At 43.2% G+C, this 56,078-nt stretch carries 61 protein-coding genes, 1 pseudogene, 1 riboswitch and 1 other annotated feature (1 of these 64 running past the window's edge); of the genes and pseudogenes, 39 read left to right on the top strand and 23 right to left on the bottom strand.

Translation table 11 applies throughout. The features are described from left to right. The 3 genes in view from hutI to hutH are tightly spaced (at most 39 nt apart) and all read right to left on the bottom strand, a layout consistent with a single transcriptional unit that may run on beyond the window. Nucleotides 1-703, bottom strand: partial view of an imidazolonepropionase gene (gene hutI, locus A6K76_RS11665; protein ID WP_211271758.1) — the 5' portion only. The gene continues 524 nt to the left of window position 1, outside the view; 703 of the gene's 1,227 nt are visible here — the first part of the coding sequence; its start codon is at nt 701-703; the stop codon falls past the left edge of the window. Nucleotides 704-742: 39 nt separating this feature from the next. Further along, entirely contained in the window at nt 743-2,407 is a 1,665-nt protein-coding gene (hutU, locus tag A6K76_RS11660; protein WP_425393884.1) for a urocanate hydratase, read from the bottom strand. Between the two features lie 7 nt (nt 2,408-2,414). Beyond that, nucleotides 2,415-3,938: a histidine ammonia-lyase gene (gene hutH, locus A6K76_RS11655; protein ID WP_066465282.1), complete on the bottom strand. Its 1,524-nt coding sequence runs from the start codon at nt 3,936-3,938 to the stop codon at nt 2,415-2,417. Nucleotides 3,939-4,179: 241 nt separating this feature from the next. Between hutH and A6K76_RS11650 the strand changes: the two genes are divergently transcribed. After that, nucleotides 4,180-5,580 (top strand): helix-turn-helix transcriptional regulator, encoded by a 1,401-nt coding sequence (locus A6K76_RS11650; RefSeq protein ID WP_066465280.1) that lies wholly within the window; start codon nt 4,180-4,182, stop codon nt 5,578-5,580. On the opposite strand, the gene A6K76_RS11645 is transcribed toward A6K76_RS11650, so the two are convergent. Further along, nucleotides 5,577-5,879: a hypothetical protein gene (locus A6K76_RS11645; protein WP_066465278.1), complete on the bottom strand. Its 303-nt coding sequence runs from the start codon at nt 5,877-5,879 to the stop codon at nt 5,577-5,579. The two genes, A6K76_RS11650 and A6K76_RS11645, sit on opposite strands and share 4 nt — an antisense overlap. 66 nt (nt 5,880-5,945) lie before the next feature. Here A6K76_RS11645 and A6K76_RS11640 point away from each other — a divergent pair, with 66 nt between their 5' ends. Together A6K76_RS11640 and A6K76_RS11635 are read left to right on the top strand one after the other, a co-directional pair. Then, a complete protein-coding gene (locus A6K76_RS11640; RefSeq protein WP_083995414.1) occupies nt 5,946-6,305 on the top strand; it encodes a YbgA family protein in 360 nt (119 codons plus the stop codon). After that, on the top strand, nt 6,302-6,901 hold the full coding sequence (locus A6K76_RS11635; protein WP_066465275.1) for a pyroglutamyl-peptidase I: 600 nt from the start codon (nt 6,302-6,304) through the stop codon (nt 6,899-6,901). The genes A6K76_RS11640 and A6K76_RS11635 overlap by 4 nt, the downstream gene beginning before the upstream one ends. A gap of 27 nt (nt 6,902-6,928) precedes the next feature. Here A6K76_RS11635 and A6K76_RS11630 read toward each other — a convergent pair whose 3' ends face one another. Then, nucleotides 6,929-7,111, bottom strand: coding sequence for a DUF4017 family protein (locus tag A6K76_RS11630; RefSeq protein ID WP_066465274.1), 183 nt, complete (start codon nt 7,109-7,111; stop codon nt 6,929-6,931). A 147-nt stretch (nt 7,112-7,258) separates the two neighbouring features. Between A6K76_RS11630 and A6K76_RS11625 the strand changes: the two genes are divergently transcribed. Next, complete coding sequence (locus A6K76_RS11625) at nt 7,259-7,570, top strand: PadR family transcriptional regulator (protein ID WP_066465273.1); 312 nt, start codon at nt 7,259-7,261, stop codon at nt 7,568-7,570. Nucleotides 7,571-7,762: 192 nt separating this feature from the next. Continuing rightward, on the top strand, nt 7,763-8,290 hold the full coding sequence (locus A6K76_RS11620) for a hypothetical protein (RefSeq protein WP_066465272.1): 528 nt from the start codon (nt 7,763-7,765) through the stop codon (nt 8,288-8,290). A gap of 94 nt (nt 8,291-8,384) precedes the next feature. Here A6K76_RS11620 and A6K76_RS11615 read toward each other — a convergent pair whose 3' ends face one another. After that, nucleotides 8,385-9,356 (bottom strand): Rpn family recombination-promoting nuclease/putative transposase, encoded by a 972-nt coding sequence (locus A6K76_RS11615; protein WP_083995413.1) that lies wholly within the window; start codon nt 9,354-9,356, stop codon nt 8,385-8,387. 178 nt (nt 9,357-9,534) lie between these two features. On the opposite strand from A6K76_RS11615, the gene A6K76_RS11610 reads away from it, so the two are divergent. From A6K76_RS11610 to A6K76_RS11570, 9 genes are all read left to right on the top strand, one after another. Continuing rightward, the gene (locus A6K76_RS11610; protein WP_066465270.1) at nt 9,535-9,966 is read left to right on the top strand and encodes a hypothetical protein; all 432 of its coding nucleotides are present in this window, start codon (nt 9,535-9,537) and stop codon (nt 9,964-9,966) included. A gap of 11 nt (nt 9,967-9,977) precedes the next feature. Continuing rightward, the gene (locus tag A6K76_RS11605) at nt 9,978-10,481 is read left to right on the top strand and encodes a hypothetical protein (protein ID WP_066465268.1); all 504 of its coding nucleotides are present in this window, start codon (nt 9,978-9,980) and stop codon (nt 10,479-10,481) included. 47 nt (nt 10,482-10,528) lie between these two features. After that, nucleotides 10,529-11,485, top strand: coding sequence for a hypothetical protein (locus A6K76_RS11600; protein WP_066465266.1), 957 nt, complete (start codon nt 10,529-10,531; stop codon nt 11,483-11,485). Between the two features lie 161 nt (nt 11,486-11,646). Continuing rightward, nucleotides 11,647-11,919 carry an ArsR/SmtB family transcription factor gene (locus A6K76_RS11595; RefSeq protein WP_066465351.1) on the top strand — a complete coding sequence of 91 codons (273 nt, stop codon included), beginning with the start codon at nt 11,647-11,649 and terminating at the stop codon, nt 11,917-11,919. Beyond that, nucleotides 11,907-13,196 carry an arsenic transporter gene (locus tag A6K76_RS11590; protein ID WP_066465260.1) on the top strand — a complete coding sequence of 430 codons (1,290 nt, stop codon included), beginning with the start codon at nt 11,907-11,909 and terminating at the stop codon, nt 13,194-13,196. Before A6K76_RS11595 ends, A6K76_RS11590 begins: the two co-directional genes overlap by 13 nt. 15 nt (nt 13,197-13,211) lie before the next feature. After that, on the top strand, nt 13,212-13,622 hold the full coding sequence (gene arsC / locus A6K76_RS11585; protein WP_066465259.1) for an arsenate reductase (thioredoxin): 411 nt from the start codon (nt 13,212-13,214) through the stop codon (nt 13,620-13,622). Between the two features lies 1 nt (nt 13,623). Next, on the top strand, nt 13,624-13,827 hold the full coding sequence (locus A6K76_RS11580; RefSeq protein WP_066465257.1) for a hypothetical protein: 204 nt from the start codon (nt 13,624-13,626) through the stop codon (nt 13,825-13,827). Between the two features lie 195 nt (nt 13,828-14,022). Next, nucleotides 14,023-14,340: a PadR family transcriptional regulator gene (locus A6K76_RS11575; RefSeq protein WP_066465255.1), complete on the top strand. Its 318-nt coding sequence runs from the start codon at nt 14,023-14,025 to the stop codon at nt 14,338-14,340. Beyond that, on the top strand, nt 14,327-14,881 hold the full coding sequence (locus A6K76_RS11570; protein ID WP_066465253.1) for a DUF2812 domain-containing protein: 555 nt from the start codon (nt 14,327-14,329) through the stop codon (nt 14,879-14,881). Before A6K76_RS11575 ends, A6K76_RS11570 begins: the two co-directional genes overlap by 14 nt. A 184-nt stretch (nt 14,882-15,065) precedes the next feature. Here A6K76_RS11570 and A6K76_RS11565 read toward each other — a convergent pair whose 3' ends face one another. Then, nucleotides 15,066-15,437: a GNAT family N-acetyltransferase gene (locus tag A6K76_RS11565; protein WP_066465248.1), complete on the bottom strand. Its 372-nt coding sequence runs from the start codon at nt 15,435-15,437 to the stop codon at nt 15,066-15,068. Nucleotides 15,438-15,593: 156 nt separating this feature from the next. Here A6K76_RS11565 and A6K76_RS11560 point away from each other — a divergent pair, with 156 nt between their 5' ends. Next, nucleotides 15,594-15,959, top strand: coding sequence for a hypothetical protein (locus tag A6K76_RS11560; RefSeq protein ID WP_066465246.1), 366 nt, complete (start codon nt 15,594-15,596; stop codon nt 15,957-15,959). 42 nt (nt 15,960-16,001) lie between these two features. Here A6K76_RS11560 and A6K76_RS11555 read toward each other — a convergent pair whose 3' ends face one another. Together A6K76_RS11555 and A6K76_RS11550 are read right to left on the bottom strand one after the other, a co-directional pair. Continuing rightward, complete coding sequence (locus A6K76_RS11555) at nt 16,002-16,619, bottom strand: hypothetical protein (RefSeq protein ID WP_066465244.1); 618 nt, start codon at nt 16,617-16,619, stop codon at nt 16,002-16,004. Between the two features lie 95 nt (nt 16,620-16,714). Further along, a complete protein-coding gene (locus A6K76_RS11550) occupies nt 16,715-17,158 on the bottom strand; it encodes a hypothetical protein (RefSeq protein ID WP_066465242.1) in 444 nt (147 codons plus the stop codon). Nucleotides 17,159-17,590: 432 nt separating this feature from the next. On the opposite strand from A6K76_RS11550, the gene A6K76_RS11545 reads away from it, so the two are divergent. Beyond that, a complete protein-coding gene (locus tag A6K76_RS11545) occupies nt 17,591-17,794 on the top strand; it encodes a helix-turn-helix transcriptional regulator (RefSeq protein WP_066465240.1) in 204 nt (67 codons plus the stop codon). After that, nucleotides 17,795-18,478: a DUF3169 family protein gene (locus A6K76_RS11540; RefSeq protein ID WP_083995412.1), complete on the top strand. Its 684-nt coding sequence runs from the start codon at nt 17,795-17,797 to the stop codon at nt 18,476-18,478. Between the two features lie 44 nt (nt 18,479-18,522). On the opposite strand, the gene A6K76_RS11535 is transcribed toward A6K76_RS11540, so the two are convergent. Then, nucleotides 18,523-19,413, bottom strand: a complete 891-nt coding sequence (locus tag A6K76_RS11535) for a sulfurtransferase (RefSeq protein WP_066465237.1) — start codon at nt 19,411-19,413, stop codon at nt 18,523-18,525. Nucleotides 19,414-19,970: 557 nt separating this feature from the next. Between A6K76_RS11535 and A6K76_RS11530 the strand changes: the two genes are divergently transcribed. The 7 genes from A6K76_RS11530 (at nt 19,971) to nadX (ending at nt 25,531) form a co-directional block, all read left to right on the top strand. Continuing rightward, entirely contained in the window at nt 19,971-20,351 is a 381-nt protein-coding gene (locus A6K76_RS11530) for a riboflavin kinase (protein ID WP_066465235.1), read from the top strand. 103 nt (nt 20,352-20,454) lie between these two features. Beyond that, nucleotides 20,455-20,688 (top strand) — a binding site (T-box leader). A gap of 59 nt (nt 20,689-20,747) precedes the next feature. After that, nucleotides 20,748-21,257: a hypothetical protein gene (locus A6K76_RS11520; protein ID WP_066465233.1), complete on the top strand. Its 510-nt coding sequence runs from the start codon at nt 20,748-20,750 to the stop codon at nt 21,255-21,257. 16 nt (nt 21,258-21,273) lie between these two features. Then, nucleotides 21,274-21,531, top strand: coding sequence for a hypothetical protein (locus A6K76_RS11515; RefSeq protein WP_066465232.1), 258 nt, complete (start codon nt 21,274-21,276; stop codon nt 21,529-21,531). A gap of 355 nt (nt 21,532-21,886) precedes the next feature. Then, nucleotides 21,887-22,852 (top strand): adenosylcobinamide-phosphate synthase CbiB, encoded by a 966-nt coding sequence (cbiB, locus tag A6K76_RS11510; RefSeq protein WP_066465230.1) that lies wholly within the window; start codon nt 21,887-21,889, stop codon nt 22,850-22,852. Beyond that, on the top strand, nt 22,809-23,891 hold the full coding sequence (locus tag A6K76_RS11505; RefSeq protein WP_066465227.1) for a pyridoxal phosphate-dependent aminotransferase: 1,083 nt from the start codon (nt 22,809-22,811) through the stop codon (nt 23,889-23,891). The genes cbiB and A6K76_RS11505 overlap by 44 nt, the downstream gene beginning before the upstream one ends. After that, nucleotides 23,857-24,390 carry a histidine phosphatase family protein gene (locus A6K76_RS11500; RefSeq protein WP_066465225.1) on the top strand — a complete coding sequence of 178 codons (534 nt, stop codon included), beginning with the start codon at nt 23,857-23,859 and terminating at the stop codon, nt 24,388-24,390. The genes A6K76_RS11505 and A6K76_RS11500 overlap by 35 nt, the downstream gene beginning before the upstream one ends. A gap of 57 nt (nt 24,391-24,447) precedes the next feature. Next, nucleotides 24,448-24,535: riboswitch (adenosylcobalamin-variant (AdoCbl-variant) riboswitch) on the top strand. 225 nt (nt 24,536-24,760) lie between these two features. Then, a complete protein-coding gene (nadX, locus tag A6K76_RS11495; protein WP_066465223.1) occupies nt 24,761-25,531 on the top strand; it encodes an aspartate dehydrogenase in 771 nt (256 codons plus the stop codon). Nucleotides 25,532-25,753: 222 nt separating this feature from the next. Here nadX and A6K76_RS17290 read toward each other — a convergent pair. Further along, a pseudogene (locus A6K76_RS17290) lies at nt 25,754-26,222 on the bottom strand (M15 family metallopeptidase); the annotation flags it as partial. A 614-nt stretch (nt 26,223-26,836) separates the two neighbouring features. Here A6K76_RS17290 and A6K76_RS11485 point away from each other — a divergent pair. Together A6K76_RS11485 and A6K76_RS11480 are read left to right on the top strand one after the other, a co-directional pair. Beyond that, nucleotides 26,837-27,568 (top strand): 3-hydroxybutyrate dehydrogenase, encoded by a 732-nt coding sequence (locus tag A6K76_RS11485; protein WP_066465217.1) that lies wholly within the window; start codon nt 26,837-26,839, stop codon nt 27,566-27,568. Nucleotides 27,569-27,587: 19 nt separating this feature from the next. Next, a complete protein-coding gene (locus A6K76_RS11480) occupies nt 27,588-28,760 on the top strand; it encodes a thiolase family protein (RefSeq protein WP_066465212.1) in 1,173 nt (390 codons plus the stop codon). 184 nt (nt 28,761-28,944) lie between these two features. Here A6K76_RS11480 and A6K76_RS11475 read toward each other — a convergent pair whose 3' ends face one another. Together A6K76_RS11475 and A6K76_RS11470 are read right to left on the bottom strand one after the other, a co-directional pair. Then, a complete protein-coding gene (locus tag A6K76_RS11475; protein ID WP_066465209.1) occupies nt 28,945-30,630 on the bottom strand; it encodes a methyl-accepting chemotaxis protein in 1,686 nt (561 codons plus the stop codon). A gap of 636 nt (nt 30,631-31,266) precedes the next feature. After that, nucleotides 31,267-32,952 (bottom strand): methyl-accepting chemotaxis protein, encoded by a 1,686-nt coding sequence (locus A6K76_RS11470; protein WP_066465207.1) that lies wholly within the window; start codon nt 32,950-32,952, stop codon nt 31,267-31,269. A gap of 1,166 nt (nt 32,953-34,118) precedes the next feature. On the opposite strand from A6K76_RS11470, the gene A6K76_RS11465 reads away from it, so the two are divergent. From A6K76_RS11465 to A6K76_RS11425, 8 genes are all read left to right on the top strand, one after another. Next, nucleotides 34,119-34,379, top strand: a complete 261-nt coding sequence (locus A6K76_RS11465; protein WP_066465348.1) for a metal-sensitive transcriptional regulator — start codon at nt 34,119-34,121, stop codon at nt 34,377-34,379. Between the two features lie 75 nt (nt 34,380-34,454). Continuing rightward, the gene (locus A6K76_RS11460) at nt 34,455-34,931 is read left to right on the top strand and encodes a DsrE/DsrF/DrsH-like family protein (protein WP_066465206.1); all 477 of its coding nucleotides are present in this window, start codon (nt 34,455-34,457) and stop codon (nt 34,929-34,931) included. A gap of 10 nt (nt 34,932-34,941) precedes the next feature. Next, nucleotides 34,942-35,283: a rhodanese-like domain-containing protein gene (locus A6K76_RS11455; protein WP_066465204.1), complete on the top strand. Its 342-nt coding sequence runs from the start codon at nt 34,942-34,944 to the stop codon at nt 35,281-35,283. A gap of 11 nt (nt 35,284-35,294) precedes the next feature. Beyond that, on the top strand, nt 35,295-35,567 hold the full coding sequence (locus A6K76_RS11450; protein ID WP_066465203.1) for a rhodanese-like domain-containing protein: 273 nt from the start codon (nt 35,295-35,297) through the stop codon (nt 35,565-35,567). A gap of 75 nt (nt 35,568-35,642) precedes the next feature. Then, complete coding sequence (locus A6K76_RS11445) at nt 35,643-36,197, top strand: sulfurtransferase TusA family protein (protein ID WP_066465202.1); 555 nt, start codon at nt 35,643-35,645, stop codon at nt 36,195-36,197. 40 nt (nt 36,198-36,237) lie between these two features. Continuing rightward, on the top strand, nt 36,238-37,365 hold the full coding sequence (locus A6K76_RS11440; protein ID WP_066465201.1) for an MBL fold metallo-hydrolase: 1,128 nt from the start codon (nt 36,238-36,240) through the stop codon (nt 37,363-37,365). Nucleotides 37,366-37,904: 539 nt separating this feature from the next. Then, a complete protein-coding gene (locus A6K76_RS11430; protein ID WP_066465199.1) occupies nt 37,905-38,132 on the top strand; it encodes a sulfurtransferase TusA family protein in 228 nt (75 codons plus the stop codon). Between the two features lie 98 nt (nt 38,133-38,230). Beyond that, on the top strand, nt 38,231-39,013 hold the full coding sequence (locus tag A6K76_RS11425; RefSeq protein ID WP_066465196.1) for a sulfite exporter TauE/SafE family protein: 783 nt from the start codon (nt 38,231-38,233) through the stop codon (nt 39,011-39,013). A 53-nt stretch (nt 39,014-39,066) separates the two neighbouring features. Here the strand turns inward: A6K76_RS11425 and A6K76_RS11420 are convergent, their stop codons facing one another. Together A6K76_RS11420 and A6K76_RS11415 are read right to left on the bottom strand one after the other, a co-directional pair. Then, complete coding sequence (locus tag A6K76_RS11420; RefSeq protein ID WP_066465194.1) at nt 39,067-39,906, bottom strand: HNH endonuclease; 840 nt, start codon at nt 39,904-39,906, stop codon at nt 39,067-39,069. A gap of 29 nt (nt 39,907-39,935) precedes the next feature. Next, nucleotides 39,936-43,160: a DEAD/DEAH box helicase gene (locus tag A6K76_RS11415; RefSeq protein ID WP_083995409.1), complete on the bottom strand. Its 3,225-nt coding sequence runs from the start codon at nt 43,158-43,160 to the stop codon at nt 39,936-39,938. 65 nt (nt 43,161-43,225) lie between these two features. Here A6K76_RS11415 and A6K76_RS11410 point away from each other — a divergent pair, with 65 nt between their 5' ends. Further along, the gene (locus tag A6K76_RS11410; RefSeq protein WP_066465188.1) at nt 43,226-44,314 is read left to right on the top strand and encodes a sigma-70 family RNA polymerase sigma factor; all 1,089 of its coding nucleotides are present in this window, start codon (nt 43,226-43,228) and stop codon (nt 44,312-44,314) included. A 63-nt stretch (nt 44,315-44,377) separates the two neighbouring features. Here A6K76_RS11410 and A6K76_RS11405 read toward each other — a convergent pair whose 3' ends face one another. From A6K76_RS11405 to A6K76_RS11395, 3 genes are all read right to left on the bottom strand, one after another. Continuing rightward, on the bottom strand, nt 44,378-45,793 hold the full coding sequence (locus A6K76_RS11405) for a DHA2 family efflux MFS transporter permease subunit (protein ID WP_083995408.1): 1,416 nt from the start codon (nt 45,791-45,793) through the stop codon (nt 44,378-44,380). Between the two features lie 460 nt (nt 45,794-46,253). After that, a complete protein-coding gene (locus tag A6K76_RS11400) occupies nt 46,254-46,631 on the bottom strand; it encodes a hypothetical protein (RefSeq protein ID WP_066465183.1) in 378 nt (125 codons plus the stop codon). 59 nt (nt 46,632-46,690) lie between these two features. Then, on the bottom strand, nt 46,691-47,833 hold the full coding sequence (locus tag A6K76_RS11395; RefSeq protein ID WP_066465181.1) for an S-layer homology domain-containing protein: 1,143 nt from the start codon (nt 47,831-47,833) through the stop codon (nt 46,691-46,693). 524 nt (nt 47,834-48,357) lie between these two features. Between A6K76_RS11395 and amaP the strand changes: the two genes are divergently transcribed. The 3 genes from amaP (at nt 48,358) to A6K76_RS11380 (ending at nt 49,729) form a co-directional block, all read left to right on the top strand. Beyond that, the gene (gene amaP / locus A6K76_RS11390) at nt 48,358-48,894 is read left to right on the top strand and encodes an alkaline shock response membrane anchor protein AmaP (protein WP_066465179.1); all 537 of its coding nucleotides are present in this window, start codon (nt 48,358-48,360) and stop codon (nt 48,892-48,894) included. Between the two features lie 64 nt (nt 48,895-48,958). Next, nucleotides 48,959-49,168: a DUF2273 domain-containing protein gene (locus tag A6K76_RS11385; RefSeq protein ID WP_066465173.1), complete on the top strand. Its 210-nt coding sequence runs from the start codon at nt 48,959-48,961 to the stop codon at nt 49,166-49,168. Between the two features lie 108 nt (nt 49,169-49,276). After that, nucleotides 49,277-49,729 carry an Asp23/Gls24 family envelope stress response protein gene (locus A6K76_RS11380; RefSeq protein ID WP_066465172.1) on the top strand — a complete coding sequence of 151 codons (453 nt, stop codon included), beginning with the start codon at nt 49,277-49,279 and terminating at the stop codon, nt 49,727-49,729. A gap of 49 nt (nt 49,730-49,778) precedes the next feature. On the opposite strand, the gene A6K76_RS11375 is transcribed toward A6K76_RS11380, so the two are convergent. From A6K76_RS11375 to A6K76_RS11360, 4 genes are all read right to left on the bottom strand, one after another. Then, nucleotides 49,779-51,023 (bottom strand): methyl-accepting chemotaxis protein, encoded by a 1,245-nt coding sequence (locus A6K76_RS11375; RefSeq protein ID WP_169818014.1) that lies wholly within the window; start codon nt 51,021-51,023, stop codon nt 49,779-49,781. 624 nt (nt 51,024-51,647) lie between these two features. Beyond that, entirely contained in the window at nt 51,648-52,061 is a 414-nt protein-coding gene (locus tag A6K76_RS11370; protein WP_245671984.1) for a bleomycin resistance protein, read from the bottom strand. Continuing rightward, the gene (locus tag A6K76_RS11365) at nt 52,058-52,642 is read right to left on the bottom strand and encodes a TetR/AcrR family transcriptional regulator (protein ID WP_066465169.1); all 585 of its coding nucleotides are present in this window, start codon (nt 52,640-52,642) and stop codon (nt 52,058-52,060) included. Before A6K76_RS11365 ends, A6K76_RS11370 begins: the two co-directional genes overlap by 4 nt. 27 nt (nt 52,643-52,669) lie before the next feature. Continuing rightward, a complete protein-coding gene (locus A6K76_RS11360; RefSeq protein ID WP_066465167.1) occupies nt 52,670-52,954 on the bottom strand; it encodes a CC/Se motif family (seleno)protein in 285 nt (94 codons plus the stop codon). 130 nt (nt 52,955-53,084) lie between these two features. On the opposite strand from A6K76_RS11360, the gene A6K76_RS11355 reads away from it, so the two are divergent. After that, entirely contained in the window at nt 53,085-53,807 is a 723-nt protein-coding gene (locus tag A6K76_RS11355; protein ID WP_066465165.1) for a MerR family transcriptional regulator, read from the top strand. On the opposite strand, the gene A6K76_RS11350 is transcribed toward A6K76_RS11355, so the two are convergent. After that, a complete protein-coding gene (locus tag A6K76_RS11350) occupies nt 53,790-55,802 on the bottom strand; it encodes a HelD family protein (protein WP_066465163.1) in 2,013 nt (670 codons plus the stop codon). The genes A6K76_RS11355 and A6K76_RS11350 overlap by 18 nt on opposite strands. Nucleotides 55,803-56,078: the final 276 nt, after the last annotated feature.

The following is a 56,078-nucleotide window of genomic DNA, read 5'->3' as shown; positions in this document are numbered from 1 at the left end:
TGAGCCCGTATTTTTTTCCTTCAAGTAAAATGCGGCGCGACTGCTCGGGTGTGAATACGCCATGCTCGCAAAAGACGTCGTTAAACTCGGCAAGCTGCTGCTCGGCAACTTTTGGCAGCATGTCGAGTATGATGTCGACGAACGCATCTTCGTTTCCTTTATATTGTTTTGGGACGGCATGTGCGCCCATAAATGTAGAAACGACATCGATAGCGTGCGTGTCGTGCAGCTTTTTAGCGACGCGCAGCTGCTTTTGTTCCGTTTCCCAGTTCAAGCCGTAGCCCGATTTTGCCTCGACCGTCGTGACACCGTGCAGCAAAAATGTATTTAAATGGTGCATCGCCTTGTCGTACAACTCGTCGAAAGAAGCTTGTTGTGTCATCGCGGTCGTCGCGTGAATGCCACCTCCTGCATTCATAATATCCATATACGTTTTTCCTTCAAGGCGCATTTGAAACTCGTGCTCGCGTGTGCCACCGTGAACGAGATGTGTATGGCAATCAATAAGACCTGGCATGAGTACTTTGCCGCGTGCATCGATAATATGTGCGCTTGCGATTAGCTCGGCATGTGTGCGCATAAGCTCGTCTTTTGTGCCGATTGCGAGTATTGTTTCGCCGTCAATGAGCAGCGATGCGTCGCGCACAATTGATAGCTCGCGCATCGCTTCACGAGTGCGCGCGCCGCTTCCTTGCATCGTCATAATTTCGTTTGCTTGTTCAAAAAAAATGGCCACGTTTCTTCACTCCTTTAGCATCGGCATATGCACGCCTTTTTGTTTTGCGGTACGAATGGCGATGTCGTATCCAGCATCAGCGTGACGAACGACGCCCATACCAGGGTCCGAAATGAGGACGCGTTCAATTTTTTGCGCTGCCATGTCTGTTCCATCTGCGACGAGCACTTGACCGGCATGCTGCGAATAGCCCATGCCAACGCCGCCTCCGTGATGAATGCTCACCCAGCTTGCCCCGCCTGCTGTATTGACGAGCGCGTTTAAAAGCGGCCAATCGGATACTGCGTCGGATCCATCTTTCATACTTTCCGTTTCGCGATTCGGTGATGCGACCGAGCCCGAATCTAAATGATCACGTCCGAACACGATTGGCGCAGACAGCTCACCACTTGCGACCATTTCGTTCACACGTAAGGCGAAGCGGTGGCGATCCCCGTAGCCGAGCCAACAAATGCGCGCCGGTAACCCTTGCCATTTCACCATTTTTTGTGCCATATCAATCCAGTTAACGAGCGCTTCATCGTCACCGAACATTTCTTTTGCGAGCGCGTCCATTTTGTAAATATCTTCAGGGTCACCAGACAGCGCCGCCCATCGAAACGGACCTTTCCCTTCACAAAATAGCGGGCGAATGTATGCTGGTACGAAGCCTGGGAAGTCAAACGCATTGTCGACACCCATTTCTTTTGCGTACGCACGAATGTTGTTGCCATAATCAAACGTTTCGGCTCCTTGCGCTTGGAACTCCAGCATCGTGCGTACATGCTCCGCCATCGTTTCTTTCGCGCGGCGTTCATACGTTTTCGGATCGCTTTTTCGCAGTGCAAGCGCCTCGTCTAGCGTCATATTGTTTGGCACGTAGCCGTTTAGTGGGTCGTGCGCTGACGTTTGATCCGTTACAAAATCGGGAATGATGCCGCGGTTTAATAGCTCGCGGTTAACGTCTGCGCAGTTGCCGACAAGCCCGATAGACGCCGGTGTTTTGTCAGCGGTTAGTTTGTCAACGAGTGCAATTGCTTCATCAACTGTTTCAACAAGGTAATCGCAGTACGCCTCATTGATTTTTCGTTCGATGCGCGCGCGGTCAACTTCGACGACTAAAATGACCGCACCAGCCATTTTACCTGCGAGCGGCTGCGCACCACTCATACCACCCATGCCGCCCGTTAAAATGAATTTACCGCGCAAGTCTGCTGAGCCGAATTTTTTCTTACCTGCCTCGACAAAGCTTAAATACGTCCCTTGTAAAATGCCTTGTGCGCCGATGTAAATCCACGAGCCAGCCGTCATTTGCCCGTACATCATTAAGTTGCGCTCCTCCAACTCGTAAAAATGCTCCCAGTTTGACCAAGCCGGCACTAAGTTCGAGTTCGCAATTAAGACGCGCGGTGCATGCTCGTGCGTTTTAAATACGGCAACCGGCTTTCCGGATTGCACGAGCATCGTTTCGTCGTTTTCTAGCTTTTTTAGCGTCGCAATGAGTGCTTCAAAGCTTTCCCAATCGCGTGCAGCTTTGCCGATGCCGCCGTAAACGACTAATTCATCAGGGTTTTCGGCAACTTCCGGGTCTAAATTGTTCATAAGCATGCGCATGGCCGCTTCTTGTGTCCACCCTTTGCAGCTTAACGTATTGCCGCGCGGTGCACGAATGTTAGTGTTGAACATATGAATCGCTCCTTTAGTATATTGCGTTACTGTGATACACGTCATTTGTCGTCAATAAATAATGCGCCAGCGCTTCAATTTCGTCACCAATCGGCTGGTCTGTTAAAAGCGGTGGGCAAATGGCGCGCACATGCTCCAAAAATTGTTTTGTGCGCGGGGCAAGCTGTTCCTCAGCATGATCTAAATAAATCGCTTGTGATGCACAAATCATTTCAATCGCAATAACTTTTGCGACGTTATGTGCAATTTGCCGTGCTTGTCGTGCAGACGTCGTACCCATACTAACGTGGTCTTCTTGATTGCCGGACGTCGGAATCGAATCGACGCATGACGGGTGGGCGAGCACTTTGTTTTCTGACACGATCGAAGCGGCGGTGTACTGCGCAATCATTAAACCGCACTCAAGCCCAGGTTTCGTCGCTAAAAACGGCGGCAACCCTTCATTCAAATGAGGATTGACGAGCCGCTCCGTACGACGCTCTGAAATGCTGCCCCATTCACAAAGCCCAAACTTTAAAAAGTCCATCGCAAACGCAATCGGCTGTCCGTGGAAATGTCCACCAGATAGCACGTCGCCATTTTCAAGCACGACCGGATTGTCCGTCGTTGCATTCATTTCGACGTGCACGATACGTTCGGCGTGGTAAAACGATTGCCAGCTAGCCGCATGCACTTGTGGAATGCAACGAATCGAGTACGCGTCTTGCATGCGTAGCTCCCCTTGTGTCGACACACGCTTACTACCATCAATATTGCGTCGAATGCGCGCGCCGACTTCCTCCATTTCCGGGTGTGGGCGAACGGCGAGCAAATTGGCATCGAATGCACAACGAATGCTGCGCAGCGCTTCCATCGTTAAGCTTGCCGCCATATCAGCCGCCAGCCCAAGTCGCTCCGTTTCATTTAACGTTACCGCTCCGAGTGCCCCCATTGCTTGTGTGCCGTTGACGAGTGCGAGCCCTTCCTTCGCCTTTAACGTCACCGGTGTTAACCTTGCTTTTTTGAGCGCCTCGCTACCTGAGAGCACCTCACCTTTATACGTTGCCTTTCCTTCGCCGACGAGCACGAGTGCTAAATGCGAAAGTGGTGCTAAATCGCCACTCGCACCGACTGAACCTTGTGACGGCACGACCGGTGTAACGTGCTCGTTAATGAGTGCAAGCAGCAGCTGAAGCGTTTCAAGTCGAATGCCCGAAAAGCCGCGCGCTAACGCATTAGCACGTAAAATCATCATGCCGCGCACGACGTCTTCTGGAAATGGCTCACCGACACCTGTGACGTTCGAGCGCAGTAAATTCAGCTGAAGCAGCTCGTTGTCGTCCTCATGAATGCGAATGGTTGATAGTTGCCCAAAGCCTGTGTTCACACCGTAAATAGCTGCGCCGTCTTGTAGCTTTTGCTCGATGCGTTGTCGGCTTACATTGACGCGCGCAATGACTTCGTCGTCTAGCGCAACCGTAGCGTGTCCGCGAATGATTTGCTCCACTTGCTGTCGTGTTAACGTATGTCCGTCTAAATAAATAGTGTTCACCGTCATCGCCTCCTTAATGTGTAGATTGGTTGTTTTTGTGCCTCGTCAAGATAACTTGGTGTTGCTTTCCACGCAGAGGCAGGCTTTCTGCTTTTAGTGAAAACTAAGCATGTACATGTCATACACATAGCATACCGAACTCACTCTTACACGACGACGGATTATTGTGCGTAAAAAAGGGTAAAATATTCGAAAAAGAGACTTTTTTGAAATTTAAGAGGAAAAATTTTTGAAAGGGGAATTTTATATGAAAATCGTGCTTTTGGACCGCGATGTGCGCGACCATATCGGCATTCGTTGGTTTTTACAGCTGTACGTCGCAAACGATGTCGATGTGGCGTTTTGCACGACGCAGCAGCAACTTAGCAGCAAGCTTCAAACGTTTCAGCCAGACGTTGCGCTTATTAACGTCGATCTATTGCCGACGAGTGAGCGCGATACGATGTATTACGTTATAAAGCAAAGCGGCTGTCATATCGTTGCGATGACCGACGAGCCGCTATATGCTCAGGCGTTGAAAGCAATTGCGCTGCGAGCTCAAGCGCTACTGCAAAAGCCGATTGATTTAGAGCGGCTGAAAAATTTGCTGCTGACGTTGCCGAAAAAGGACGTGGCGCCCGCAAGTGATTCGTTTTATACGGCGCTTTTTTTAGGGGACGATACGTATGACGGCACATTTTTCGTCATCGAGCTACAGGACGATGTGGGCATTGCGGCACTGTATCGTTGGCTTAGTGAGGCGGTAATGTTTCAGCACCTTGATGTGTACGCGCTATCGACGTCCATTATTTGTATAAGCGAGCAATCGGTTCAAAAAGAGCAGCTGCAAGCGATTCAAGCGTATTGGCAAAAGGAACAGCAACCGATGAACATTAGTGTGTATGACGGCGAGCCGTGTACGATGCGTGCGCAATACAAGGCGGCAAAGCGCATGCTCGAGCAGCGATTTTACCGAGGATACGGGCATATTTTGTATACGTCGCAAACGCTCGCTGTCACATCGTTTGACCCGCTGTTATCACCTCAGCAGCAACAGCATATTACCGACAGCTTGCAGCAATTTCAGCTTGAGCCGCTTCGCCAATTTTTAGCACAGTTGCAGCACGAGTTATTTGAGCAAGAAGATGTGCGTGTGCATTTGACGAGCGTGCTAGCACAAGTGCGCCGCTTCATGCTGCAATATGAGTTACAGCATGAGCGCACGTTGGAGCAGCAATACCGACAGCTCTTTCGCTCAATCATCGACTGCCCTGTGCTATACCGCATCATTGCCGACATTTTACGCTTTACGCAGCACGTCGTCGAGCATGCAAAAACACCGAAGCAATCGTTTGCAAGCGAGGCGAAGCGTTACGTCGCGCAGCATTTTACCGATGAATCGTTGACGCTCGCACAAGTGGCGAATGCGCTCCATTTAAGCCCGACGTATACGAGCACGCTATTTACGAAGCAGTTCGGCATGACGTTTGTGCAATACGTGCAGCAGCTCCGTCTTCAACATGCGGTGCAACTTTTGCGAACGACCGACGCTTCGATTGCCGACATCGCCGAACAATGCGGCTTTTCGGACGCCAATTATTTCAGCAAGCTATTTAAACGCAAAAAAGGCATGACACCTACGTATTACCGTAAGCGTCTGCCTCATTAAAAGACGAGCAGTGCGATATAAATGGCGACGACGACCCACTGCACACCAATTGGATAAAGCGCCCATTTTAAATCGACGTACATGTTCATAGCGCGCGCGATGAAATGGTATGTTAAAAATACCATGAGCATAAAGAGCGCAAATGTCGACGGGAACATGACGATCGCAAATAGTTTAAACGTCGTCGTCATGACAGATGCGTCAAACATCGCCTGCAGCATGACGTTCATAAGCGAGCCGTAGCCAATCGTTAGTACGACACTGACGACGCAATATACAACAAAGCCAAATCGATTCATTTTTCTCACCTCAACATTGGTAAGTATAACAACTTTCTTGCATAATATGAAGAAGAGGTGATGCAAATGAAGCGACAAGCCGAAATTCGTTGGCGCGAGGAAAAATACCGCGTCATGTTCCATAGTCAAAAGCATTACAACGCCATTCGAGTAGCGATGCGCGAACAGCAGCCGTACGAAACAATCGCGGTGATGATTGATGATGCGATCGCTCAAACACCGACGAGCGGCAGCATGCGTAACGCCATTCAGCATATGTGGGGCTATTTTAAAAAGCACGTGACATCGGAGCAAAAGGCGCACTACGACGAACTGATGACGAATGAGCAGTATGATGACGTTTGCTGCTATTTACGACAGCTTGCGAACGACTATAATATCACGTATTTACAAAACAGCACGATTTTACAGGAGGAACGACATTGAAAACAATTTTACTAACCGGCTTTGAGCCATTTTTAAATTTAGCGGTGAACCCGACTGAGCAAATTGCGAACGCATTGCACGGGCGCACATACGGACAGTATCGCATTGAGGGGCACGTATTACCGGTTGATTTTAATGAATCTGATGCGGTGTTAAAGCAATTGCTCGACAAGCACAAGCCACATATCGTTTTATCGCTCGGTGTCGCGGCAGGTCGCCATCATTTCACACCTGAGCGCATTGCGATTAACGTAAAGGACGGAGAAGCAGACAATAACGGCTACGCACCAGAGGACGAGGCGATTGCGCTAGACGGAGAGGACGGCATGTTTACGAATTTACCAGTACGCGAGCTTGTGAATGTGCTGCGTGATAACGGCTATCCAGCGAGCATTTCGAACAGTGCTGGCACGTATTTATGCAACAACATTATGTACGTCGGAGCGCAGTACGCAAAGGAAACAGGCGCAGTGGCGGGCTTTTTACACATGCCGGCGAACTTTGAGCTTGCGCTAGCACATCGCCGCCTTCCTAGCTGGCATCAACGCGATTTGCAAGCGTGCGTCGAGCTATGCATTGAACAGTTAACGCAATAAGTAAAGCAGCTACGACATATTTATGTCCTAGCTGTTTTTGCGTTTAATAAATAGCAAACATAACAGCGCCGCAATCGCAAGTGCAGGCAATGCGTACAGCTGTCCGACGAATAGCTTCCACCCGAACGAATCGTACCCGTCCGAAGCCGGCAGCATAACCGCGATGATGCAAATGATGACATATACACTTATAGGAATGATGAATTTCATGAAGCATACCTCCAATACAACAATTCGACAGCGAGACGTATATTCCTTGTTTGTGGGGGATTTTATGGAATTATAAAACGATAAAGATGTATATGCTATATGTAACGATAAATTGCATGACATAATAGTGAGGTGAGAGCATGGGCTATGACCGAGGCGATGTATTATGTGCTGCTAGCGCTATACAAACCGAACTACGGCTATCAGCTAATGCAAGCAATTGGCGACGTGTCGAACGGGCGCATTCAAATGGGACTAGGGACGCTGTATGGCATTTTAACGCGGCTACAGAAGGATGGACTCATTACGATGAAGCACGACGACGGCAGACGAAAAACGTATGAGCTGACGGAGTACGGAGAGCTTGCACTGCGCAACGAATACGACCGTTTGCAGGAGATGATTCATGACGGACGCGGTTTAACAGAAAAATCGGCGTTTTATACGCAGTTTAACTAAAGGGGCTTGACTGATGAACTTACAACGCGAACAAATGAACGTCGCACTTAAAAACATCGTCGTGCCGCACTCGCGCTGTTCGTAAAGGAGCGATTGCAAATTGAGTCAGCTAATTGGATTTGCAACACTTTGTAACTTTTTTCTGTTTTTCAACGTATTATAACTACAAATGAAAAGAAATGAGGGAAAACGATGAAAACATGGTTGATGCTAGTATGTAGTTGTTTGCTGCTGTTTGGCTGCAATAAAGAGGAATACGTGGACGAATCGCAAGGAGTATATCCAGAAACGTTTGAAGCAGAAACGGAGGACTTTCGCTATGAGCTGTACGTTAGTCAAAATACGTTTTCATATGGACAACCAATCGACATTATTGCTTCGTTAACGTATATCGGCGATGAAGAGGAAATCGTCATTTCACACGCTGCATCGCCGTTTTATTTCCCGATGAAGGAGACGACGCGCGCGTATGACATCGATTACCCGATGAATCAGCCGCTCGTTTCGACGACATTGAAAAAGGACGAGCCGCTCACGAAGCAATACGTACCGAGTGGCAGCTATAGCGACGAAGACTCAGAGGAATACCGCTCGTTTATGGAACAGTTTTTAGCAGGGAACTACCCAGTCGGCAATTACATCGTCAACGGCTCCGTGCAGTTTAACGTCGATAATTCGCCAATCAACATAAACGGTAATATCGGCTTTCAAGTAAAGTAAAAAAACAGGCTATGCAACGTTAATTGTTGTGTAGCCTGTTTGTGTGTTCTCTGTTAAAAAAGCCGCTGCGAACACGTTCGAGTGACTTCATACGTTACATACGTCGTTTTAATTGTTCGAGCTCGTCGATAGAAAGCCCTGTTGCTTGTTGAATTGTTTCAAGCTCGACGTGTAATGCAAGTAAATTTTTCGCTAGCTGTAGACGTTCCTCGTGACGCCCTTCTTCTTTTCCCAGTTCGATGCCAATTTCAATCCCACGTTCTTCCCCTTTATCAATCGCATCACTCAGCCTCGCCTCATCATCAATAATTGCCTTCAACCGCATCTCATACGCAAATCGTGTCTCCGGCGTTTGACTAAGTTCCTCCCACGTCCCGAAAGCGTCAATTAAGTTTTCGTCCTTCATCGCGAGTTCCTCCAATTCCTCATAAATTTCGGTATACACTTTTTCTTTCCGAGCGTCGACCATGCCGAGCAGCAGTAACCATCTCGCTAAAATATCGTCAAGTGGCTGTAATTTCTTATCATGCCACGCCTTCAAAAATTTATTCATCTCGATAAAATGCACTTCTAATACATCATCAATCGGACGTAAACGCTTTAACTCCGCGTCTTCGTACAAATGATACGTCGTGTGGTAATGTGCTAAATCGTTAAATACGGTGAAGTTACAAATATTAATCGTAATCGTCGGTAAAAGCGTGCGATAGCCTTTCCCTTTTTCGAGCTGCTTCGCAAACAGACGTGACCAATAGTAAAGGGTACGCTTCATCATATCGTCTTGATTCGATAGCTGCATTTCAATGTTAATGTGTTCACCTGACTGCGTTTTTACGAGCAAGTCGAGACGTGATTGCTTGTCGCCATCGTATTGACCACCGAGTTCTTCATTTAAAAACGTTACTTCTTTAATCGTATCGCGTCCAGTGCGTGCCAAAATCGCGTTCAAGAAAACGATTGTAATGTGTTTGTTGCGCTCGCTGCCGAACAGTTGCTTAAAGGCAAAATCTACTTTCAAATCAATGAGCTTGTGCAGCGGAATGCGTCGCAATGCTTGTTGATTCATCGAAAATCACCTCTATCGTTAGTTTTGATTATAGCATATAGGCTGGTCGTTTCACCGTCGAGCAAGTGTCGCAAAATGAAAATTTGCACACGCAAGCTTTCGGAGCATACGATGAAACGAAACTAATTGACGGAATATTCGTATTACGTAGTAGCTTCTAACTGAAGGAGGAATTGTCATGAAAACAAACCGTTATATGATTGTTACGTATATGTTCATTTTTTTATGTGTCATTGTTGCTATGATGCTCGGCGTTCAGTACATATGTAGCTTGCTGTTTAACTTTTCATTTTCAACAATGTATGGTACGATTTTTTTACCAATCGTTGTCATTGCCGCATTTGTTATGTTAACACCGTTAAGTTTGCTAATGGAATCGCTTTTGGAACATATCGGGCTTGTCAATCAATGGAGTGCGCTCATTATACATACGATGCAGCTTATTGCTTTCATGTTCATCGTGGAGCGCATAGTCTCTTATTTTGCGCTCTTCACGTTTCACCAAGCGTATATGGAGTATGTGTATTACGCGATCATGTACGGATTCTTTTTCGTTATGGCGAAGTGTGGCAATTATGTTAAACAAATCGATGAGCAAACGGTAACGTGAGGGGGAATAATATGTACATATTTATTGCGTGTGACGAAAAGCTACGTTCATTTGCGGAAACGCTACAGGACGAGCAAATTAAATCGTACAATGAACTGCTTGCGATGGGCATGACCGACAAGCAAATTCAGCTAAGAGGGCATGACTTTTCGAAACTTGACCGCGATGCGAAAGTGTTTTTAATTATGTTGCCGGACGAATTAACTAACAGCCCGCTCGTCATTGAGCCAGATTTTCAAAATGCGTACGCCCGCTACGTAAGCGACAAGCGTTACATTTACCGCGTCGAGTATGCACAGCAAGCACTCGTCCATTTTGTCGGCTACATTGGCAAATATGCAGGGTATTGGAAGGAGCTAGAGCTATGGTGTGTGAACGAGGACGATTATACAATTGACGTAGCGAGCATTGCGCAGCGTACCGTTTACGTGCAGCGAGAATTATCGTCAGAGCCATTTGAGACGTTTTTTGAAAAAGATGAGCTACAAGTTGTTCGCTTTGTTATACGTTCATAAGACGCAGCCGATATAACGTATAACTGTAAATACGAAGGGGTGTCGTAATGGAAGTGAATGTATTGTTTGAAGGAGCCGCATTAGCGTACAGTAAGCAGCAACGGTTGAACGCGGATGTGCAAAAGGCGCAGCCACTCGGTGGAAAAAAGGAAATTGACGTGATGCGCGATGGCAAGGCGGTGACGTTAACGCTGTCGGACGAAATGAAGGAGCTTAAAGCGGCAACAGATGAAGAAATTGCGAAAATGTTTGCGGTGCAAGTAGAAGACCCGAATGATATTTTTTCACATCGTCCGCAAGATCAATGGCTTATTTTTAGTCAATATTTACATGAAAACGGTGCGTTCGACGGCATGAATCGTGACGAAATCGAGAAGCTAGAAAACTTGCTCGTCGATATAACGGACGGCTTAGACCAATTAAATATCGCCGTAGCACAAGGGCGAGATATTAAATCGGGCAGCAAACCGATTACGCAGCAATTAACCACTGCTGAAGCACAGCTAGAGCTTGCGTCGTCCGTATCGGCATTGCAGCGCTTTCAAGAAAAGTTCGTCACAGATGATGCAAAGGCGGGCTTTTCTAAATTAATCGATCACTATACAGCGCGCAACGAAAAACGTGTGTCGAATTACAAGTCGATTGACGAGAAATTTTATGCCGCGCGTGCGAAAATTTTCGAGCGAGGTGGCGTGCATATGTCTACGCTAACAGCTGCGCAAAAGCAAACAGTATCAATCACGAATAAGCTCGGCAGTACCGATTACGGCGCAGAGGAAATTGCGCAAATGGTAGAAGGTTACAAGCAAAAATTCGGCATGCTTCAGCAACAATCGGATGTCGCCGTACTCATTTCCGAGTTGCAAAACACAGTTGCTTCTTTTGCGACGAAAGGCATTTCGAAAGGGAATCAACATTACGAAGCGGCAAATGCGTTTGTGAAGCAAAAGTCCACGAATACGTTTGAACGCATCACTCATTATTGGGACGCGTTATTAACGTAAATAAGCGGTTAAGTCGATTCTGCTCGTAGGAATCGGCTTTTTCCGTGGAACTAACAATTTATATAAGTGTTTACTTATGTATGTAGTGGTGTTATAGTAAATAAGCAAATGGTTATATAGGAGGAGAGGCATTGCAATTATTAGAAAAGCAATTAAAGGCGATGGCGGATTTAAATCGTCTGAAGCTGTTAGCATGTATGAAAAATGGCGAAGTATGCGTATGTGATTTCGTCGATGTGCTCGGCATTTCGCAGCCAGCTGTTAGTCAGCAGCTAAAAAAGTTAAAAGATGCACATATTATTACAGAAAGAAAAGAAGGTACGTGGAAGTATTACCGATTAGCGGACGATTTACCGAATGTCGTAAAGGTCGTCATTGAGACAATCGAAGCAACTGATTCATGTCGCTGTGGAGGTTCATCATGTTCATCGTAGCATCCGTTATTTTTGTCGTAACACTCATTTTTGTCATTTGGCAGCCAAAAGGACTGAACATTGGCTCGTCTGCAATGGCGGGGGCGGTCGTCGCGCTCGTTGTCGGTGTTGTCGACTTTCAAGACGTTGGCATGGTCATTGACATTACGTGGAACGCGACATTATCGTTCATTGCGATTATTTTAATTTCGCTCGTACTCGATGAAATCGGCTTGTTTGAATGGGCAGCTTTACATATGGCACGAGCCGCAAAAGGAAGCGGTGTGAAAATGTTCGTTTACGTCAGCTTGCTCGGAGCGATCGTTGCGGCATTGTTTGCGAATGACGGCGCAGCGCTCATTTTAACACCGATTGTACTCGCGATGGTGCGCAATTTGCAGTTTAGCGAAAAAATGATTTTTCCGTTCATTATCGCAAGTGGCTTCATCGCAGATACGACGAGCTTGCCGTTTGTCGTCAGCAACCTTGTGAACATCGTATCGGCAGACTTTTTCGATATCGGCTTCGTTGAATATGCGACGCGCATGATCATTCCGAATTTGTTTTCACTTATTGCGACGATTGTCGTATTGCTCATTTATTTTCATAAGTCGATTCCGCGTACATACGATGAAACGATGTTAAAGGAGCCGAAGTTAGCAATTCGAGATATGCGCATGTTTCAGCTATCGTGGGGCGTACTCGTCGTGCTCGTCATCGGTTATTTTGCGAGCGAATTTGTGCACGTGCCAGTATCGCTTGTGGCAGGGGTTGTCGCGGCGTTCTTTTTACTAATGGCAAAGCGTAGTAAAGTGGTGAATACGAAAGCGGTTATTAAAGGCGCACCGTGGAACATTGTGTTTTTCTCAATCGGTATGTACGTCGTCGTTTACGGACTCGGAAATGCGGGGCTCACGACGACATTAGCGCGTTTTATCGAATGGACCGCATCGCATGGCTTATTTGTTGCAACGGTTGGCATCGGCTTTATGGCGGCATTTTTATCGTCGGTAATGAACAATATGCCCGCTGTTATGGTAAACGCACTAGCAATCGCGGAAACGTCCACAAGTGGCGAGTTACGTGAAGCACTTATTTATGCGAACGTCATCGGCTCGGACTTAGGGCCAAAAATTACACCAATCGGCTCGTTAGCAACACTTGTCTGGCTATACGTGCTCGCAAACAAAGGCGTCCACATTTCGTGGGGGACGTATTTTAAAACGGGCATTGTGTTAACGATTCCGATTTTATTCGCTACATTGATTGGTTTATATGTAACGTTACGACTTTTTTAACGAAAGGACATGTTTATGAATAACACACTTTATTTTTTATGTACAGGAAACTCATGCCGCTCACAAATGGCAGAAGGGTTTGCGAAAAAGTATTTGCCAAATTGGAACATTTATAGTGCAGGGATTGAAGCGCACGGCTTGAACCCGAATGCGGTTAAAGCGATGGCGGACGTCGGCATCGATATTACGAAACAAACATCGGACATCATTGATGAGCAGCTATTACATCGTGCAACGCTTGTCGTGACACTTTGTAGCGACGCAGCGGACAAATGCCCAGTGACACCATCTCATGTTCGCCGTGAGCATTGGGGGTTTGATGATCCTGCGAAAGCAACAGGAACAGACGAGGAAAAATGGCGCATTTTTGAAAGCGTACGCGATGCAATCGAAATGCGTATTCAACAGTTTGCGAGTGAGCAATAAGATGCGCATTCATAAATCCGGCGACAAATCAGTGGCGTTCTTTATTGCTTATATGAAGTTGCTCGTGCTGTCTGAAAAAGCGTCGATTGAAACGCTTGAACAATACATGTTAGTACATTTTTTTCAAGACGATATCGATTCGTTTGGTTCGATTACACATGAAAATTTTAAAACAGCGCTGCTACAGCTAACGATGGATCCGTAGCTAATTAACATATTGAAAACACGATACTCACTATGAACGAGGCTATGCTAAAATGTCGAAACAGACAACTAGCATAGCTTTTTTCTGTCTATAAATTAGTTGAAACGAGCTACTTTATATTGACTATTCAGTTGAACTGTATTATTCTTTTACTAAGTTGAACTATATAGTCGAACTGAGTAAGGGGGTGAAGAGGTGAAACATAAGCTATTACCGTTATCTGAAACGATGCATTATATTTTGTTAGCGCTACGTGAGCCGTTGCACGGGTATGCAGCGATGCAAAAAATCGAGCAAATGAGTAACGGTCAAGTTGTATTGGCGGCGGGAACATTGTACGGTGCCGTTGAAAATTTGACGAAGCACGGATGGATTGAGCCAGTTGGGGAAGAAGGGCGACGGAAAATTTATTGCATTACAAATGAAGGCAAGGAAATTTTACAGCTAGAACGCAATCGGCTAACGCACATTTTATCTTTATATGAAGGAAGTGGGATGGATGAAGAAGTTTAAGCTTTTTGTAGATATTGAAAAAGAAGAGAACTGGTTAAATGAACAACTGCAAAAAGGCTATCGTTGTAAAGCGATCAATGGTCTTGGGGTGTATACGTTTGAAAAGATGGACGAGCAATACGTGATGCGATTAGATTACCAGCGTTACGTAGCGAAAGACAAATTTGAAAACTATCAAAGCATGTATGAAGATTTCGGGTGGCATTTAGTGCGTGGCGATACAATCGGTGGCATTCAATATTGGCAAAAGGAAGCGGACGATCAAACGGAAATTTTCTCGGATCGTCAATCGGCAAACGACTATTACAAGCGAATAATGAACTATACGTTAAGCTTAGGTTTCATTCTATCGTTTTTATGCTTCCTATTTTATCGAGATAACGGTATTTATTTAACGCCTGGTCTTTGGGATATGGAAGGCGCATTGTTTTGGAAAGCGCTTTTGTTTGAAACACCATTTGCTTTAATGCGTCTAGTGCCGGTCATGATAGCGATCTTACTATTAAGCAGCTCGTACAAAGCGTATCGTAAATGTTCATAAAAAAAGCATGCGGATATATTACGTCCGCATGTTTTCACTTTTAACGACAACATGAACATAAACGCTCCAGTGGCGGCGAAAAATGCGAGAAAGCTAATCGTTGTCAATTGCTTTGTTTGCACATCATAGACGAGGACGTTCAGTAAGGCGAATGCGTAAAATAAACAGGCGGCATACAGTTTTTTCATAGGAGCTGTTCCCATTCCTCGCGCAGCAGTCCCATGCGAATCGAATCGTAATAAGTGCCGTCGTAATAACGCACTTTGCGAATGCGCGCCTCTAGTTGCATGCCGAGCTTTTCACCTACTCGTATCATTCGTTCGTTGCCAGACCACGTTGTAAACCCTACACGAACGAGAGGTAACGTTGTAAATAAATGCTCAATCCAATCATCTTTTAGTAACAAAAAATCGTCATATGTTTTTGCTTTATGTGGATAGTACGGTGCGTCCCATTTTTTCCATTCGGGCTGCTCGTCTTTATAAATGAGCTCCCATAAACGAGGTAAATCTGCCGCTTCTACAGGGCGTAAACAGAGTTGTTGGTTTCCTAACATTATAAATGCCTACTTTCAATTGGAATTGTTAGCTAATGCCTTCTGTTTTGTATTTCGAGACGTATGTTGAAAAATCCTTTATTATGTCTGAAATGATGAAATGCTGTGCAAATTGACCGATATGAAAGGAAATATGTAACACTATTGGAGGTAAACATGAACATTCAAGCAATGAACAGTTATCCAATCACTGCCACAAAACGCGCACCACATTTACCGAGCAATTTCTTTTTAAGCGAGGAGCAAAAGGGCAAAACGACGTATGAAATTAAAAAGGAAGACGGCTATTTGCGCCATTACGTAACGAAGGCAAATGGTGAACGCGTCATGGTGAAGGAATCGAAGTTACCGAAGTCGCAGAAGGAAGACGAAAGTACAGGCGACTTACAAGGAATGGTGGACGAAATCGTGATCAAAAAGCTGACGGACGTACTGGATCCAGAGCTTGTTAAACTATTTTCCAAAACGGGCGTCGTCGCTCAAAAAGAAAAGCAGCTCGAACGATATATGACAAGCATTTAATGAAAAGAGACGCTCGGCATGTTTCGTGCCGAGCGTCTTTTTTTATGCAATCGCGTTCTTTAAGCCGAGAATGACTTGTAATTGATGTTCGTAATCTTCCTCTGTTGAGTATTTGCGATTAAATTCGATTTGAGCAAGCATGTTTTCGATAAGCGTTTCGTACGAGAAATCAGGCTGCTCGAATAAATCGACGTACCCGGCTTCACCTGGCTGCTGCACACGCCATTTTCCGCTCGCGTCCTCATATACGTTTGCCATCACTTTTTGCACGCCAACTTGTGTAAACATCGTCATGCGTTCCTTTAATGACAGCCCGCTTACGTAATGTTGAACAGATTGTGGTGCGTCATCTGGAAAAATGCCGCTATCTGTCGTTTGAGCGGCCACAATGTCGTTTACGCGCTCAACAGCTCCTTCATAGCCGTGCAGCTGTTGCATATAGTGTGCATGCCCGATTAAATCGCCTTGTCGAAACGCAACAATCGCTTTATGCTCGACGTCGATCATATCGCGAAACGACAGCTTTTTGACATCTTGCTGTGCTTCGACTGGCGCTTCCTCATTCGTCGTTGTGAGCAGCTGACGAAAATCTGTGTCGCTGCTTACAGCTGTTGCTTGCTCGTAGCTGTTGTAAACCCCATTGATCGCTTGAACTTTCATGTACATCCCGTCCTTTCATATGATGTATCGGTAATATGATGTGAATAATCAACAAAAAACCCAAGAAACGTTTAGTACGTCTCTTGGGTAAGCGTTTACAAAATATCGTCCTCCGCTGTGAAAAGCGCGTATTCCTCATACACTTCGCCTGATTGTGGATCAACGAAGTAATGACGGCGCTCGGTGTAAAATGCGTACATGCCGTTATCGCTACAAATTGTCAGCTTGCGTGGAATCATTTCATCATGTGTCATCGTCGCCACAATTTTTTTCGCCGCTTCATATGTATAGCGTGGGCGCGCATGCCATAAAATTGTGTACGCCGCCAGCAGTGCAAGCGGTAAAATAATCGCGGCTGGTGCAGTGAGCGTCACGTCAAAATTATTGCCCCAAATGCCACAAAATAGCAGCAGCCCTCCCGCTGTGCAAATGAAGCCGTTTTGCAAAATTGGCTCAACGCCTGCATAGACGTAATTCACATAAAATAGCCAAATACCAATAATAATAAGTAATATGCTAATGAGTAAAGAGATGACCATATGAAATTTCTCCCTTCTGTCATAATTTGCTCGTTTACGTCAATTTTAAAGCATTGTACCGAATATTGGAACATATAATTAGAAAATTTAGAATAATCTTTTTGTTTAAAGCGAGTATGTTCATTAGCTAACAATAGATTGAACGCGCATTATAGCTCGACTTGTCTCTGCGATTACTCGTCGCAAAAAGAATTTCAGCTGTTCCTCAAAGTGTTTAGCCGTACACGTCCTACGATCACGATCAAGCAATTTATTCCGATTTTGTACTGAAAACATCGACTCAGCTATATAAAAATGGTCAATGAACAAAACGTGAGCGTATTGAACTCTTTGTAAGTAATGTTAGCATTTTGACAACTTAGAAAGTCATTTTGACAAATATACTTGTCAAAATGACTTTATTGTTTTACAATGTGTACAAGAGGTGAGGAGATGAAAACGAGATTAAAGGAGCTGCGAGCACGTCACGGATTAAACCAAACAGAACTCGCAAAGCTTGCGAAAGTGTCACGACAAACGATTAGTTTACTCGAACGAGAGGAATTAATTCCATCGCTATTAATAGCGGTGCGCATCTCGAAAATTTTGCAAGAGCCAGTCGATGAAATTTTTATTTTTGAAGAGGGGGAGCTTTAGTTGAAGAAGTTTATCGTATCATTATTTATTGGGGGAATTGTTGGGTGGTTTATCGCCTCGGGAGCGGACGGTTCATCGTTTACGCTGTCGCTGTATAGCATTGCATTTGAAATTAGCGTATTATTTTCGGCGATTTCGTTATTACTCATCGGAATGTCGTTCGTCAACATCGTGAAACTGAAATCGTTAGCGAGCAAAGAAGTGACAGGGGACGAAGAGGACGTAAAGGAAGATCGTTTATATAAGCTGTTTAGCGATATGACGTTAGCAAGTACGGTATCGGTTATTTTAAGTATTGTGGCGTTTGCGGTCATCGCGATTACAGATCAGTCAATCGTGTTAACAATTATTGTGGCAGCAACTGCATTTGCGGCGGCGATGATTAATTACCGCTCACCTAGTTATATGAAATACGTGCATCCAGAGCGCGATTTCCCGTCAGTAAACGACAAAGAGTATGCGAAAAAGCTGTTTGATATGAGCGACGAAGGAGAGCGCCACATCATGCTGCAAGGGTTGTATAAATCATTTACAATCGGCAACGCATTATTGTTATTTGCGATGATTGGCTGCGTGTTTTACTCAGTGTATTCAAACGAATCACAGCTGTTTTCGATTATTGTCATGGCACTTATTTTAATCGTAATGAATATGCAATATATGTTGAAAGTACGTAACCGATAATGAAAAAAGCATTAGCGAAAAAAGTCGCTAATGCTTTTTGTATGTTACAGCGTCACGAGTGGACAGCTGTCGTCGCTTGCCCATTCGTTTAACGAGCCGTCATATACCGCTACGTTTTCCTGTCCGAGCTTATTTAATAATAGTGCATTCCACGTTGCTGCAATGCCACCGCCGCAATACGTAATGACCTTTTTGTTTGGATCAAGTGCGCCGATTTTGTTAAACGTGTCGCGCAGTACGTCATCGCTATTAAGGAGACGTGTTTCGGGGCTTGAATGGCTGCCGAAAAAGACGTTTTGACTGCCTGGAATATGCCCTTTACGTGGATACGTGTTCGTTTCGCCGCGGAAGTCTGCCTCCGATAAGCTATTAATTAAAATAATATTGTCGTCGTGCATCGCCGCTTTTACGTCCTCTTTTGTGACGATTAGCTGTGGGCGACGCTCGAACGTCCACGGAGCTGCCTCGTAATCGTTTTCGCCGCTTACTGTTTGGCGACCGTCAAGCTTCCATTTGCGGAAACCGCCGTCAAGCACCGCTACGTTGTCGAAGCCTTCGTATTTTAATTGCCAGCGAAGGCGAGCAGACCAATCGGATGCGAGCACGTCGACATTCACAAGTGGTCCGCGGTCGTAAATGACAACGAATGTATCTTTCGTAATGCCGAATTGCTCAATCGCTGCTAAAAATTGCTCGCGCGTTGCAATCGTAAATGGCGCTGTGCCGTTTGGATCGGTGAAGTCATGTAATAAATCCGCGTATGCAGCACCTGGAATATGTTCTTCTTTATACGCTTCACGACCAGACCAAAGCTCCGGGTAGCCCGCGCCTTCTGGAATTTTTAAAAATGTCGTTGCATCGAGTAGGCGAAGCGCAGGATTTTGCAGCTGCTCCTCTAGCCAGTCGCCTGTTACGATTGGTGGAATGTTTGTCATGTGTATGCACGCCCTTCATTTGTCAGTTAATTACTATCGTTTATTATAACGTTTTTTTGATGTGTTGCAACGATTACGGGATCAATGTATATACATTGAACTTAATATTGTACCGTTCTTTTGTTTCGGCGGACGCTTTTCGCGGAGGGCGACACGATGTCGGTCACAAAGGCGTTGTCGCAAGGACGCGACGAACTTAGCCTTTGTTCCTTGATTTTCGGTGATTTTCGGTTCGAGTGCCTCTGCGGTTACTCGAGGCAGAAAAGATTTTGCTCCTGCGATTACTCGTCGCAAAAGAACTTTTGCTTGTCCTGCAGAAGTCGCCGCCTACACGTCAGAACAATGCTTTCCTCATGTCATCTTCAAAAGTTCAATCTATACAGTAGAAATGTTGTGCGTATAAAAATGTGAAAATTGAAAAAATGAATTGACTATTCAAAACAAATCCTATAAAGTTACTAGTATATAACGTTGCTTATTAGACAAACTAAAGGCGGCTTGGCTGTAGCATTTTGCGCACCAAGTCGCCATTTTTCATAAATAAAGGAGGCAAGTACATGATCATTCGTCAACGTCAAGAACAGGTAGTCATTACAGGTGAAGTTGTGCATGGCAAAAAGCTAGGTCGTACAATTGGGTTTCCAACAGCAAATATTGAAGCGGTTCATTCGTATATGCCAGGTGTGTACAGTGCATACGTATACCGAGCAGGTGTGCAGCATAAGGCGGTAATGAATATCGGTACACGTCCGACGATTGCAGACGGCTCGCACGAAACGATCGAAGTGCATTTGCTAGATTTTGCGGGCGATTTATACGGTGAGCAGCTCGATGTTGAAGTCGTGGAATTTTTACGTAGCGAGCAAAAGTTTGACGGCTTAGACGCACTCCTACATCAGCTACAGCGTGACGCCTTTTTAGCAAGAAAGCATTTGTAGTCGTACTTTTTCACTATTCTTATATGTGAGAATACTATTTATTTTTCGAAAATAATTGAAAAATGCGCGGCAAGGTGTTACGATATGCTACATAATTTAAAACATGTAGGCATTGATAAGGAAGAGTACGTAGTGATGTGTTTCAAAGAGAGCGTCGGATTGGTGGAACTGAGGCAAACAACAGCTACCGAACATGACCTTGGAGCTTCGTACCGATATGTAGGCTACGACGAGGGGCACTCGTTACAACAGCAGCAGTATGTTCGTACTGGTAGAGGCAATGAATGTGAGTTCATTGCAAAGTTAGGTGGTAACACGAAATTTTTTCGTCCTAATCGTATTTTACGATGAGGGCGTTTTTTTTATGCCAACATGAAACAGCGAAGGAGATACATCATGACAAATATTGAAGCAATTGCAAAACGTATAGCGGAAACGACGAACGTTCACGAACAGCCATTTTCACAACAGGAGACGCACGCACCGCATATTGTGCATGCATGTTTAGTGCAGCTACGAAACGTTCGCTACGACACATTGGAACAGTTTTATACACTTATGACGACATTAGCAGACGGGTATCGTTTAGTAGGCAACACGACGAAAGCGCGGTATTATATAAACCATAAGCTTACAGCGTCTGCACCACATACAGTGACGCATACAGAGGCGTTGTTGCAACGTGCAGCGATCGATGAGCATGCGGGGTGTTATGACGAAGCGTATGCGATGCTTATGAAGGCACAGCGACATATTGCACAGTACGGACATATGCAATATGAAACGGCGCTACTGACGCAACTCGTGCGCTGTTCGTTATTATTACAACGCTATGATGACGCTGATCGTTACGTTCGTGCATTGCGAAATGAAACGAATGCAATTACACACGCACACGTTAGTTAAAAAAGGGGATTTGTATATGAACGCATTAAGCTATGTGCTGCTCATTGCGGCAATCGTGACGGTCGTTATTAGTTTAAGCTCACGAAAGCTCGCAAAGCGCCAGCACGCAGCACTACTTGCGATGGCATTTGTCATCATCGGCGTCGTATTTGTGACGCTCGGCTTTTTCGGGCTCGTGCTCATGAATTTACACACAGCCTATATCGGGTTAGGTGTCTTTATCGGGGGCGTGCTCGGCAGCTTGCTTGTCATTAAGACGCGGAAGGAACTGTAAGTAGATAGATTTAAAACCGCTTCGGAGTGTTTATTCTGAGGCGGTTTTTTGTAGCAAAATCGTATGCGTGTAAATTAGCTCTTGACTAAAATATGTTTTTGTTATGTAGATCGTGAATGTATTTTCGCGTGTTGTTAGTCGGCTTTTCACATCGAGGCAGTCTTTTTCGAGAGTTGCGCGCTCACGCTTTTTCGCCTGGAGTCCGTCTCTTGTTTCGAACCTAGCATGCATTCTAAATTTCAATCATATTCTATATAGTTTTTTATAATGTGCGAACATATTAAATATGAAGTGTTGCATAACATTTCCGTAGTACGGTATACTTCAAAGCAGTTTTGAGAAAAGGAGAATACATATGTACACGTTATTAACTGCTATTGCTATACTTCTCGACCGTCTCGTTGGTGATCCGAAAAGCTGGCACCCGGTCATTTGGATTGGGCAGCTTATATCGTTTTTAGAAGAGCATTTGAATGAAGGTGGCGCACGCAAATTAAAAGGTGCAATCGCCGCGCTAACTGTAATCGTTGCGACGACAGCGATTGTATACGGGATTACGACGTTTGCGGCACAAATCCATGTTGTGCTTTGGCTCATTGTCGAAGTGCTGCTCATTAGTTTAGCGCTTGCGCAAAAGTCGCTGAAAGAAAGCGCGTACGTCGTGGCAGATGCGCTGGAAGCAAACGATATGACCGAAGCGCGCACGAAGCTCGGTTGGATTGTCGGGCGCGATACGTCACATTTAGACGAGCCTGAAATTGTGCGCGGCGTCGTTGAAACGGTTTCGGAAAATACGAGCGACGGCGTAACAGCACCACTTTTATTTGCATTATGTTTTGGGGCGACGGGTGCTTGGTTTTATAAAGCCATTAATACGCTCGATTCGATGATTGCGTACAAAAATGAGCGCTATGAGCAGTTTGGCTACGTCGCGGCGAAGCTCGATGATGTGGCGAACTTTATTCCGAGCAGGTTGACAGGCTTTTTACTATTAATTGCGACGAAAGCGGTGTACAAGCAGCCGTTTCGCGAGCGCTTTGCGAATTGGCGTTCACATGCGAAGCTTCATCCGAGTCCAAATAGCGGGTATTTAGAAGCGGCAACAGCATGGCAGCTCGGCATTCGACTTGGCGGCTACAATCGCTACGGCGCGCGCGAATCGTTTCGTGCATATATGGGCGAGCCGTACGAAATATTACAGCGCAAGCATATTGAAGCGGCCGTTGCGCATATGCATCGCGTCGTATTACTTATTACTTTAGGAGGTGTATTCATTTATGCAATATCCCGCACATGGAGCGAATCCAGCTTCTTTATATGAAGCATTACAGCTCGATATGCCTGCATCGATCATTGATGTAAGCGAAAACGTTAACGTATTTGGGACACCAAAGGAAGTTGTGAAGCAGTGGGTCGACTGTGTTCAGCTGCTGCATCAATATCCTCATGAGGAGGCTGAGCCGTTCACGTCAGCCGCCGCTGCATATCACGGCGTATTACGAGAGCACGTCGCCGTATCAAACGGTGCTGCTGAAAGCTTAAATGTTATCGCCCAATCGTTCGCAGGAAAGCGCGTCGTATTACTTGAGCCGTCGTTTTCGGAATATCGTCGCACGCTTATGCAATACGGCTGCACGATTGAACAAGTCGTTGCAACGTCGATTGAGGAATATACGTTTAACGAGGACGTATTACGCGATGCATTAAATGATGCAGCAGCGTGCTACATTTGCAATCCGAACAACCCAACAGGCGTATTAACTGCGCGTGCATCGATTGAACGATATGTCGCAAGTTATCCGCAATGCACGTTCGTCATTGATGAAGCGTTCATGGACTGGACGGACGAAGTGGAAAGCTGCGTATCGCTCGTATCGCATTATAACAACATCATTGTGCTCCGTTCGATGACGAAAATGTACGGCTTAGCAGGTGTGCGTTTAGGCTATATGTTAACGCAAAAGGCGCAGCAATACCGTGCATATTTCCCGCATTGGAACGTGAGCACAGTAGCGATTGCGCTCGGTGTGACGTGCTTTCAACAAATTGCATTCGTCGAGAAGTCGCGTGCGCATGCCGACAAATTGCGCACGACGATGAGCGAACAGCTGCGAGCTCTCGGTGCGCGTGTGACGAACAGCCGCGCGAACTTTTTAACGTTTTCGCTGCCGAACGTTGATGCCGATGCGTTTTTCATGCATATGCTGTCGCGTGGCATCGTGCTGCGCCATACGAAAAATTACGTCGGCTTGAACGGACAATGGTTCCGCATTGCGGTGAAAAGCGAGGACATTTGGGCGACGTGCTTACAGGAGATGACCGCTTATGTGCAACATGATTCATCTATTTCGCCACGGTAGGACGAAGTGGAATGACGAAGGGCGGCTGCAAGGATGGCTTGATTCACCGCTGCTTGCCGCGCCAAAGCCGTCACCGCTCGCAGTCGATTACGTCGTGAGCAGCGATTTGCCGCGAGCGATGGCGACGGCGACTGCATTGTTTCCACAGCATACTGTTCATACCGATGCGCGACTGCGTGAAATTTCTTTAGGGCATTGGCAAGGGGAGCGTATTGACGAACTGATGCAAACCGAGGAATATCGCTGTTATGCGAGCACACCGCAGCATTTCGAGCCGACGACACAAGAAAGCTTTACAGACGTGACGAAGCGCATGCGTGAAGTGATGGACGAGCTGTTTGCACTACCGTATGACACAATCGCGGTCGTATCACACGGCATTGCGATTGCGTGTTTGCAATGTGCGATTGAAAACCGTTCGATTGCGGACATACATAACATCATGCTAGACGGTGAGCAGTACATTACAGTTACGCAAGCGATATTTACAAAAAATTAATAAAAATAGTCGCACAATGCGCATAACATGTTGTACAATAAATGTATGTATCGAGATTATAAGCTTGAAGGGGAAGTTTGGTGAGATGCCAACACTGTCGCGCAACTGTAATTCAGAAATGATAAGTCAGAACACCTTCCTTATAACGACGTACAGCGAAGCGAGAACGCGATGATTGTCGCTTCGTAGGAATTACCGTTTCGTCCAACAAATCGTATTTGCCAAATGGATGCTGTAGGACACCTTGAATGAACGGTAATGAAAGCCTCTCCTTCGTAACGTGCCGAGTTACGTAAGGGGAGGTTTTTTCGCTATAATGAAGATAGCGCTTACAAAATAGGGTAAAGAATATTATGAGGGGGGTTTTACGATGAATATTGGAGTAATTGGCGCAGGAGCCATTGCGCAATTTTTAGCACAGCAGCTGCAACACGACGACGCCTACACAATGACTGATGCGCTCGTGCGACATGCGGACAAGCATCGTGACTTTGCAAAAGCGTATGGCGTGACGTTGCATACGGACGTTGCGACATTTTTAAATAGCAGCATTGACATTGTCGTAGAAGCGGCGACGATTGAGGCGGTGCGCCAATTTTTGCCGTCAATTGTCGAAAAAAAGCCAGTCGTCGTTATTAGTGTCGGGGCATTTGCAGACGCCACATTTTATGAAAGTATGACCGAGCTGTTGGAGCAGCACGGACAACGACTATATTTACCGAGTGGGGCGATTGGCGGGCTTGATTTATTACAAAACGCGGCCGCACTGCAAGGAATCGAGCGCGTGTCACTGACGACGACAAAGCCCGCTTCGTCATTGACGAGCGAGCTTCTAGATGAGCGACGCATTATATTTCAAGGAACAGCGCGTGAAGCAGTGGCGCAGTTTCCGAAAAATATGAACGTGTCCATTATGCTTGCGTTAAGCGCGATGTCGTTTCATGCAATCGATGTTACATTAATTGCCGATCCATACGCAACGCAAAATACGCACGACATTCATATGACGGGTACGTTCGGTGAGGCATCGCTGACGATTAAAAATAACCCATTGCCGACAAACCCGAAAACGAGCTATTTAGCGGCAATGAGTATTATCGGTACGCTGCGTCGAATGCAGCATCACATTATTATTGCGTAGTCCCTCGCTCTAGCGTGGGATTTTTTTTCGTCATCGTCGTCACAATATGCCCGCCTTCATTCGTTGCGGAAATGTTGTATTGACGCGTCTGCATCTTTTTCATCGTCGCCTCGGTCGTGTACTGCACTGTATACGTTATATCGTCAATTGTTAACGTGTAATACGGATGAGCTTTTAAATGCGCGATGTACTCCTCAAATGCCATGTTTTTATCATGCATGAATACGCTATGTGGCAAGCCGACGTAGCGAATGTGCCACGGTTCAAAGCCGATACCGGTAATATCGATTTTGTCCGCTGGGTAACGGACGATAAAGCCGAAGCGGTGCGCATTGTCCGCCAGCCATTTTCCTTCTCCTGCATTTTCCATTAAGCCGAGCGTTGAGCCGATATCGACCGACAAGCCAGTTGCGTGCTCGCTATAGCCAGCAGGAAGAGCGCGTTCATCGCCGTATTGTGCGTGCAATTTACTTTGGAGCTCCATTGGACGGTGCGCACTATTAATGATGAAATGATCTACACCTTCTGCGGCTGCTGCTTCAAATAGTTGCTTTAATGGGCGAACGATTGGTGCTTGCACATGGAAGTCGTCGTTAATTTGTACGTTTGATGCGAACGTGCGCGGAATTTTCACTAAGTTTGTCGGTGTTTCCTTATACGCGTGCTGTTGATTAACGAGCAATAAATTCATGTGATCTGCAATAATTGGTTCAATCGGCAGCACGAGCGGCTCAATCGTCTTCGGATGCACACGCTCGATTTCCTCCGTTTGTCCTTCAAATTCGTTAGACAGTAAAAATAAGCCGATGCCAGCGATGACAACGAGCAGTAAAAATTTTTTCATGTTTCGAAACCCTTTCATTTACAACTTCGCTTTCTATTATAACGATTATTGTGCTAAAAGCTCGTCCATACAGTGCGAATGAATAAATATGACTACATTTTTTGAAGGTGTTTACTATTATGTAATTTTCGCTTCACATCGCAGTTTTTTAAATGATGGAAGAAGTAGGGTTCATCGCAGTAAGCTAGTATTGACGCATACAGGTTGCTTGAAACGAGAGGCGGAAGCGTGACACTACACGTTCACGCCCAGGGGAAAGCATGCCTCAGCATGAAAAGCAACTTAACGTTATAATAAAGAGCCAATAAAAAACATTTATTCCACAATAACGAATTTATTAATTTTTTTTATTAATTTTTAGTAGCAAAGAAGGAATTTCACATATTAGTCACGAATCATATAAAGCGTGGCGTATTACGCGCTCACACATACTGACAAAAAAGGTGACTGGGGTGACGATGATGGCAAGAATCGTAGCAATTACAGGTGCATCAGGTGGATTAGGGATGGCGATGGTACAACAATTTGTCGACGCAGGAGATATTGTATATATGTTGGATTTAAGCGATAGTGCTGCAGGTGAAAATACGCGCAGCATTATAACCGACGTAACGGACGAGGTGAGCGTAAAGCACGCCATTGATACAATAATTGAAGCGCACGGCAAACTCGACGTGCTCATTAACAACGCGGGACTTCAGCACCGAGATAAAGTCGAGGATTTTCCAGTACAAAAGTGGCGCCAGCTGATCGATGTGATGCTGACAGGGACATTTTTAATGACGAAGTACGCACTGCCACATATGAAGACCGCCAAAGCAGGACGCATCATTAATATGTCGTCGATTCACGGCATGATGGCAACACCTGAAAAGAGCGCGTACGTTGCAGCAAAGCATGGTGTAATCGGTTTAACTGATGTAACAGGTATCGAAGCGGCACCTTTTGGCATTACGGTGAACGCCGTTTGTCCAGGGCCGGTGAAAACGCCGATGATCGTTCGCCAGCTAGAAGATTTAGCGCAATCAGAAGGCTTGGACGAGCAGGAAGCACTAAAGCGCATCATCTATCCGAAGCAAGCACAGGAACGGTTTATTGAGCCACACGAAGTAGCTAACACCGTTTTCTTTTTAGCGTCAGAAGCAGCAAGTGGCATTACGATGGAACATATTAAAGTAGCAGGCGGCATGTAGGAAAGGGTGTAGGGGAATTATGGTTTATATTGTAGAAGGTGCACGTACAGCATTCGGTACGTACGGCGGTATGTTTAAAGACGTATCGGACATGGATTTAGCAGTAACAGCAGTAAAAGGAGCGCTAGAGCGTTCAAACGTTGATGCAAAAGATGTGGAAGAAATTATTATCGGGAACATCATTCAAACGTCAGCGAGTTCACCGTATTTAGCGCGTCATATCGGTTTACATAGCGGACTAACAAACGAGTCACGCGCATTCACGTTAAACCGTTTATGTGGATCTGGCATGCAGTCTATTATTTCTGGAGCACAGTCGATTTTACTTGGCGATGCGGATATTATCGTTGCAGGTGGTACAGAAAATATGACGCAAGCACCTCGTTTATTACAAGATACGCGCTTTGGTACACCGAACAAAGTACCACGCGTAGACGATATGTTATGGGGTACGTTAACAGACAATTACATCGGCTGCGGCATGGGCATTACAGCAGAAAATTTAGCTGAAAAATATAACATTAGCCGTGAAGAGCAAGATGCCTACGCATTCGAATCACATAAAAAAGCAACTGCAGCAGCACAAAGCGGTCGCCTTGCAAAAGAAATTGTGCCCGTTGTTGTACAAACGCGTAAAGGCGAAGTTGTATTAGACAAAGACGAGCACATTCGTCCAGAATTTAACTTAGAAAAAATCGCAACGTTACGTCCAAGCTTCAAAAAAGACGGCACAGTAACAGCAGCGAACGCATCAGGCATTAATGACGGTGCAGCCGCTGTTGTCATTATGAGTGAAAAAGAAGTGCAAGCACGCAACATTAAGCCGCTTGCCAAAATTGTTGCGTACGCAGTAGAAGGTGTTGATCCAAGCATTATGGGCATCGGGCCGGCACCAGCGACTTTAAGCGTATTGAAGAAAGCCGGTTTAACGCTTGAGGACATCGACGTATTCGAGTTCAACGAGGCGTTCTCAGCGCAATCAATCGCGGTGTTAAAAGAGCTAGGCGTACAAGCTGAAAAGGTAAATGTAAACGGCGGGGCAGTGGCACTCGGTCACCCAGTCGGAGCAAGTGGCGCGCGCGTAACTTACACACTTGCAAAAGAGCTTCAAGAGCGCCAAGTAAAGTATGGCATCGCTTCATTATGTATCGGTGGTGGGCAAGGTATCGCCATTTTATTAGAACGCGTCTAGTCAATATAGAAACGAAGACGAATTGTATATCGTGAACGAAGTCTATTCATTAGCTAGTGTAATGTTTAATTAACAGGCGTAATGATGAACAATTGTTTTGTTTTAGCTTCTATATATAAACATACGAATATATTCGTATACGAAAAAGCCGTGCTATTCATTACGAGTAGCACGGCTTTTTTTATTAAATTTTAAAGCGATTCACTTCTTCATTTAAAGTCATCGCGTCCTCGCTTAGCGTGCGCGCAACCGCATTGATTTCTTCCATCGTTGCCATTTGCTCCTCAGTTGCAGCTAAAACGGTTGAGCTTTCCTCTGATGATTGTGTAATCGTTTTCGCCATTTCGTTTACCGATACGGCTACTTGTTCAGTCGTCGCAGCAATTTCCTGTGAAGCAGCAGAGACGTCTTGAATTTGCTCATCCATTTCGTTAATTGACTCTGTAATAGAACGGAATGATGTTTGCGCATGTTGTACGAACAGTACGCCCTCGTCGATATTATGTACCGTCGTGTTCACGCTTTGTTCGACGTCCTGTGTATCTTGTTGAATCAGTGTCGTTAAGTTCACAATTTTCGTTGCGGACATTTTTGATTCTTCTGCAAGCTTGCGAACTTCGTCGGCTACAACTGCGAAGCCTTTACCGTGTTCTCCGGCGCGAGCTGCTTCAATGGCCGCGTTTAGTGCTAGTAAATTCGTTTGATCCGTAATATCGGTAATGACTTTCGTAATGTTTTCGATTTCAGCTGATTGAACGCTAAGCTGACGAATTTTTTCTCGTGCTTCATAGGATGAACGCTGAATGAGTTGCATTTGTTCCTCGGTCGTTTGAAGCTTATCGCTGCCTTCTGTTGCAAGCTGTTGCATATCGACTGCTTTCGTTTGTAAATGCTGCGCCGCTTCTGCAATTTTTTGAATGCGGTCGGCGTTTTCGTCTGTCGCTCTTGTGCAATCTTCACCCATCGTTGCAGCTTGTCGCCCAGCAACGGCAATTTGCTCAACGCGGGCAGTTACGTCTTGTGTCGTTGATGAAATCGCGTCTGTACTTGCGGCGAGCTGTTCGGTAGCGGCACTTGCATTTGATACGTTTGCCGATACGCGCGTTACAAGTTGGAATAAATTATTTTTCATTAAATTAAATGCTTCTGCTAGCTCAAAAATTTCATCCTTCGTCTTGACGTGAACATCATTTTGACGTAAATCACCAGAAGCGATAATGTTTGCCGCTTCCTTTAATGTAATGAGTGGACGTGTAATGTTTTGGGTCATGCGCAATGCAAGGAAAATTGTCGCGACGATACCGACGATCGATAAAGCAATGAGTAAAAAACGAGCTGTACGTGCCGCTGATGACGTTTCAGCATTTATCGTTTTTAGCTCCTCTTTTTCAAATTCGACAATCGCAGTAATCGAATCGGAAATTTGTTTGTTCGTCGGTACGGCAGATGTGAATAAAATGTCATCAGCTGTTTTTAAATCGTTACGCTTTACTGCGGCAACGACTTGCTCTGTGTACTGCGTATAAATCTTTTGGTTTTCTTTAATGCTTTCGAACTCCTTCAATATTTCAGGTGAAGTAAACGTATGATCAAGCGCTGCGACAGTATCTTGAATAAATTGACGTTGCTTTTCTAAATTAACTAAATCGTCATCATTTTGTCTAAGCACGTAAGAACGTATGTATAGCCCTTGTAGTGAAATTGCATTTTGCATCGAAGTCGATTCAAGCGTTTGATCAACACGCTCATTTAATAAAAACGAAGAACGGTTATCCATATTATACAGTTGAACAGATGCATATATTGCTAACGTAACTAATAAAAAAGTAATTATACTAAAGCTCAAAAAAAGTTTTTGTTTAATTGACATTGTAAACCCCTCCAAGTAATAAATAATGAGCGAGAAATTATCGATATAGCCCCCTTCTCATATGAAATCTACAAGATGTTCCGTTTTGCTAACAACTAACTATAATGTATGATCTTATTTTCCTTTGTCTATAAAAAGCATACTTCTAGTCTTGAAGCATTATAAGTCTAATTATGTACATAATCAAGTATATTAGCACGAAAAAAATATCAAATTATGGAATAAAAACTATTTTTACGGCTCTTCACCATAACTTGGGGTTGCTTTTCACGTCGAGGCAGGCTTTCCGCGGGCGCGGCTCAAGCCTCCTCGTCGTTCGTGCCTCACGACTGCGGGGTCTTGAGGCTCGCGCTTTTTCCCGCTGGAGTCCGCCTCTCGTTTCAAGCAACTTTTATACGTCAACCCTAGTTTACGGTGATGAACCATTTTTACGGGTGTTCACTATAACTTAAGGTTGCTTTTCACGTCTAGGCTGAGCGGCACCACGAGCAGCAAGATGAAAATGACTACTTAACACGCTTGTATGTTGCAGATGAAACGTGTGCATAAATTATTATTGTCGTTCGCACATAAAGTGAACATGCCGTGAACGACAAAAAACCATTCGAAGCACGGATGCCTCAAATGGTTTTTTGTTTATACTTTAAAGCGATTCACTTCTTCTTGCAGAAGCATCGCATCTTCGCTTAACGTTTGTGCAACCGAATTAATTTCTTCCATCGTTGCCATTTGTTCTTCTGTTGCGGCAAGAACGATTGCGCTATTGTCGGCAGAATGTGTAACGTTTTTAGCCATCTCTTTTACAGATCCAACGACTTGCTCTGTCGTCGCTGCAATTTCTTCAGAAGAAGCAGATACTTCTTGAATTTGTGCGTTCATGTCGTAAATCGATGTTGCAATTGTATCGAATGATGTTTGGGCGTGCTGTACGTAACTTACACCTTCATCGATATTTTTAACTGTATCATTGACGCTTTGTTCAACGTCTTTCGTGTCTTTTTGAATAATCGTCGTTAAGTTAACGATTTTTGACGCTGATACTTTAGATTCTTCCGCAAGCTTACGAACCTCATCTGCTACAACTGCAAAGCCTTTACCGTGTTCACCTGCGCGAGCGGCTTCGATTGCGGCATTTAATGCGAGTAAGTTTGTTTGATCTGTAATGTCTGTAATGACTTTTGTAATGCTTTCAATTTCAGCTGATTGAATGCTTAGCTGACGAACTTTTTCGCGTGTCTCATAAGAAGAACGTTGGATAACTTCCATTTGCTCCTCGGTCGTTTGAAGCGCTTTGCTACCTTCTGTTGCGAGGTGCTGCATGTCGCTTGCTTTTGTTTGTAGATGTTGTGCAGCATGTGCGATTTTTTGAATGCGCTCTGACGTTGCTTCAGTTGCTGCGACACAATCATCGCCCATAATGGCAGTTTGACGACCATCTATAGCGATTTGCTCTGCGCGTGCTGTCATGTCTTGTGTTGCTGCTGTAACCGATTCCGTACTAGCTGCTAACTCCTCAGTTGCAGCACTTGCATTCGTTACGTTTTTAGATACGCGAGATATTAAATGCATTAAGTTATTTTTCATCTCGTTAAAAGCTTTAGCTAATTCAAAAATTTCATCCTTCGTGTTAACGTTAATATTTTCTTGGCGTAAATCACCAGAAGCGATGATTGTAGCTGCTTGAGTTAATGTCACTAATGGACGTGTAATGTTAAGTGTAATGCGAACCGCTAGCACGATTGTGACAATGACGCCGATTAATGACACTGCAAGTAATAATAACTTGCTCGTTTTGGCACTATTCGTCGTCTCAGTGCTTAATGTATCCATTTCATTTGATTGTACTTCTACGATTGTATTGATCGATTGTTGAAGCGCTTGGTTTGTTGGCACAGCAGATGTAAATAAAATGTCCTGCGCGGCTTTCATATCGTTGTTGTTTACTGCTTCAATAATATTGTCTGCGTATTGTGTATAGAGTTGTTGGTTTTCTTTAATTTTTTGGAATTCCTCCATCATTTGAGGAATCTTGAATAAGCCGTCTAGCTGTACAATTTTTTCATCAATTAGTTGACGTTGCTCCTCAAGTTTTGTTAAATCCTCGTTACTTTGGCGTAGCACATATGAGCGAATGTACAGTCCTTGTAATGAAATGGCGTTTTGCATTGACGTTGCCTCAATTACTTTGAAGGCGCGATCATCGACTAAAAATGTGTATTCGTCGTTTACTTTCGTTAATTGCATAACTGCATATAGCGTTAGTGCAATAAGTAATAGTGTAATCGTACCAAAGCTTAAAAAAAGTTTTCGTTTTATTGACATACTTGTATCTCCTTTTACTATAATCATTGTTTCTATAGTGAATACGTGCTAGCATCGTCAAAATGTAGTTACATATCAAGCAGGTTGATAAGCCCGTGAATTGACAAAAGCGTATTGCGGCGCGCTTTGCCTCTGTCGGTTACTCGAGGCAAATAAATTCCTGGGGCTTGGCTGCGAAAAGGATGTTGGTCATGAAGGCATAGCGTTTATCGCCTTTTTAAACCTCCGCATCGCTTTTACATCGCGCTTTGCGAGGTGTTTCGGCATGAGCTTTTCCCTAAGGAGATCCTTGCCACTAATATACAGCATTAATTTCAGCTCGGTTGCTAAAAATCATCGAGTGTACGGTATAAATTTGGCTAATCAACAGACCTGTTTACATATAATGAACGGTGCGAACGTATATCATTTGAAATTATATTGTCACAAAATTAAAAATTTCAAACATTAGAGAAGTATACTGTAAAAACATAATGTTTTCAATAATAATTGAACTAAAGTTATTATTTTTTTGTAGCAAGTAGTCACAAAGGCTTCTTGAAATGTATGAAAAATAAAAAGCCTTTCGAACTAATATGAAAAATCGTCACGTATTAAAAAGACAAGATGAGCGTAATATTTTAGCTCTTGAGGAAAATATGTTTTTGACGGTTGCTTCATCTCGCTAGACACTTTTCACGAAGAGCAACGCGACTTTTGTCATAAAGATGTTATCGAATGGACGCGACGAACGTAGCCTTTGTTGAACAATTTTCAGCTCGAGTGCTTTTCGTTACAAGCAACTTTTATGTGTTAACCTTAGATTACGTCGATAAACGATACATTTTGAGCATACATTCGCTACGCATTCCCTTTTCAAATATGTGATTTCGTAGGTGAGACCGGTCGGCTGATCAGCTATTTTTATGTAGTAACATCGATGACTTTCAGCAACAAACTGGAAATCATGCTGCATATGAGTGGCAGTGAGCGTGCGCCGAGCTCCAGGAAATTTTTTTGCCTCGAGTAATCACATAAGCACCGCAAGTCGCAATTAACTGACTTGTTAACACGCTTGTAGGTGAAGTTCACATCAAGCGTTTATTTTTTTGAGGAATATGTTGTTGACATATACCGGTGGGGGTATTATTATTTGAATGTATACAAAAACAAACGAGGTGAAGCATATGCATTACGATGACAAAGTTCTCATTCGCATGAAAAAAATTGAAGGTCAGCTTCGTGGTGTGTTGCGCATGATGGAGGAAGGGCAAGATTGCAAAGCGGTTATTACCCAGCTCAGTGCCGTTCGCTCAGCGGTCGATCGTACAATTGGTGTTGTCGTAACGGACAATTTAGTGACGTGCTTAAGCGACGAAAATGCGACCGAAGAAAATAAAAGTGAGATTGTTAAGCAAGCAGTTGACTTACTCGTAAAAAGCAGGTAATTCAGTAAAACGCGTTTTATACGTGTTTTATTTTTGAATAAAATGATACCCCACATGGTATGGAGGCGATGACAAATGCAACAAAAAAGAACGACAATCGTGCTATTTAGCGGCGATTATGACAAAGCGATGGCAGCATACATTATCGCAAACGGTGCAGCTGCATACGATCATGAGGTGACAATTTTCCACACGTTTTGGGGAATTAACGCATTGCGCAAACAGGAGCCAGTAAATGTACAAAAAGGCTTCCTTGAAAAAATGTTTGCGAAAATGATGCCGCGTGGTGCAGAAAAGCTCGGTCTTTCAAACATGCATATGGCAGGAATGGGACCGAAAATGATTAAGCACGTCATGAACAAGCATAATGCGATGACGTTAACGCAGCTTGTCGACATGGCACACGAGCAAGGCGTGAAGCTTATTACGTGCACGATGACGATGGACTTACTCGGACTACAAAAAGAGGAGCTGCTTGACGGTGTGGAATATGCAGGTGTAGCAGCATATTTAGCAGACGCAGAAGACGGCAACGTAAACTTATTCATCTAGGAGGAAACGTATGGAAACAGCATTATTGATCGGCGCACTCATTGCATTTATTGCGTGGCGCATAATGCCCGCAAAAGGAGTGAAAACGATTTCGACTGCGCAGCTCAAAACGATCATCAATGATAAAGATAAACTGTTCATCGATGTGCGTACACCGCGTGAATATAAAGGGAGCGGCTTAAAGCAGTTTCAAAACATGCCGCTCGGTTCAGACATGACAAAGCTGCCAAACGACAAAGAAATTATCGTCATTTGTCAAAGTGGCATGCGATCAAAACAGGCGTGCAAGCAATTGAAAAAGCTAGGCTATACAAACATTACGAACGTGCGTGGCGGTATGAGCGCATATTAGGAGGAACTTTGATGACAACGACAGAGCTACAAGCAAAATTACAAGCAGGACAAGCTTGCAACATAATCGACGTGCGCGAAGCAGGAGAATACGCAGGTGCGCACATTCCAGGTAGCGTAAACATGCCGCTAAGCTTACTCGAGTTTCGCATGCACGAGCTACAAAAAAATGAGCATTACTTCATCATTTGTCAAGCAGGTGGACGAAGCGCGCAGGCGACAGCTTTTTTACAAGTACAAGGCTACGACGTAACAAATGTTGCAGGTGGAATGAACGACTGGTAAGGAGACGTTGAATAACGTCCGTGCCAAAAAAAATTTAACGAAAAATATACCCTATACGGTATGGAGGACATAAATATGATTCAATCAAATGTACAATTAGATGTAAAAGGTTTAGCATGCCCGATGCCGATCGTCAAAACGAAAAAGGCAATGAATGACGTAGCAGAAGGGCAAGTGTTAGAAGTGCAGGCGACAGATTCAGGCTCCGTTGCGGACTTAGCAGCTTGGTCGAAAAAATCAGGGCATCAATATATCGGCAGCCGTGAACAAAACGGCGTCTATTTCCATTACATTCGCAAATGTAGCGAATCGAATGAGCGAGCGGAACAAACATTTGAACGAACGGCTACGAATGAGGAAGCGTTAGCATCAAGTGCAATAATTTTAGATGTGCGTGAAGCGGCAGAGTTTGCGTTCGGTCACATTCCTAAAGCGAAATCAATTCCATTAGGTGAGTTAGAAGCGCGCCTAGATGAATTGAATAAACATGAAGCGATTTACGTCATTTGTCGCACCGGTACACGATCGGATATGGCGGCGCAGCAATTAGCGCAGGCAGGATTTACGAACGTCTTTAACGTATTGCCAGGCATGAGCGGCTACGACGGGGAATTACAAAAGGACATGTAAAAAATTTTTGCGAAAAATATACCTATGGGGGTAATTGAGGATGACAGTAACAGCATGGACGGCGTCACAAGTTGCACGTCGCGTCATTGACAATGAACCGTTATTTATTTTAGATGTACGTAATGACGATGCGTTTGCCGATTGGAAAATTGAAGGGCATGCATTTGATTATTTGAACGTTCCATATTTCGATTTACTTGATGGGGTCGAAGTGATTTTGCCGCAAATTCCGACAGACAAAGATGTGCTCGTCGTATGTGCGAAGGAAGGCTCATCGATTATGGTAGCGGATATGTTATCAGAAGCTGGGCTCGACGTCAGCTATTTAGCAGGCGGTATGAAATCGTGGTCGATGCATATTGAGCCGCTAAAAGTAGGCGACTTAGCAGGTGGCGGCGAGCTTTATCAATTCGTACGTCTAGGAAAAGGCTGTTTATCGTACATGATGATCAGTGACGGTGAAGCAGCAATTATTGATGCAGTGCGTTTTACGGACGTATTTATCGAGTTTGCGAAACAAAAAGGCGTCGACATTAAATATGTTTTTGATACGCATTTACACGCCGATCACATTTCGGGTGGACGTCATATTGCGAACGAAACAGGGGCGACGTACTATTTGCCACCGAAAGATGCACAGGACGTCGTATTTCAGTACGCACCGCTTGAAGACGGTTTAACAGTGCAAGTTGGAAATGCGCAACTAGCAGTAGGAGCGCTCTATTCACCAGGGCATACGATCGGCTCGACGTCGTTTATTGTAGACGGGCGCTATTTATTAACAGGCGACATTTTATTTATCGATTCTATCGGGCGTCCTGACTTAGCGGGGCTTGCGGAAGATTGGGTAGGCGATTTACGTGAAACGTTATATACCCGTTACCGCACGCTAGCAGATGACCTCATCGTATTGCCTGCGCATTTCATGATGATTGATGAATTAAACGAAGATGGTACGGTGTCAAAGCGCTTACGTGAATTATTTGCGAGCAATCACGGCTTAAACGTAGACGATGAAGAGACGTTCCGCAAAATGGTAACGGACAATTTACCACCACAGCCGAATGCGTATGAGCAAATTCGCCACGTCAATATGGGGAAGCTAACGCCAAATGATGACGAGCAAACGGACATGGAAATTGGACCGAACCGCTGTGCCGTACGTTAATTAAATAGTAACTATATAAATCAAGCGTGTTGATTAGCCATTCAACTGGCAGTTCGCGTATTGCGGCTCGCTTTCCTGGGGCTCAAGCCTCCGCACCGCTCCTACGTCGCGGCTTACGGGGTCTTGAGGCACGAGCTTTTCCCCAAGGAGTCTCGCCGCACGCTCCCATGCCACTACAATGCTGCATTCATGTCAGTTTTGCTACTGAAAACAACAGATTCAGCTTTATAAAAATGGCTAATCAACAGACCTGTATATAAATTGAACTTTTGGATATAACATGAGGAAAGTATCGTTTTGGCGTGGAGGAGGCAACTTTTGCGACGAGTAATCGCAGGAGCAAAATCTTTTCTGCCTCGAGTAACCGCAGAGGCACTCGAACCGAAAATCAAGGAACAAAGGCTAAGTTCGTCGCGTCCTTGCGACAACGCCTTTGTGACCGACATCGTGTCGCCCTCCGCGAAAAGCGTCCGCCGAAACAAAAGAACGGTTACCTTATTAAGCTTATTGTATATAGATAGAGGAAAAGAGGAAAACATATGAACATTACACAAACAATCGATGTAAAAGGATTAGCATGTCCAATGCCGATCGTGAAAACGAAAAAAGCGATGAGCACAATCGAATCAGGAGACGTTTTAGAAGTGCTGACAACGGATAAAGGGGCATTAAGTGACTTCACCGCATGGGCAAAAGCTGGCGGGCATACAATTGTTGAACAAAAGGAAGAAGCAGGCGTATTTAGCTTCTACATTCAAAAAGCGTAAGTACAAGGTGTCGTCGCGCAAACGGTGAATACGTTACAAGTGAACGTTTTTGCCTAGTAGCACCACGGCGCCTTATTCTTTTGAAAGAAGGAGACAACATGGAACTTGACGTAACATTTACGTATATTACGGTCATCTTCGCCATTGGATTTATTGGATCATTTATTTCAGGTATGCTCGGTGTCGGCGGCTCCATTATTAAATATCCGATGCTGCTTTACATTCCTACGATGTTTGGCTTAACGGCATTTACAGCGCATGAAGTGTCAGGCATTAGTGCGGTACAAGTGCTATTTGCATCGCTTGCAGGTGTATGGGCGTACCGTAAAAGTGGCTTATTGCACAAATCGCTTATCGTTTACATGGGCAGTGCGATATTAGTCGGTAGCTTAATCGGTAGCTACGGTTCATCGCTATTGTCTGAACAAGTCGTTAATGTCGTTTACGGTGTGCTAGCGGTCATTGCAGCTGTCATGATGTTTATGCCGAAAAAGCACGTCGACGAAGCGGCAGCGATTACGTTTCATAAGCCGCTCGCTGCGACGTTGGCATTTATCGTCGGCGTTGCATCAGGCATTGTCGGAGCAGCAGGTGGCTTCTTGCTCGTGCCGATTTTACTTACAGTGCTTCGTGTACCGACGCGCGTTACAATTGCGACAAGCCTTGCCATTACGTTTATTTCGTCGATCGGTGGCTCAGTCGGCAAAATAGTGACAGGGCAAGTTGAATACTTTCCTGCTATCATTATGATCATTGCAAGCATAATCGCCGCGCCACTTGGAGCAAAGCTAGGACAAAAGATGAATGTGAACGTATTGCAATGGCTGCTTGCGGTGATGATTGCGGCGACCGCGGTGAAAATATGGGTGGATTTGTTGTAATAAGAAAAAGTCGGTTCGTGCTAAATTTTAGCGTGAATCGACTTTTTCTCGGTTTATTTTCTTAAAACATGTGAACGATGCCAAATTAAATAAGGTATATTTTTCTCGTGTATGTTAATCGTCATTTGTATGTCAATGGCATATACAACAGGTGAAGAATTTGACAGTTCCCTGCATAAAATTATGTTTCCATTTTCATCGAACGAAATAAACCCTTTATCAAACAAGGCATCATGATGAGCGCACAATAGTAAACCGTTATATGGATCAACTCGTTCATCATCATTGCAATCGCGCCATGGCTTAGCATGAGAAGCTATTAGCAAATCAGGAATATTTATTTTGCAAATAGCGCATTCATTGTTCCACAGTTTTAAAAGTTCGTTTTTATACGTTTGATGACCAATCCTTGCTGTAGATTGTATTTGTACTTCACTTTCTAAAAGTTTTTTAGATGTCGTATCAGAAGGATTTAAAATAGCTAATTGCTTTAACAAAAATGAAGAAAATTGTTCAGAGCAAGGATATAGAAAGCCTGCGTTGTCGTGTCCATTTTTTTGAAATGGAGAAAATTGAGCAGGTAATAATTTTTTTATATCGTCCCAGTATGATCTAACATGTAAAGAATTTTGAAACATTTCATAATGTACTTTAGCAATAAAATAGTAAATAGCATCTGACTTATCGTATATGAGCATAGCAGGCTTCATTACGGTACTGATTGCGGTAATATTGCCAGCAGTATAATGAAAGATTTTATCTCCTGTAGATAACTCGTTCATTCTAGTGTAATGATGGGGTCGATTTCCAAAAGCATCTTTTTGTGGACAACGTAAAAAGTCCGTATCTTGCTGTGAGTTTGTATCATTTTGCAAAACAATAAAAAATTTCATTGCGACCTCCTAACGAATAGCAAGTGCTTTTATGGAGTTGTGTTACCTTTTCTTAATTCATCAATAACTTTTTCAGGTATTTTACCTAAAAAATAATCTTCAATTACAGACCAAAATTCTTCAGTCGTCATTTTATTTTCAAAAATATATTGAAGCATAGCAATTGATAAATTGTGACGATAGTAAACATTGTTTAATATTCTATTTTCATATTTGTCTGGATTTCTGACCATACTTTCGAGTTGCAATGTTGAGTTAATTCGAATGTATATTTCAGGTGTATTGCCACCTTGTATTTGGTAATTGATTAATTTGAACGCTTCTAAAATACCGAAAACGATACTTAAATAGTCCATGGAATTACGCGAAGTTTTTGATGCATACATATTAAAGCTATTATCATTTTGTAAATCTAATGTTGCGGGGTTTAAATAAATTGAACTTTGCTTTTGAACAAATTTAAAGAAGTCTTCATAAGCAGGGTTGACTTGATAGCCGCTTATTTCACTGTAACGAATTACTGATTTTGCATTGTTATTTAAATTTAATGAATTGTACCGTACCATCGAATGTAAAATAATTTGTGCTAAGTTGGCAGCTGCATATTTATCTAATTTGAGTGATCGTTCAAAGGAAATAGCTAACTTTTCAGTAGTAAAGTAGCTATTACTCAAAGCATATTGATTAAGACATTTTGCAACTTGGAGTAGCTTTTGATTAAATTGTGCTAATGTTTGTTCTAACGATTTAGTACATGAGAAATTGACAACAAAAGTTGCATCGATTTCATTCAAAAAGTTTAAACGTATTTGTTCGTCACGTTGATGGAACAGACGTTTAAAATTAGGGAAAGATAGCTTTCTATATTGCTTTTCCCAAATGGTTTTTAAATTTAATTCATAAATTGCACTATACGCTTCTGTTTCAATCGAATGAATTTTACGTGCGTACTCTCGATGTTTACTTTGTTGAAGTATTTTTTCTCCTTCAGTAGTTACTTTAAAGTATTCACGTGAAAATAAACCGCGTGGACGTGCAATAAATGGTGGATATCCTAATTTATTCATGAAATCCTTTTCGATTAGTAGTAATGCTGTTTTTAATTTCCCCTCAATATTTGCATCTTCAATTTTGCTATTTGATGTGAAAATATAGGCGAAATCTTCAACATTTACTAATAAGTTACGTGATTTACGTTTTTCTTTGTATATCGTATAAATCTTTTGTGCTACAAGTTGCAGTTGAGATTTTCGAATCGTAGACATACCATGTAAGCGTTTAATATGTGAAAAATCATTTCTTAAAAAATCAAAATAAGCATGTCCATCAATTTCTTTATCGCGTGCAGCACGTCCAATTTCTTGTACGTAATCACAAACGTTTCCAGTCGGTGCGTAATGGTAAACAATATTAATATCCGGTAAATCAATACCCATACCATATGCCTTGGTTGCAAACATTATTTTACAATCGCCAACGCTAAATTTCTCGTGATTAGCAGCTTTTTCATCTTTATTCAAGCTACCATAATAAGTTACAACTTGTTTGTAGAGAGCTGGATAATGTTCTTCTATATAATCTTGTAATTGGTAAATAAGTGGAATAGTAGGGAAATACACAAGTACCTTTAATTTGTCTTTCATGAATTTTTTTAATCGCTTACATACAAATTCGAATTTTGCTCGTTGATATTCTCTAGGCTTTAATTCTTTGTCGTGTGAATCAATATGTATGCTAATATCTTCGCGCTTCACTTTTCCTAAATAAAACTTCGGATTAATAAGACCGAGACTATCACGAGTCTCTTTATACATATCTTCCTCGCCACCGTAAATTGCTGTCGCTGTAAATGTTGCAATCGGGAAGTTCATTTCTTTACGTAACTTTTTTAAATATGGGCCTAAATACCAATAGTCTGAACGGAAAGCTTTTCCCCAAGTAGTTACAATATGAGCCTCGTCTACAATAAACAGTCCAACTTTTGTTTCTTCCCCAATGAGCATTTTAATATCTGAACGATTTAATAAGGTCTCTGGTGAAATATATAAAATTGAAATTTCTTGATTACGAATACGCTCTTGAATATCAGCTTTTTCAGCTGGTGTTACGTTAGAATTAATCGTTGCTACGTTATTAATACCGCTTCTTTTTAATTGATTGACTTGATCTTGCATTAAACCAATTAACGGGGAAATAACAATCGTTAATAGCTTTTTCTTTTTGAATATATAAAACGAAGGCAATTGGAACATTACAGATTTCCCTGCACCAGTTGAAGAAGTAATAAAGATATCACGGAAAGGTAAATCATTTTGTGCATTTTCTACTTCTTCTACAATGTCATGAATAATTTGAGATTGTTTAATTGTTATTAGTTCGTTTGAATTATCGGGATCTTTATACATTTCTAACGTTCGAAATGAGCTGTACCCCCAGCATTCATCTAACACTTTCAAATATTCTGTTTCATCGATGTTTTGTACAGCAAGCGTTTTTTTAGTAAAGGTGATATCTATATTCGGATTCAATTTTACAAGTGTAGATAAACGGTTTAAATATTCATTAATGTTGAGTTCATACTCATTTGAATGAATAATTTTAACAAGTTGTTTATTGTGAGTGTTTAAAAGTTTAGTCGTTAAAACTAAAAAGCTATTCTGATTTTCCTCTAATTCAAAGCTAATATCGTAAGCTGGCTTTTCCTCTTTTAATAATTCTAACTGTTCCACTTCTTGATGGAATGGCTCAAGAGATTCGAATGTATCTTCATCGAGAGAATAAGCTGCATAAAGTTGGTTGTTTAACTGGACTACATAGCTATAAAATTTCCCGACTGTATCAAAATTTTCGGTTTCTATTTCCCGATCTTCCTCTTCGAAATCAGTTACAATTTGATTTAAATTTTCAAAATTATAGTAAATTGGGAATGTAGAATAGTAAAGATTATTATATAATAACTGTATATCAAAGTAATTTTCGATTTGGTTGCTAATATAGAACTGATATTCTTCGGCAGTACACCAATAGTATGGAGCATCAGATTTTAATTTTAATAACACATTCATTAACGTATCTGCAGAATGATTAAAATTTTCTAAGCTTTGAGGGAATGCATCTTCAAATAATTTATAATCATTTAAGTTTTGTACGTCTGAAGGGCTAAAACCAAATAGAACAAATAATTTTTTATTATTTGAACGAGCTTTCTTTATAGATAATAAAGATTCGTTCGTCACGCTGTACTTATGTAGCATTTTATCATCTCCTTACAGTTATTATATAATAAATAACAATACTTTCCAATGAAGGGGTGGACAGTTTGGACATTGAAATGTTTAAAGATTTTTTAAAAGAAAAGTATCCTATCAAATCTCATCAAATTCAATTACAAGATTTAAAAAATACAATGATTAGTTATTTTAGAGGAGAATATGTAGAAATTAATGATGAGGATTTAAAGAAATTTTTGGCGTCGCAAGGTTATACGAATTTAATTGATGAACGAGATGAAGAGAATGAGTTTGAAGATGACGAGGAAGATGATTTAACATTAGCATCATTTTTTGAAAATGATTTTGACCCGACAGACTTACTTTTAAAAGCAGGGACGTATAAAGACAATAGAGTTTTGTTTGAAGAGAATCGTGAAAAGCGAATAGCTGACAAAGAGTTGATTGAAAAAATTGTTCAAAGTAATGCCGGTTTAGTACAAAAGATAGCTCAAAGGTATGTTGGTATTGCAAAAAGCTTTACCTTTGAAGATTTAATTAATGAAGGACATATTGGGTTAATAAAAGCGATCAAAAAATACGATGTTTCATTAGGATATGAATTCTCTACTTATGCGACGCATTGGATTAGGCAGTCGATTACTAGAGCTCTTGCAGATAAAGCTAATATCATTCGTATACCAGTACATATGAATGAACGTATTAGCAAAATTAATAAAATAGAACGTGAATTAGAATTTGATAATCCAACGATTGATGATATATGCGAGCTTGCAGAAATTTCAGAAGAACAATATATGGCAGCAAAAGAAGCTGAGCATAGATTTTTACATGATGTATCATTGAATTCAAATGTTAGCAGTGATAGCGATTTGAATGAACTAATTGATCTCATAATTGGTACTGAGGAAAATTATGATATTCAAATAACTTCAGTTGAAGAAGTTATTGTAAATCGTTCAACGTCCAAAGTTCTCAAAAAAGTTTTAGAGGAGTTAAAAGATCGAGAAAGAGAAATTATAGAATATAGATTTGGTTTTAAAGATGGTGAAATATACACATTAGAAGAAGTAGGAAAGCATTTTGATGTGACAAGAGAACGCATACGTCAAATTGAGGCGAAAGCACTTCGAAAGCTAAAAAATAAATTGTATTTAAAGGAATTACTTGAACAATAAATCGTTTAACAGAACAGAGTAGGAAGGATTCGACGCACATAATATGCCCGAATCCTTTTTCTTTTACCCTCTTACTGCCTCTACATTTTTCACAAAGAACGAACCAATTAACCCGACAACTGCAATGACTGCAACAACGATAAACGCTGTATGAATACCGTGTGCAAGCATGTCTGCTGGCACGACGTTTATGAATTTCGCTGCGTAGTTTTGTTGCCCGATTGTGAACATCGTCATCGCAATCGCTGTACCAGAAGCACCTGCAATTTGTGTTAACGTGTTAAGTGCAGCTGAACCGTCTGCAAACTTTTGCGGTGCTAACGAGTTCATCGCATTCGTTTGTGCTGGCATAATCGTCATTGAAACGCCGACGAAGAACACACATAAATTCACAATGATAATCCACGTTGCTGTCGTAGCTGACATTGTCGTTAAAAAGACGATCATCGACACGAGAATCATCGAGAAGCCGATACGTGTAAACATTTTTGCCCCGATTTTGTCGAAGTTGACACCAACGATAGGTGACATCATGATGTTTAACACATTACCAGGAAGCATGCATAAGCCTGCCGTTAATGCCGCAAAGCCAAGCACTGCTTTTAAATACATCGGAATTAAAATCGCTACTGATAAAATCATGAACATCGTTGCGACCATGAGTGCGACACCGAGACTAAACATCGGTGATTTGAATACAGATAAATCGATCATCGGTTCCGCCATTTTCGTTTGGCGCACGCCGAAGATGAGCAGTAGCACGAGTCCAATTGCAAGTGGTGCATAAACGATTGGCTCTGAAATTTTTTGCTCGGCTAGTGTTGCAAGGGCGAACACGACACCACCGAAGCCGAACGTTGATGCAATGAGTGATAATGCATCGATTTTTGGACGTGTGACTTCAGATACGTTATCAACCTTTGTCAATGCAATGATAAGTACGATTACGTAGGCAACTGCCATCATCCAGAAAATGTAGTGCCAACTAAGTGCTGAAACGATGACACCTGCAATTGATGGACCGAGCGCAGGACCGGCCGTTAAAATGATGCCGACGATGCCCATTACTGCTCCGCGCTTTTCAACAGGGAAAATGAGCATAACGACGCTGAACATAAGCGGCAAAATAATGCCCGTTGCGAGTGCTTGAATGAAACGTCCGACTAGTAACACCGTGAAGTTTGGTGCGAGTGCGCCGCATAACGAGCCGACGATTGCTAAAATGATTGCCGCTGTAATGAGCTGACGTGTTGTAAACCAACGAACTAAATACGATGATAACGGAACGAGTACAGCGAGAACGAGTAAATACCCGGTCGTAAGCCACGCTGCAGATGCTGCTGAGACATCAAAGTCCTCCATAATGTTTGTGAGCGCCATATTTAATGCGGTTTCCCCGAACAAGCCTAGAAACGTTCCAATCATTAATACAGCGGCCATCCCTTTTGGACTTTTGACGTTAATAAAAGGTGCTGCCAAATTTTCTTCCTCCTCTAATGCAAATAAGCGATGAGTATCGCGGTATATCGATTTGATAACAAACGGACATTTTTCATCACGAGCTTCACTATATCAGATAGGACGTTAAAAATTCAACAAAAAATAGACCAGTCGTTATAATTTTGTGACGATGAGGTGAACGATTATTTGCTGTTTTACAAGTAAATATATAGGTTCATCACCGTAAGCGGGGTTGATACATAAAAGTTTCTTTTGCGACGAGGAGGCTTGAGGCACGAGCTATTCTCCAAGGAGTGTCGCCGCACGCTCCATGCCAATAAAATGCAGCGTTCATCTCAGTCTTGCTGCTGAAAACAAGCAATTCTGCTGTATAAAAGTGGCTCATCAACAGACCTAAATTAATAAAATGTTATAAAGAAAAACGTTGGACTGATTGGACTAAAAAAGCAGTGCGGACTGAATCGTCGCACACTGCTCATTAATACGTAATGATAGTATATTTCGTAGGTTTGCCATTCACTTCAAAATCAATCGTTTCAAACGTCATTGTCGATTCGAATTTGAACATATGACGCGTGACGTTTCGTAGCTCGTCGCCTTCGATCATATTGATTGTCATGTTGTTGCCGTCTTGTTTTGTCGCAGGGGCGTCTGGAATATCTTTGTTCGTGTCATAGACGATGTAGTATGTGCCGTTGCCGTTTGAAAAGACATTCAGCGCTGTATCGTTCGTGTCAATTAGCGCCGTATCGATTTGAGCAGGCAGCTTTTCATGAACGGACATGGAGAAGCGGTCAATGTTGGCACAGCCTGCAAGTAAGCATAAGGTAAACAGAAGCGGGATTATTTTTTTCATATGATGCACCTCGTTTTAAAGCAAAAGACAACAGCGAGTACTGTTGTCTTTCGTCTTCATTATTTAGCTACGCGAGAATGTAACCAAAATTCCCATTGATCTTTTTCGTTTTTAATACCGATGACACCATGACCTGCTGCGATGTAAATTTTGTGACTAAAACGTTTTGATGTCATCGATTTGAAATACGTGTTTTCAAATTCGATGACGTTCGTGTACGTATTGCCTGCAACTTTTACTGTTTTTTTCGTGTCGATTACACGCACGCTTGCTGGATATGGATTTGGTGCCATTACATGCTCTCTGCCAACGTCATACTTTAAACCAAGTGATATAGGGACATCTACGCTAAAAAGTAAGTATGGTAAAAAATCATGTGAGTAAAGGGCAAAATATCTTTGATACATATATTCACTATATTGCGAACCGTATAGAATGTTTGCGTATTTTTTACCGTTTGATTTACTAAAGTATGACCAGCTGCGTCCGTTACCAAATTCGTATTCGTCTCGTCCGTCATATTTAGCAGTATAGTAATTATCTTTCGTCGCATACGTATACGTGTACGATTGGCTCGGCATTAAATCCGCAGCTGTTTCTTTGCGCAGCGTTAAGGCACGAGCTAAAAAGGCACTGAAATGCGCGCGTGTTAATAGCTTGTCTGGTAAGAAGTAAGGATCCCATTCACGAAGCTCACCTGTTGCAATACTGTTCATTGTTACAAGTTGAATGTAATGATAGCCTGCTGTACGACTTGATACGTCTTCATAGTCAACAGCATTTTGTGAAATCGATTGCAGCTTAAATGCTTTTGCGATCACTTCTGCCATTTGCGCGCGCGTTAAGCTTGCCTCTGGTTGGAAGTACGTCGCTTGATTGAAAATGCCGGCTGTGTAGACAGCTGCAATTTCTTTGTAATATTGGTGCGTCGTTGGAATGTCTTTGTAGCCTGGGTTGCGTAAATTCGTCGTTTGTAAGTCGAGCGATTTTACGAGCATGCTTGCGACATGCTTTTTCTTAATGAGCTCGTTCGGACGGAATTTGCCGTCCTCGTAGCCGCTAATAATGCCTGCCTTCGTTAAGTAGTTAATTTCGGTTGCGAGTGAATGGGTGTTGCTTACGTCTTTGAATGCGGCATGCCCTTGTAAAGAGAACGAAAATGCCAGCACAACGATGAGTAGCGCAGAAACTATTTTCTTCATATGTTGCCTCCTTATGTAGTTGTTTGACTCTTCACCATAACTTCGGGTTGCTTTTCACGTCGAGGCAGGCTTTCCGCGGGCGCGGCGGCGAACACGATGTTAGTCATGAAAGCTATGGCTCGTGTAGTGGTGCTTATCGCCTTCCTTAAGCCTCCTCGTCGTTCGTGCCTCACGACTGTGGGGTCTCGAGACTCGCGCTTTTCCCGCTGGAGTCCGCCTTTTGTTTCAAGCAACTTTTATACATCAACCCCAGCTTACGGTGATGAACCAGTTGTGTTGCATAAATGTCTACACCACTTATTATTAGCATAAATTTACATAAATAACAAACTAAAGTTTTATATTAAAAGAAAGTTAGGGATTTTGTATTTCAATGTTATTGTAATTACAATAAGAAGTAGTTCTTATCTTTTTGATTTTTAATAACAAAAAAATGTTATTCTTTTCAAATTTTATGTTTAAACATGAGCAAAACGTGAAAAGAGATGGTAGGTGGCAAAATAGAAAGGAGGATGGTGAGCAACATGAAACGTTTCGTGCAATTTTTTGTTGGGCTATGGATTGTTGTCGTCACAGGTGTTTTTCTTTTTATTTATATTGACTACGAACCGATCGCTGAATATCAAAGGACGTTGCAGCGCTATTATTGGTTTGAGCCAGCGTTGTATTGGACAGCCGGCTTGTTAGCTGCGTTTGGCTTATTGTTATTGTTATTATCGTTTCGCCCGTCATACAAATCACGTGGCTTAGTGATGAGCTATGACGATGGGGAATTATTCATTAATAAAAAATCAATCGAAAAAAATGTGCTGCACACGGTAAGAAAGTATAGTGATGTGCGCCAACCGTCCATTAAAGTCGATTTGTATCAAAAACGGCAGTCATCGTACATGGATGTGTTTGTAGAGGCATTTATTACAAATACGGTCAATGCGCAAAGCTACATCGAGGCGTTGCGACAAGATATTAAAGTAAGTGCAGAGTCGTTTGCTGAGCTGCCAGTACGCGAAGTGAAAATCCATGTGTTGGACCAAAAAACATTGAAAAAACGGGTGTTATAAGCAGTCGTACAACGTTTGAAGGGAGGAACTATGACGCAGCAAATCGTGCGTTTGTAGGCACATCATGGAGCAAATGATTCAACGTTTTTTCCGTACAAATCAATGGTCGATTGTTCTCGGGCTTATCGCGTTTATCTTTTGTGTGCTCGTCGCCGCTTTCTCGATCGGGCCGGCGCTACTCATTGCGCTCGTGACGGCGATTGCGGCTAGTATCGGTTACATGAAAGACCGACGCATGACGATTCAGCAGCTCGTGCGGTCGTTTAATAAGTAATGAATAGCTGTTGATTCGCTAGTTTTACACAGTGAAGTTAAAAATGCGGCACAATGGCTAATCAACACGCTTGAAAATTCAATCAACTATGAAATGGAGCGATTCATCATGCCAAACAACAATGAAAAGCAATATAACCGTCAAGCAGGTGTAGAGGAAACTATGGAATCACCGTTCGAAAATTCATTAACATTTTCAGACGTCGTCGTTGAAAAAATTGCCGCAATTTCTGCGCGCGAAGTGAAAGGCATTTTAGATATGAAAGGTGGGCTAACGTCAGCGATTACCGATCGTTTCGGCAGCGATAATTTACGAAAAGGCGTGTCGGTTGAGGTAGGAGAGAAGCAGGCGGCGGTCAACTTGCGCGTCATTATCGAATACGGACAAAGCGCACCGGCCATTTTCAAGCGCCTGACGCAAATTATTAAAGAGCAAGTTTCACATATGACAGGATTAGAAGTAGTCGAAGTGAACATGCATGTAGAGGACGTTATGACGGAAAAAGAGTACATGCAGTCGAAGCAAGGACGTAACGCAACGAGCGAATCAGATATTCAATAAACATAAAAAACGTACAACAGAGGCGGCTGCCCGCATGTTGTACGTTTTTTTATCTTGCTAGTTGGAAATGGGCAATCGAGCGTGTTAGCTGACAAGCGCGTGTCGTCAACGTTTCGCTAATAGCATTAATTTCCTCAATGATTGCGACTTGCTCTTCCGTTTGCTGCGACACATCCTCGGCATTATGTGCAACGTGCTGCATGTTTGTTGCTAACACGTGTGATGAGCTTGTGACTTGCTGTGTCGCTGCAGAAATTTGTTCTGTCATATGAGTAATTTTTTCGATATCGCTCGTAATTTTATCAAACTCATCGACAATATTTTTAAACATTCGGTCGGATTTATCAATGATTGTAACACCTTGTTCAACCTTGTCTAAACTTACGCGCATCGATTGCTCGGCATTTTTGGTTTTGTGTAAAATGTTTGATGTTAGTTCAATAATCATGCCCGCTGAATGTTGCGATTGCTCAGCTAGCTTACGTACTTCGTCTGCAACGACCGCAAAGCCTTTGCCAGCATCACCAGCGCGCGCAGCTTCGATTGCTGCGTTTAATGCAAGCAAGTTCGTCTGATCCGCAATTTGTGTAATCATACTCGTCATTTGTTGAATTTGCTGCGATTGCTCGCTTAAATTTTGTACGACATCGGCTGTGCTTTGTGTTGCATGATAAATCGTATCCATTTGTGCTTTCGCTTCTGTTAAATGCTCATTACCTGACGTTGCTAAGCTGCTTGCGTTTTGTGAGCGATCTTTTAATGATTGCGTCGTATTAGCAATTGCTTCAATATCATGGGCTGTTTGTTCCATTGATGCCGACGTTTGCTGTGATACGCTCGCAATGCCTGTAATAGATGATGACATCGATTCAATGTTCGTTGCGACGTTGCTTGAAGTAGTTGCAACATGCGTTGTACTCGCTGTTAATTCCTCTGACATCGACGATAAATCGATAGCGTTGTCTTTACAAATGACGATAATGTCTTGAAGTGATGCTTTCATTTTGTTAAATGCGTTACTTAGCTGCCCAACCTCGTCGTTTGATTTCGTTTCAATGTTTGCTACCGTTAAGTTGCCAATTGAAATTTCGCTTGCCGCTGCTGCTAATTTATGAAGCGGCTTTGAAATTGTTCGGTTTAACGACCTACTAATGAAAAGTGCAGCAGCTAGACTAATCAAGCTAATGACAATTAACAACACAAGTATGCTTTGTACCCACGTGTCCGTTTCAGTCGCTGTTAAAGTGAAACGTTTCTTCACGACGTCTAAAATTGATTGTGCCTCTGCAAGCATTTCTGTATTCGCTCGCTTTGCCTCTGCGATTACTCGAGGCAGATAAATTCCTGGGGCTCGGAGGCGAACACGACGTTTGTCATGAAGGTAATACCACATGGACGTGGCGTTTATCGCCTTCCTCAAGCCTCCGCACCGCTCCTGCGTCGCGGCTTACGGGGTCTTGAGGCACGAGCTTTTCCCCAAGGAGTCTCACCGCACGCTCCCATGCCACTACACTGCTGCATTCATGTCAGTTTTGCTGCTGAAAACAACAGATTCAGCTGTATAAAAGTGGCTAATCAACAGACCTGATAAAATTTATACTTTCTAGTTGAGCCACAAGTTATGTCATATGGAGCGGACATGAGTATAGAAAATATTGGGTCGTGATTGCAGACGTAGTGCACCTTACATATGAGCGTTCGGACGCGTTGATTAATAGCGGCGAGCTCAAACTTCAGCTAATCGACGGGGTATAGGGTATATAGCTGAGCGTATTTTTATTTAGCGGAATCACTATTATCGACTAGATTGTTATTTAGCATATGTAGTATTATAATGATTACCGATCAAGCTTGTATTCCTTCCGAGGACCAAGCTACTTTTATACGTATACAGAAAACAGCTAGCGGCGCATGTCCACTAGCTGTTTTCTTCGTTGCATCGCTGTGAAAATCGCAGCAAATAGCCGTCTGGGTCTTGCACTAAAAATTCGATTTCACGTACGCTCGTCTCTCCAACCGCATATTCGCTCATAAACGGCTCGCGAAATAATGCGATGTTATGCTCGCGCAGGCGTGCAACGAGTGGCGCAATGTGTGGCACAGTGATTTGAAAATTAATACCGCGACCGAATGGATAGTGCAGCTCGCCTGTTTCCCAATGACCGTTGCGTTGCTCTAACATAAACTGCGCTCCGTGAAATGATAAAAAGGCGAACCGATCCTCGCGTCGTTCGTATTCAATGTAGAAGCCGAGCAGCTCCGTATAAAAAAATTTCGATTGTGCAATGTTTGTGACCGATAATTCTGGTACGAATGCGTTAAACTTCATCATTTATACAGATGCAACAGCTTCGGTAGCACGTCCATCATCGTTAACAGAGGCTCGTTGCTATGCTTTGTAAGCGACAATGTGACCGCCCCTTCAATCCATGCGCTAATCGTTCGGCTAATTGTCACAGCCGATTCCTCGCTGTAGCCATTGCTAATGAGCTTCGTATAATAAAGTGATTCCCAATATTTATACGTATCGCTGCTGGCTTTACGTAGTCGCTCGCTCGTAAATGCCGATTCCGCCGCAAGCAATCCGAACGGCATTAGCGTATACGACGATTCCTGTACGCCATTTTCAATTTGAAAAAGCTGTGCCATCGCGTGCAAATGGGCATTCAGTGCCTCTTCTACCGCGTCGTGCTCAGCCATAAAATGCGAAATGACGTTGCCGATGCGCAGCTTAGACGCGATGATTGCTTCTTCGGCGAGTTGCTCCTTGCCATCGGGGAAGTAATGATAAAGCGAGCCTTTTGGACAGCCCGATTCCTTTAAAATTTGATTCAAGCCCGTGCCATGAAAGCCTTGAAAATAAAATAGGCGCGTAGCTGTTTGTAAAATTTTTTCCTTTGTTTGCTTCGTCATAATGCCCTCCAGCGAATTTTTCATTTGTTACAACGGTTTTACAAACGCCGCACTGAGCAACTTAAACAGCCCAAATCCTGAGCGCTTTAGTCGAATGGCATCGTTTGGCGACAGCGGCTTTTTCAAAAAGAACGTAATGCCGTCCACGTCGCATTGCGAATAGTTGTGTACATCTTTTGGCGTGCGTGTTTGTGTCATAAGCTCTTGTACAGACGGACCGCAGCACCCGTTCACCTCTAGCAGCTGAATACAAATCGGTTTTCCTTTTTCCTGCAGCCACGTTTTCACGTCTTGATCCATTTCAATTGCCATACAAATCACCTCATACGTAGTTTAACAAAAAAACAGCGAAACATCTCCTTAGTATAATACAATGAATATAGCGATATACGGACAGTTAATGATCGATGTATGTGCAAAAAACTTATAAAGGAGGAATAGTATGCGTACAAAAGAAATTGCCGAAACAGTCGGCGTACATGTAAACACAGTGCGGCTATACGAGGAATTAGGCTATATTGCGCCTGTACCGCGTCTTGCAAACGGCTATCGTCATTATCACGATTTGCACATGCAACAAATGCGTATCGCTCGGCTTGCGTTTGAACATGAGTTTATTCAGCACAACTTGCGAAAAATGGCGACCGATATTGTGAAAAAAAGCGGCGCACAGCAATTTCACGAAGCGTTAATCGCTGCACGCGACTATGAAACATTTTTGCGACAGGAACTGACATTTGCCAAGCAAGCAATTAAAGTGGCAACCGCGCTATTAACAGAGCCGCTTGAAAATGAAACGACGTATACGCATAAGCAAGTAGCAACACGACTACAGCTAACGGAAAACGTATTGCGTAACTGGGAGCGCAACGGGTTATATGAGGTATCGCGCAATGCACAAAACCGCCGCCAATATCATGAAAAGGACGTTCAAAAGTTGCTCATCATTCGCGTGCTGCGCAGTGCTCATTATTCGATTGCGAGCATTTTACAGCTATTTATGGCACTTCATACAGTCGCAAGTGAAATCGATATGCAAACATTGTTAAACGACGTGCCATTTACAACGGAGTTTTATAACGTGACGGACGGGCTAGGGCGCAATTTACAGCACGCCATTGACAACGTAATGCACATTCAGCACATATTAACGCAGCTGCAATAACGGGCTACAATTTTTGGCGGAAACGAGCATTGTCAGTTCATGTAGCGCACGCGTTGCCGCAATGTAAAGCAGTCCGCGGTCAAACTCGCTACCGTACGTCGTCGCATCAACGAACGGCACGATGACGGCATCAAATTCAAGCCCTTTTGCGTACTGAATCGTCGTTAAAATGACGCCGTGTACAAATGTTTTCGAGGTGCCGTCTAATATAGTATGTGGCATATCGCATAACGCCTCGTGCAACTGTATGACGTGCGCATCTGTTTTGCAAATGATGGCAGTCGTTTTATGTGTAGAATGAAGTGCCTCTTTTAAGAACGTTATCATTTGTGCTTCAGACGTATAAACGCGTTCAACGGGTGCTTTGCCGTGTCGTTCAATCGGGTGCAGTTCACCAGAGCGCATAAACTGTTTTGCATATGTTGCAATTTCATAGCTTGAGCGGTACGTCGTCGTGAGTTCGGCATAATGCAAATCACGGAATAAATATTCAAACGCCTTTTTTGAAATTGTGTCATACGGCAACAGCGCCTGCGAAAAGTCGCCGATGATCGTACGTGGGCAATCAAAAACTTTCGATAGTACCGCATATTGCACTGGCGTGTAGTCTTGCATTTCATCGAGCACGAAATATTGCGTCATGTTGTACGTTTTAATGCCTTTCATATAATGTTGAACGTATAAATATGGATATACGTCATTGTTTTCAAATCGTTTCTTTTTAAAGAGAAATGGAATGTCGAATGTGTGTAAAAACTGTTTGTAAATTGAAAACGGTGTTGTGTAGCGCATTCGTTTTTTCAAGCGCTGTAAAATGTCTGTGCGGCTCGGAATATTTCCGCGGTCGCGCTTTGCTTTTAGCACGTCAATAATATCTTCGACGATGAGCTTTAAACGGGTTTCAACAGGCTCGCTGCGGTATTGCAAAAAGCGATGCTGCACGTAATGTGGCTCAAAAGCGACGCCCGCAATCGTAAGCTCCTCATGTGTAAACATCGTTTCATCGAGCTCGGCTAAAAAGTGCTGCAACGTTTTGAGAAATGCGAAGTCGCTTTTTTGTGCTGCACGTTTTGTTAGCGCGCTTGTCGGACGCTGCAACATATATTTCGTTTCCGCCTCAAATGACGTAAAGCTGACCGAAGCGGGGAGGAGCTGTTCGGTTAATTCATCGAGCGTAAAGCTACGAATCGGCTGCTCACCAAGTTCTGGCAGTACCGATGAAATGTAATCGCCGAACACTTGATTCGGTGACAAAATAAAAATGCGCTCAGGACGTAACGTATCGCGAAATTTATATAAAAAGTAAGCGATTCGGTGGAGGGCAACAGCTGTTTTCCCAGAGCCCGCAACGCCTTGAATGACGAGTGTGTTCGCCGAAACGTTTCGCACAATTTTATTTTGCTCGCGTTGAATAGACGTCACAATCGTTTTCATTTTATTTGACGTTTCTGCTTTCAGTGTTTGCTGAAGCACTTCATCTTGAATCGTGAGCGAGCTATCGAGCGCATATTGTAGCTTGCTTTGCTCAATTTTAAATTGTCTCTTTCTCGTCAGCTCACCGTGAAATTCGCGTTCCATCGCCTCATAAAATGCCGCGCCACATTCAAACTCATAATACATATTGCAAACAGGTGCACGCCAATCGTAAATGAGCGTCGTATCGTCAGGCGCGCGAAACCCGAAGCGTCCGATATAAAAGCGTTCTGCCTCGTCATCGCCGTCGTAGCGAAAATCAAAATTGCCAAAGTACGGCGAATCGATCAGCTTCGTTATTTCCTCGCGTCTTAGCACTTGTTGTAATCCTTGCTGGTCAAGCATGCGCATCGTTTGTTCATAATCATACACTTCAAATTTATCGAGCTCCGCCTTATAGTCATTCATATATTGCTGCAGCTGTTGAATATTCGTATGCTTTCCTTCAATTGCCGCGTTTAGCGATGCTTGTTCCTCATAAAGCGCCTGTAGCACATATGTTAAATATTGTTCCTCATTCATGAAAATCCCTCCTAAAAACAACAGTGTATAATAGCCATGCTCGCTGGTGTGTCAATGGAGGGTTTTCGAACAAAAAACGCTCGGCGCAACACCGAGCGTTTTTATTATGCGTTTAAAGCGTTGTGTAAAACCCGAACAGGAGCGTTCAATTATTTAACTTTCAGAATCATCAAAAATATATTAGAGACACTAATAGCCATTTCGTTTATGTTTAATATGGTAGTTATTCATATCAGGTCTGTTGATTAGCTATTTTTATACAGCTGAATTGCTTGT

This window comes from Caryophanon latum (genome assembly GCF_001700325.1).
Lineage (GTDB): Bacteria > Bacillota > Bacilli > Bacillales_A > Planococcaceae > Caryophanon > Caryophanon latum.
This window is presented reverse-complemented; position numbering and strand designations above follow the sequence as displayed.

Bases quoted from the DNA above. Each gene is read 5' to 3' on its own strand.
- A6K76_RS11630 (WP_066465274.1), bottom strand. From the start codon at position 7,111: ATGAAATTCATCATTCCTATAAGTGTATATGTCATCATTTGCATCATC.
- A6K76_RS11565 (WP_066465248.1), bottom strand. From the start codon at position 15,437: ATGTTAGGAAACCAACAACTCTGTTTACGCCCTGTAGAAGCGGCAGAT.
- A6K76_RS11620 (WP_066465272.1), top strand. From the start codon at position 7,763: ATGAAAACATGGTTGATGCTAGTATGTAGTTGTTTGCTGCTGTTTGGC.
- A6K76_RS11570 (WP_066465253.1), top strand. From the start codon at position 14,327: ATGAAGAAGTTTAAGCTTTTTGTAGATATTGAAAAAGAAGAGAACTGG.
- A6K76_RS11640 (WP_083995414.1), top strand. From the start codon at position 5,946: ATGAAGCGACAAGCCGAAATTCGTTGGCGCGAGGAAAAATACCGCGTC.
- A6K76_RS11505 (WP_066465227.1), top strand. From the start codon at position 22,809: ATGCAATATCCCGCACATGGAGCGAATCCAGCTTCTTTATATGAAGCA.
- A6K76_RS11560 (WP_066465246.1), top strand. From the start codon at position 15,594: ATGAACATTCAAGCAATGAACAGTTATCCAATCACTGCCACAAAACGC.
- A6K76_RS11520 (WP_066465233.1), top strand. From the start codon at position 20,748: ATGACAAATATTGAAGCAATTGCAAAACGTATAGCGGAAACGACGAAC.
- A6K76_RS11535 (WP_066465237.1), bottom strand. From the start codon at position 19,413: ATGACAAACATTCCACCAATCGTAACAGGCGACTGGCTAGAGGAGCAG.
- A6K76_RS11415 (WP_083995409.1), bottom strand. From the start codon at position 43,160: ATGCTACATAAGTACAGCGTGACGAACGAATCTTTATTATCTATAAAG.
- A6K76_RS11645 (WP_066465278.1), bottom strand. From the start codon at position 5,879: ATGAATCGATTTGGCTTTGTTGTATATTGCGTCGTCAGTGTCGTACTA.
- A6K76_RS11440 (WP_066465201.1), top strand. From the start codon at position 36,238: ATGACAGTAACAGCATGGACGGCGTCACAAGTTGCACGTCGCGTCATT.
- A6K76_RS11555 (WP_066465244.1), bottom strand. From the start codon at position 16,619: ATGAAAGTTCAAGCGATCAATGGGGTTTACAACAGCTACGAGCAAGCA.
- A6K76_RS11450 (WP_066465203.1), top strand. From the start codon at position 35,295: ATGACAACGACAGAGCTACAAGCAAAATTACAAGCAGGACAAGCTTGC.
- A6K76_RS11355 (WP_066465165.1), top strand. From the start codon at position 53,085: ATGCGTACAAAAGAAATTGCCGAAACAGTCGGCGTACATGTAAACACA.
- A6K76_RS11650 (WP_066465280.1), top strand. From the start codon at position 4,180: ATGAAAATCGTGCTTTTGGACCGCGATGTGCGCGACCATATCGGCATT.
- A6K76_RS11615 (WP_083995413.1), bottom strand. From the start codon at position 9,356: ATGAATCAACAAGCATTGCGACGCATTCCGCTGCACAAGCTCATTGAT.
- A6K76_RS11445 (WP_066465202.1), top strand. From the start codon at position 35,643: ATGATTCAATCAAATGTACAATTAGATGTAAAAGGTTTAGCATGCCCG.
- A6K76_RS11350 (WP_066465163.1), bottom strand. From the start codon at position 55,802: ATGAATGAGGAACAATATTTAACATATGTGCTACAGGCGCTTTATGAG.
- A6K76_RS11455 (WP_066465204.1), top strand. From the start codon at position 34,942: ATGGAAACAGCATTATTGATCGGCGCACTCATTGCATTTATTGCGTGG.
- A6K76_RS11470 (WP_066465207.1), bottom strand. From the start codon at position 32,952: ATGTCAATAAAACGAAAACTTTTTTTAAGCTTTGGTACGATTACACTA.
- A6K76_RS11610 (WP_066465270.1), top strand. From the start codon at position 9,535: ATGAAAACAAACCGTTATATGATTGTTACGTATATGTTCATTTTTTTA.
- A6K76_RS11480 (WP_066465212.1), top strand. From the start codon at position 27,588: ATGGTTTATATTGTAGAAGGTGCACGTACAGCATTCGGTACGTACGGC.
- nadX (WP_066465223.1), top strand. From the start codon at position 24,761: ATGAATATTGGAGTAATTGGCGCAGGAGCCATTGCGCAATTTTTAGCA.
- A6K76_RS11530 (WP_066465235.1), top strand. From the start codon at position 19,971: ATGATCATTCGTCAACGTCAAGAACAGGTAGTCATTACAGGTGAAGTT.
- A6K76_RS11600 (WP_066465266.1), top strand. From the start codon at position 10,529: ATGGAAGTGAATGTATTGTTTGAAGGAGCCGCATTAGCGTACAGTAAG.
- A6K76_RS11380 (WP_066465172.1), top strand. From the start codon at position 49,277: ATGCCAAACAACAATGAAAAGCAATATAACCGTCAAGCAGGTGTAGAG.
- A6K76_RS11395 (WP_066465181.1), bottom strand. From the start codon at position 47,833: ATGAAGAAAATAGTTTCTGCGCTACTCATCGTTGTGCTGGCATTTTCG.
- A6K76_RS11475 (WP_066465209.1), bottom strand. From the start codon at position 30,630: ATGTCAATTAAACAAAAACTTTTTTTGAGCTTTAGTATAATTACTTTT.
- arsC (WP_066465259.1), top strand. From the start codon at position 13,212: ATGAATAACACACTTTATTTTTTATGTACAGGAAACTCATGCCGCTCA.
- hutH (WP_066465282.1), bottom strand. From the start codon at position 3,938: ATGACGGTGAACACTATTTATTTAGACGGACATACGTTAACACGACAG.
- A6K76_RS11545 (WP_066465240.1), top strand. From the start codon at position 17,591: ATGAAAACGAGATTAAAGGAGCTGCGAGCACGTCACGGATTAAACCAA.
- A6K76_RS11370 (WP_245671984.1), bottom strand. From the start codon at position 52,061: ATGATGAAGTTTAACGCATTCGTACCAGAATTATCGGTCACAAACATT.
- A6K76_RS11515 (WP_066465232.1), top strand. From the start codon at position 21,274: ATGAACGCATTAAGCTATGTGCTGCTCATTGCGGCAATCGTGACGGTC.
- A6K76_RS11425 (WP_066465196.1), top strand. From the start codon at position 38,231: ATGGAACTTGACGTAACATTTACGTATATTACGGTCATCTTCGCCATT.
- A6K76_RS11500 (WP_066465225.1), top strand. From the start codon at position 23,857: ATGTGCAACATGATTCATCTATTTCGCCACGGTAGGACGAAGTGGAAT.
- A6K76_RS11605 (WP_066465268.1), top strand. From the start codon at position 9,978: ATGTACATATTTATTGCGTGTGACGAAAAGCTACGTTCATTTGCGGAA.
- A6K76_RS11485 (WP_066465217.1), top strand. From the start codon at position 26,837: ATGGCAAGAATCGTAGCAATTACAGGTGCATCAGGTGGATTAGGGATG.
- A6K76_RS11550 (WP_066465242.1), bottom strand. From the start codon at position 17,158: ATGGTCATCTCTTTACTCATTAGCATATTACTTATTATTATTGGTATT.
- A6K76_RS11625 (WP_066465273.1), top strand. From the start codon at position 7,259: ATGACCGAGGCGATGTATTATGTGCTGCTAGCGCTATACAAACCGAAC.
- A6K76_RS11420 (WP_066465194.1), bottom strand. From the start codon at position 39,906: ATGAAATTTTTTATTGTTTTGCAAAATGATACAAACTCACAGCAAGAT.
- A6K76_RS11385 (WP_066465173.1), top strand. From the start codon at position 48,959: ATGGAGCAAATGATTCAACGTTTTTTCCGTACAAATCAATGGTCGATT.
- A6K76_RS11460 (WP_066465206.1), top strand. From the start codon at position 34,455: ATGCAACAAAAAAGAACGACAATCGTGCTATTTAGCGGCGATTATGAC.
- cbiB (WP_066465230.1), top strand. From the start codon at position 21,887: ATGTACACGTTATTAACTGCTATTGCTATACTTCTCGACCGTCTCGTT.
- amaP (WP_066465179.1), top strand. From the start codon at position 48,358: ATGAAACGTTTCGTGCAATTTTTTGTTGGGCTATGGATTGTTGTCGTC.
- A6K76_RS11590 (WP_066465260.1), top strand. From the start codon at position 11,907: ATGTTCATCGTAGCATCCGTTATTTTTGTCGTAACACTCATTTTTGTC.
- A6K76_RS11465 (WP_066465348.1), top strand. From the start codon at position 34,119: ATGCATTACGATGACAAAGTTCTCATTCGCATGAAAAAAATTGAAGGT.
- A6K76_RS11360 (WP_066465167.1), bottom strand. From the start codon at position 52,954: ATGGCAATTGAAATGGATCAAGACGTGAAAACGTGGCTGCAGGAAAAA.
- A6K76_RS11580 (WP_066465257.1), top strand. From the start codon at position 13,624: ATGCGCATTCATAAATCCGGCGACAAATCAGTGGCGTTCTTTATTGCT.
- A6K76_RS11375 (WP_169818014.1), bottom strand. From the start codon at position 51,023: ATGCTTGCAGAGGCACAATCAATTTTAGACGTCGTGAAGAAACGTTTC.
- A6K76_RS11365 (WP_066465169.1), bottom strand. From the start codon at position 52,642: ATGACGAAGCAAACAAAGGAAAAAATTTTACAAACAGCTACGCGCCTA.
- A6K76_RS11430 (WP_066465199.1), top strand. From the start codon at position 37,905: ATGAACATTACACAAACAATCGATGTAAAAGGATTAGCATGTCCAATG.
- A6K76_RS11400 (WP_066465183.1), bottom strand. From the start codon at position 46,631: ATGAAAAAAATAATCCCGCTTCTGTTTACCTTATGCTTACTTGCAGGC.
- A6K76_RS11595 (WP_066465351.1), top strand. From the start codon at position 11,647: ATGGCGGATTTAAATCGTCTGAAGCTGTTAGCATGTATGAAAAATGGC.